69 protein-coding genes and 2 pseudogenes (2 of these 71 running past the window's edge) are annotated in these 55398 nt (G+C 44.8%); 28 read left to right on the top strand and 43 right to left on the bottom strand.

Annotated elements, in window-relative coordinates; translation table 11 throughout:
* Together yqeH and HP567_RS13505 are read right to left on the bottom strand one after the other, a co-directional pair.
* Window positions 1-665, bottom strand: partial view of a ribosome biogenesis GTPase YqeH gene (gene yqeH / locus HP567_RS13510; RefSeq protein ID WP_173611509.1) — the 5' portion only. Its footprint begins 457 nt before the window's first position; 665 of the gene's 1122 nt are visible here — the first part of the coding sequence; the start codon lies at window positions 663-665; its stop codon lies beyond the left edge, outside the window.
* Window positions 662-1186, bottom strand: a complete 525-nt coding sequence (locus tag HP567_RS13505) for a YqeG family HAD IIIA-type phosphatase (RefSeq protein ID WP_173611510.1) — start codon at window positions 1184-1186, stop codon at window positions 662-664. Before HP567_RS13505 ends, yqeH begins: the two co-directional genes overlap by 4 nt.
* A gap of 196 nt (window positions 1187-1382) precedes the next feature.
* Between HP567_RS13505 and HP567_RS13500 the strand changes: the two genes are divergently transcribed.
* From HP567_RS13500 to HP567_RS13490, 3 genes are all read left to right on the top strand, one after another.
* Window positions 1383-1946: a TetR/AcrR family transcriptional regulator gene (locus HP567_RS13500; RefSeq protein ID WP_142064592.1), complete on the top strand. Its 564-nt coding sequence runs from the start codon at window positions 1383-1385 to the stop codon at window positions 1944-1946.
* 106 nt (window positions 1947-2052) lie between these two features.
* Complete coding sequence (locus tag HP567_RS13495) at window positions 2053-3270, top strand: MFS transporter (protein WP_173611511.1); 1218 nt, start codon at window positions 2053-2055, stop codon at window positions 3268-3270.
* Window positions 3267-3704 carry a GNAT family N-acetyltransferase gene (locus HP567_RS13490; protein WP_173611512.1) on the top strand — a complete coding sequence of 146 codons (438 nt, stop codon included), beginning with the start codon at window positions 3267-3269 and terminating at the stop codon, window positions 3702-3704. Before HP567_RS13495 ends, HP567_RS13490 begins: the two co-directional genes overlap by 4 nt.
* 62 nt (window positions 3705-3766) lie before the next feature.
* Here HP567_RS13490 and HP567_RS13485 read toward each other — a convergent pair whose 3' ends face one another.
* From HP567_RS13485 to HP567_RS13465, 5 genes are all read right to left on the bottom strand, one after another.
* Entirely contained in the window at window positions 3767-3955 is a 189-nt protein-coding gene (locus HP567_RS13485) for a hypothetical protein (protein ID WP_173611513.1), read from the bottom strand.
* A 13-nt stretch (window positions 3956-3968) separates the two neighbouring features.
* On the bottom strand, window positions 3969-5021 hold the full coding sequence (locus HP567_RS13480; RefSeq protein ID WP_173611514.1) for a DNA polymerase IV: 1053 nt from the start codon (window positions 5019-5021) through the stop codon (window positions 3969-3971).
* A 73-nt stretch (window positions 5022-5094) separates the two neighbouring features.
* Window positions 5095-5535 (bottom strand): peroxiredoxin, encoded by a 441-nt coding sequence (locus HP567_RS13475; protein WP_173611515.1) that lies wholly within the window; start codon window positions 5533-5535, stop codon window positions 5095-5097.
* Between the two features lie 270 nt (window positions 5536-5805).
* The gene (locus HP567_RS13470) at window positions 5806-6543 is read right to left on the bottom strand and encodes a gamma-glutamyl-gamma-aminobutyrate hydrolase family protein (protein ID WP_173611516.1); all 738 of its coding nucleotides are present in this window, start codon (window positions 6541-6543) and stop codon (window positions 5806-5808) included.
* A gap of 27 nt (window positions 6544-6570) precedes the next feature.
* Window positions 6571-8196, bottom strand: a complete 1626-nt coding sequence (locus HP567_RS13465) for a peptide ABC transporter substrate-binding protein (RefSeq protein WP_173611517.1) — start codon at window positions 8194-8196, stop codon at window positions 6571-6573.
* Between the two features lie 111 nt (window positions 8197-8307).
* Between HP567_RS13465 and HP567_RS13460 the strand changes: the two genes are divergently transcribed.
* Entirely contained in the window at window positions 8308-9120 is an 813-nt protein-coding gene (locus HP567_RS13460; RefSeq protein WP_173611518.1) for a serine hydrolase, read from the top strand.
* Between the two features lie 107 nt (window positions 9121-9227).
* Here HP567_RS13460 and HP567_RS13455 read toward each other — a convergent pair whose 3' ends face one another.
* The 4 genes from HP567_RS13455 to HP567_RS13440 all read right to left on the bottom strand — a co-directional run bounded on the left by HP567_RS13455 (window position 9228) and on the right by HP567_RS13440 (window position 13691).
* Entirely contained in the window at window positions 9228-10523 is a 1296-nt protein-coding gene (locus HP567_RS13455) for a phytoene desaturase family protein (protein ID WP_173611519.1), read from the bottom strand.
* A gap of 293 nt (window positions 10524-10816) precedes the next feature.
* Complete coding sequence (locus HP567_RS13450) at window positions 10817-11947, bottom strand: virulence factor (protein ID WP_173611520.1); 1131 nt, start codon at window positions 11945-11947, stop codon at window positions 10817-10819.
* Window positions 11948-12049: 102 nt separating this feature from the next.
* Window positions 12050-12910, bottom strand: a complete 861-nt coding sequence (locus tag HP567_RS13445; RefSeq protein ID WP_173611521.1) for a GNAT family N-acetyltransferase — start codon at window positions 12908-12910, stop codon at window positions 12050-12052.
* 22 nt (window positions 12911-12932) lie between these two features.
* Complete coding sequence (locus tag HP567_RS13440) at window positions 12933-13691, bottom strand: DUF4931 domain-containing protein (RefSeq protein ID WP_173611522.1); 759 nt, start codon at window positions 13689-13691, stop codon at window positions 12933-12935.
* Window positions 13692-13892: 201 nt separating this feature from the next.
* Between HP567_RS13440 and HP567_RS13435 the strand changes: the two genes are divergently transcribed.
* Window positions 13893-14138, top strand: coding sequence for a hypothetical protein (locus HP567_RS13435; protein ID WP_007727802.1), 246 nt, complete (start codon window positions 13893-13895; stop codon window positions 14136-14138).
* A 78-nt stretch (window positions 14139-14216) separates the two neighbouring features.
* A complete protein-coding gene (locus HP567_RS13430; protein ID WP_056491162.1) occupies window positions 14217-14588 on the top strand; it encodes a L,D-transpeptidase in 372 nt (123 codons plus the stop codon).
* A 49-nt stretch (window positions 14589-14637) separates the two neighbouring features.
* On the opposite strand, the gene HP567_RS13425 is transcribed toward HP567_RS13430, so the two are convergent.
* The 4 genes from HP567_RS13425 to HP567_RS13410 form a co-directional block, all read right to left on the bottom strand.
* Complete coding sequence (locus HP567_RS13425) at window positions 14638-14859, bottom strand: hypothetical protein (RefSeq protein ID WP_056490961.1); 222 nt, start codon at window positions 14857-14859, stop codon at window positions 14638-14640.
* Window positions 14860-14949: 90 nt separating this feature from the next.
* The gene (locus HP567_RS13420; protein WP_173611523.1) at window positions 14950-16866 is read right to left on the bottom strand and encodes an ABC transporter ATP-binding protein; all 1917 of its coding nucleotides are present in this window, start codon (window positions 16864-16866) and stop codon (window positions 14950-14952) included.
* Between the two features lie 264 nt (window positions 16867-17130).
* A complete protein-coding gene (locus HP567_RS13415) occupies window positions 17131-17853 on the bottom strand; it encodes an NAD-dependent deacylase (RefSeq protein ID WP_173611645.1) in 723 nt (240 codons plus the stop codon).
* 98 nt (window positions 17854-17951) lie between these two features.
* Window positions 17952-18707, bottom strand: coding sequence for a cupin domain-containing protein (locus HP567_RS13410; protein WP_173611524.1), 756 nt, complete (start codon window positions 18705-18707; stop codon window positions 17952-17954).
* Window positions 18708-18885: 178 nt separating this feature from the next.
* Between HP567_RS13410 and HP567_RS13405 the strand changes: the two genes are divergently transcribed.
* The 6 genes from HP567_RS13405 (at window position 18886) to HP567_RS13380 (ending at window position 23201) form a co-directional block, all read left to right on the top strand.
* Entirely contained in the window at window positions 18886-19671 is a 786-nt protein-coding gene (locus HP567_RS13405) for a metallophosphoesterase family protein (protein WP_173611525.1), read from the top strand.
* Between the two features lie 168 nt (window positions 19672-19839).
* Window positions 19840-20268 (top strand): disulfide oxidoreductase, encoded by a 429-nt coding sequence (locus HP567_RS13400; protein ID WP_047072664.1) that lies wholly within the window; start codon window positions 19840-19842, stop codon window positions 20266-20268.
* 3 nt (window positions 20269-20271) lie between these two features.
* Window positions 20272-20742, top strand: a complete 471-nt coding sequence (locus HP567_RS13395; RefSeq protein WP_173611526.1) for a thioredoxin family protein — start codon at window positions 20272-20274, stop codon at window positions 20740-20742.
* A gap of 173 nt (window positions 20743-20915) precedes the next feature.
* Window positions 20916-21785 carry a cytochrome c oxidase assembly factor CtaG gene (ctaG, locus tag HP567_RS13390; protein ID WP_173611527.1) on the top strand — a complete coding sequence of 290 codons (870 nt, stop codon included), beginning with the start codon at window positions 20916-20918 and terminating at the stop codon, window positions 21783-21785.
* Window positions 21786-21818: 33 nt separating this feature from the next.
* Window positions 21819-22433, top strand: a complete 615-nt coding sequence (locus HP567_RS13385) for an SCO family protein (RefSeq protein ID WP_173611528.1) — start codon at window positions 21819-21821, stop codon at window positions 22431-22433.
* Window positions 22434-22439: 6 nt separating this feature from the next.
* On the top strand, window positions 22440-23201 hold the full coding sequence (locus HP567_RS13380) for a FixH family protein (protein WP_173611529.1): 762 nt from the start codon (window positions 22440-22442) through the stop codon (window positions 23199-23201).
* A gap of 59 nt (window positions 23202-23260) precedes the next feature.
* Here HP567_RS13380 and HP567_RS13375 read toward each other — a convergent pair whose 3' ends face one another.
* Together HP567_RS13375 and HP567_RS13370 are read right to left on the bottom strand one after the other, a co-directional pair.
* Window positions 23261-23611 (bottom strand): transporter, encoded by a 351-nt coding sequence (locus tag HP567_RS13375; RefSeq protein WP_173611530.1) that lies wholly within the window; start codon window positions 23609-23611, stop codon window positions 23261-23263.
* A 134-nt stretch (window positions 23612-23745) separates the two neighbouring features.
* Window positions 23746-24804, bottom strand: a complete 1059-nt coding sequence (locus HP567_RS13370) for a UDP-N-acetylmuramoyl-tripeptide--D-alanyl-D-alanine ligase (protein ID WP_229088211.1) — start codon at window positions 24802-24804, stop codon at window positions 23746-23748.
* A 262-nt stretch (window positions 24805-25066) separates the two neighbouring features.
* Here HP567_RS13370 and HP567_RS13365 point away from each other — a divergent pair, with 262 nt between their 5' ends.
* A complete protein-coding gene (locus tag HP567_RS13365; RefSeq protein WP_229088012.1) occupies window positions 25067-26134 on the top strand; it encodes a CapA family protein in 1068 nt (355 codons plus the stop codon).
* A gap of 150 nt (window positions 26135-26284) precedes the next feature.
* Window positions 26285-27253: a GNAT family N-acetyltransferase gene (locus HP567_RS13360; protein ID WP_173611533.1), complete on the top strand. Its 969-nt coding sequence runs from the start codon at window positions 26285-26287 to the stop codon at window positions 27251-27253.
* A gap of 65 nt (window positions 27254-27318) precedes the next feature.
* On the opposite strand, the gene HP567_RS13355 is transcribed toward HP567_RS13360, so the two are convergent.
* From HP567_RS13355 to HP567_RS13335, 5 genes are all read right to left on the bottom strand, one after another.
* A complete protein-coding gene (locus HP567_RS13355; protein WP_173611534.1) occupies window positions 27319-27822 on the bottom strand; it encodes a CarD family transcriptional regulator in 504 nt (167 codons plus the stop codon).
* 102 nt (window positions 27823-27924) lie between these two features.
* Entirely contained in the window at window positions 27925-28392 is a 468-nt protein-coding gene (locus HP567_RS13350; protein ID WP_173611535.1) for a DMT family transporter, read from the bottom strand.
* 21 nt (window positions 28393-28413) lie between these two features.
* Complete coding sequence (locus tag HP567_RS13345) at window positions 28414-29112, bottom strand: Crp/Fnr family transcriptional regulator (RefSeq protein WP_173611536.1); 699 nt, start codon at window positions 29110-29112, stop codon at window positions 28414-28416.
* 23 nt (window positions 29113-29135) lie between these two features.
* Window positions 29136-29561 carry a DMT family transporter gene (locus HP567_RS13340; RefSeq protein ID WP_173611537.1) on the bottom strand — a complete coding sequence of 142 codons (426 nt, stop codon included), beginning with the start codon at window positions 29559-29561 and terminating at the stop codon, window positions 29136-29138.
* Window positions 29562-29696: 135 nt separating this feature from the next.
* Window positions 29697-30191 carry a DUF1648 domain-containing protein gene (locus HP567_RS13335; RefSeq protein WP_173611538.1) on the bottom strand — a complete coding sequence of 165 codons (495 nt, stop codon included), beginning with the start codon at window positions 30189-30191 and terminating at the stop codon, window positions 29697-29699.
* 131 nt (window positions 30192-30322) lie between these two features.
* Between HP567_RS13335 and HP567_RS13330 the strand changes: the two genes are divergently transcribed.
* Window positions 30323-31129 (top strand): DUF2935 domain-containing protein, encoded by an 807-nt coding sequence (locus HP567_RS13330; RefSeq protein ID WP_173611539.1) that lies wholly within the window; start codon window positions 30323-30325, stop codon window positions 31127-31129.
* A 212-nt stretch (window positions 31130-31341) separates the two neighbouring features.
* Here HP567_RS13330 and HP567_RS29840 read toward each other — a convergent pair whose 3' ends face one another.
* Entirely contained in the window at window positions 31342-31464 is a 123-nt protein-coding gene (locus HP567_RS29840) for a hypothetical protein (RefSeq protein WP_255675679.1), read from the bottom strand.
* A 177-nt stretch (window positions 31465-31641) separates the two neighbouring features.
* Here HP567_RS29840 and HP567_RS13325 point away from each other — a divergent pair, with 177 nt between their 5' ends.
* From HP567_RS13325 to HP567_RS13315, 3 genes are all read left to right on the top strand, one after another.
* On the top strand, window positions 31642-32433 hold the full coding sequence (locus HP567_RS13325; protein WP_173611540.1) for a DUF2935 domain-containing protein: 792 nt from the start codon (window positions 31642-31644) through the stop codon (window positions 32431-32433).
* 423 nt (window positions 32434-32856) lie between these two features.
* Window positions 32857-33009 carry a hypothetical protein gene (locus HP567_RS13320; RefSeq protein ID WP_173611541.1) on the top strand — a complete coding sequence of 51 codons (153 nt, stop codon included), beginning with the start codon at window positions 32857-32859 and terminating at the stop codon, window positions 33007-33009.
* Between the two features lie 254 nt (window positions 33010-33263).
* Entirely contained in the window at window positions 33264-33509 is a 246-nt protein-coding gene (locus HP567_RS13315) for a hypothetical protein (RefSeq protein ID WP_173611542.1), read from the top strand.
* 204 nt (window positions 33510-33713) lie between these two features.
* Here HP567_RS13315 and HP567_RS13310 read toward each other — a convergent pair whose 3' ends face one another.
* Entirely contained in the window at window positions 33714-33968 is a 255-nt protein-coding gene (locus tag HP567_RS13310; protein WP_173611543.1) for a hypothetical protein, read from the bottom strand.
* Window positions 33969-34296: 328 nt separating this feature from the next.
* Between HP567_RS13310 and HP567_RS13305 the strand changes: the two genes are divergently transcribed.
* Window positions 34297-34725 carry a NucA/NucB deoxyribonuclease domain-containing protein gene (locus tag HP567_RS13305; RefSeq protein ID WP_173611544.1) on the top strand — a complete coding sequence of 143 codons (429 nt, stop codon included), beginning with the start codon at window positions 34297-34299 and terminating at the stop codon, window positions 34723-34725.
* Between the two features lie 303 nt (window positions 34726-35028).
* Here HP567_RS13305 and HP567_RS13300 read toward each other — a convergent pair whose 3' ends face one another.
* Together HP567_RS13300 and HP567_RS13295 are read right to left on the bottom strand one after the other, a co-directional pair.
* Entirely contained in the window at window positions 35029-35625 is a 597-nt protein-coding gene (locus tag HP567_RS13300; RefSeq protein WP_173611545.1) for a hypothetical protein, read from the bottom strand.
* A 1070-nt stretch (window positions 35626-36695) separates the two neighbouring features.
* On the bottom strand, window positions 36696-37151 hold the full coding sequence (locus HP567_RS13295; protein ID WP_173611546.1) for a hypothetical protein: 456 nt from the start codon (window positions 37149-37151) through the stop codon (window positions 36696-36698).
* A 234-nt stretch (window positions 37152-37385) separates the two neighbouring features.
* Between HP567_RS13295 and HP567_RS13290 the strand changes: the two genes are divergently transcribed.
* The gene (locus tag HP567_RS13290) at window positions 37386-37571 is read left to right on the top strand and encodes a hypothetical protein (protein ID WP_173611547.1); all 186 of its coding nucleotides are present in this window, start codon (window positions 37386-37388) and stop codon (window positions 37569-37571) included.
* 207 nt (window positions 37572-37778) lie between these two features.
* Here the strand turns inward: HP567_RS13290 and HP567_RS13285 are convergent, their stop codons facing one another.
* Both HP567_RS13285 and HP567_RS13280 read right to left on the bottom strand, forming a co-directional pair.
* On the bottom strand, window positions 37779-38969 hold the full coding sequence (locus HP567_RS13285) for a hypothetical protein (protein ID WP_173611548.1): 1191 nt from the start codon (window positions 38967-38969) through the stop codon (window positions 37779-37781).
* A 357-nt stretch (window positions 38970-39326) separates the two neighbouring features.
* Window positions 39327-39752 (bottom strand): hypothetical protein, encoded by a 426-nt coding sequence (locus tag HP567_RS13280; protein ID WP_173611549.1) that lies wholly within the window; start codon window positions 39750-39752, stop codon window positions 39327-39329.
* A gap of 771 nt (window positions 39753-40523) precedes the next feature.
* Between HP567_RS13280 and HP567_RS13275 the strand changes: the two genes are divergently transcribed.
* The 3 genes from HP567_RS13275 to HP567_RS13265 all read left to right on the top strand — a co-directional run bounded on the left by HP567_RS13275 (window position 40524) and on the right by HP567_RS13265 (window position 42130).
* Window positions 40524-40904, top strand: a complete 381-nt coding sequence (locus tag HP567_RS13275) for a DUF1259 domain-containing protein (protein ID WP_173611550.1) — start codon at window positions 40524-40526, stop codon at window positions 40902-40904.
* Between the two features lie 231 nt (window positions 40905-41135).
* Window positions 41136-41600: a DUF421 domain-containing protein gene (locus HP567_RS13270; protein WP_229088210.1), complete on the top strand. Its 465-nt coding sequence runs from the start codon at window positions 41136-41138 to the stop codon at window positions 41598-41600.
* Between the two features lie 197 nt (window positions 41601-41797).
* Window positions 41798-42130 carry a DUF2834 domain-containing protein gene (locus tag HP567_RS13265; protein WP_173611551.1) on the top strand — a complete coding sequence of 111 codons (333 nt, stop codon included), beginning with the start codon at window positions 41798-41800 and terminating at the stop codon, window positions 42128-42130.
* Window positions 42131-42267: 137 nt separating this feature from the next.
* Here HP567_RS13265 and HP567_RS29995 read toward each other — a convergent pair.
* Window positions 42268-42330, bottom strand: a pseudogene (locus tag HP567_RS29995) (sigma factor-like helix-turn-helix DNA-binding protein); the annotation flags it as partial.
* A 151-nt stretch (window positions 42331-42481) separates the two neighbouring features.
* The gene (locus tag HP567_RS13260) at window positions 42482-44281 is read right to left on the bottom strand and encodes a S8 family peptidase (RefSeq protein ID WP_173611552.1); all 1800 of its coding nucleotides are present in this window, start codon (window positions 44279-44281) and stop codon (window positions 42482-42484) included.
* Between the two features lie 912 nt (window positions 44282-45193).
* Here HP567_RS13260 and HP567_RS13255 point away from each other — a divergent pair.
* Window positions 45194-45316, top strand: a complete 123-nt coding sequence (locus HP567_RS13255; protein WP_229088011.1) for a DUF2834 domain-containing protein — start codon at window positions 45194-45196, stop codon at window positions 45314-45316.
* Window positions 45317-45478: 162 nt separating this feature from the next.
* On the opposite strand, the pseudogene HP567_RS13250 reads toward HP567_RS13255, so the two are convergent.
* A pseudogene (locus tag HP567_RS13250) lies at window positions 45479-45769 on the bottom strand (sigma-70 family RNA polymerase sigma factor); the annotation flags it as partial.
* A 23-nt stretch (window positions 45770-45792) separates the two neighbouring features.
* Window positions 45793-46044 carry a hypothetical protein gene (locus tag HP567_RS13245; protein ID WP_217367265.1) on the bottom strand — a complete coding sequence of 84 codons (252 nt, stop codon included), beginning with the start codon at window positions 46042-46044 and terminating at the stop codon, window positions 45793-45795.
* Between the two features lie 217 nt (window positions 46045-46261).
* On the opposite strand from HP567_RS13245, the gene HP567_RS13240 reads away from it, so the two are divergent.
* Window positions 46262-46492 (top strand): helix-turn-helix domain-containing protein, encoded by a 231-nt coding sequence (locus HP567_RS13240; protein WP_255675677.1) that lies wholly within the window; start codon window positions 46262-46264, stop codon window positions 46490-46492.
* A gap of 320 nt (window positions 46493-46812) precedes the next feature.
* On the opposite strand, the gene HP567_RS13235 is transcribed toward HP567_RS13240, so the two are convergent.
* Genes HP567_RS13235 through HP567_RS13225 form a run of 4 tightly spaced genes read right to left on the bottom strand, consistent with a single transcriptional unit; the run spans window position 46813 to window position 48527 of the window.
* A complete protein-coding gene (locus HP567_RS13235; protein ID WP_173611555.1) occupies window positions 46813-47184 on the bottom strand; it encodes a LytTR family transcriptional regulator DNA-binding domain-containing protein in 372 nt (123 codons plus the stop codon).
* Between the two features lie 11 nt (window positions 47185-47195).
* Window positions 47196-47321 carry a hypothetical protein gene (locus HP567_RS29835; RefSeq protein ID WP_255675676.1) on the bottom strand — a complete coding sequence of 42 codons (126 nt, stop codon included), beginning with the start codon at window positions 47319-47321 and terminating at the stop codon, window positions 47196-47198.
* Window positions 47318-47851 (bottom strand): accessory gene regulator B family protein, encoded by a 534-nt coding sequence (locus tag HP567_RS13230; RefSeq protein WP_173611556.1) that lies wholly within the window; start codon window positions 47849-47851, stop codon window positions 47318-47320. The genes HP567_RS29835 and HP567_RS13230 overlap by 4 nt, the downstream gene beginning before the upstream one ends.
* On the bottom strand, window positions 47844-48527 hold the full coding sequence (locus HP567_RS13225) for a hypothetical protein (RefSeq protein ID WP_173611557.1): 684 nt from the start codon (window positions 48525-48527) through the stop codon (window positions 47844-47846). Before HP567_RS13225 ends, HP567_RS13230 begins: the two co-directional genes overlap by 8 nt.
* A gap of 601 nt (window positions 48528-49128) precedes the next feature.
* On the opposite strand from HP567_RS13225, the gene HP567_RS13220 reads away from it, so the two are divergent.
* Genes HP567_RS13220 through HP567_RS13210 form a run of 3 tightly spaced genes read left to right on the top strand, consistent with a single transcriptional unit; the run spans window position 49129 to window position 51433 of the window.
* Window positions 49129-50466, top strand: a complete 1338-nt coding sequence (locus HP567_RS13220) for an FtsK/SpoIIIE domain-containing protein (protein WP_173611558.1) — start codon at window positions 49129-49131, stop codon at window positions 50464-50466.
* Entirely contained in the window at window positions 50387-50995 is a 609-nt protein-coding gene (locus HP567_RS13215) for a replication-relaxation family protein (RefSeq protein ID WP_173611559.1), read from the top strand. Before HP567_RS13220 ends, HP567_RS13215 begins: the two co-directional genes overlap by 80 nt.
* A 12-nt stretch (window positions 50996-51007) precedes the next feature.
* The gene (locus HP567_RS13210; protein ID WP_173611560.1) at window positions 51008-51433 is read left to right on the top strand and encodes a hypothetical protein; all 426 of its coding nucleotides are present in this window, start codon (window positions 51008-51010) and stop codon (window positions 51431-51433) included.
* A 40-nt stretch (window positions 51434-51473) separates the two neighbouring features.
* Here HP567_RS13210 and HP567_RS13205 read toward each other — a convergent pair whose 3' ends face one another.
* The 7 genes from HP567_RS13205 to HP567_RS13175 all read right to left on the bottom strand — a co-directional run.
* Complete coding sequence (locus HP567_RS13205; RefSeq protein WP_173611561.1) at window positions 51474-52301, bottom strand: ATP-dependent DNA ligase; 828 nt, start codon at window positions 52299-52301, stop codon at window positions 51474-51476.
* 52 nt (window positions 52302-52353) lie between these two features.
* Window positions 52354-52599, bottom strand: a complete 246-nt coding sequence (locus tag HP567_RS13200) for a YolD-like family protein (protein ID WP_173611562.1) — start codon at window positions 52597-52599, stop codon at window positions 52354-52356.
* Between the two features lie 10 nt (window positions 52600-52609).
* Window positions 52610-52975 carry a YolD-like family protein gene (locus HP567_RS13195; RefSeq protein WP_370648005.1) on the bottom strand — a complete coding sequence of 122 codons (366 nt, stop codon included), beginning with the start codon at window positions 52973-52975 and terminating at the stop codon, window positions 52610-52612.
* 277 nt (window positions 52976-53252) lie between these two features.
* Window positions 53253-53597: a hypothetical protein gene (locus HP567_RS13190; protein WP_173611564.1), complete on the bottom strand. Its 345-nt coding sequence runs from the start codon at window positions 53595-53597 to the stop codon at window positions 53253-53255.
* A 78-nt stretch (window positions 53598-53675) separates the two neighbouring features.
* Window positions 53676-55004 carry a glucosaminidase domain-containing protein gene (locus HP567_RS13185; protein WP_229088010.1) on the bottom strand — a complete coding sequence of 443 codons (1329 nt, stop codon included), beginning with the start codon at window positions 55002-55004 and terminating at the stop codon, window positions 53676-53678.
* A complete protein-coding gene (locus tag HP567_RS13180) occupies window positions 54991-55254 on the bottom strand; it encodes a hypothetical protein (protein ID WP_173611565.1) in 264 nt (87 codons plus the stop codon). Before HP567_RS13180 ends, HP567_RS13185 begins: the two co-directional genes overlap by 14 nt.
* A gap of 11 nt (window positions 55255-55265) precedes the next feature.
* Window positions 55266-55398 carry the final stretch of a hypothetical protein gene (locus HP567_RS13175; RefSeq protein ID WP_173611566.1) on the bottom strand. It continues 146 nt past the right edge of the window, so the window shows 133 of its 279 coding nt (coding positions 147-279); its start codon lies off the right edge, out of view — the gene reads right to left on this strand; the stop codon is at window positions 55266-55268.

Raw genomic sequence — 55398 nt, 5'->3', positions numbered from 1 at the left:
ATTCCCGGCGTATCGAAAATGGAGCGGCCATCCTCAAGCGGAATCTCAATTTTGTCCAGTGTTGTACCAGGGAATGGCGAAGTCGTAATCTCCAGCTCAGCCGCACCGTAGTCATGCAAGATGCGGTTGATCATGGTCGACTTTCCTACGTTGGTTACACCGACAATGTAAACATCTCGGCCTTTGCGCAGCTCTCCAATGCGATTCAACAGTTCATCGATATGAAGCCCTTTTTGCGCACTGATCAGTACGACATCCTCTGGGCGCAGTCCGCGTTCTTTTGCTTCGTGCTGCATCCAGTTGCGCACGCGGTTCAGGTTGATGTTTCTCGGCAGCAGATCGACCTTGTTACCCACGAGCAAAATCGGATTTTTCCCGACAAATCGTGGCAAACCCTTGAGCCAGGAGCCCTGGAAATCAAAGATATCGACCACCATCACGACAAGCGACTCCGTAGAACCGATACCATCCAAAATCTTGAGGAAGTCGTCATCGCCCATCCCTACAGGAGCTACTTCATTATAATGCTTGATGCGATAACACCGCTGGCAAATGACTACCTTTCTGCCAAGCGCGGATTCAGGTGCATAGCCAGGCTTTTTTGCATCTGCTGTCTGAATGGCAATCCCACATCCAGCACAGGAGCCATGCGTTTGTTCCGTCATGCTTTTCTCCTCCACGAAACCATTCCTTTCCTCTCCATCCAAATAAGGGCCACACGCTCCATCTGACGATTAAAGCGCGTCCAAAAACCATCCGTCTGGGCTACAGGAACAACCAGGATCGTATGAAATCCTAATCGATTTCCTCCCAGCACATCGGTAAACAATTGATCGCCAATGACAACAGTCTCAGCGATGGTTACATTCATCTGCCGCACTGCCTGCAAAAAGGCACGGTTTGTCGGCTTTTTAGCCGCACAAATAAACCCGAGATTTAATGGGGCACAGAAGCGGTCTACACGCTCCTTGTTGTTATTGGAGACAACAGTGACCTGTATACCTGCCTCATGCATGCGAGCAAGCCAGTTAATGACCTCCTGGGTTGCATGTGGCCTGTCCCATTCCACCAAGGTATTATCCAAGTCTGTAATCACCGCACGGATGTTATTTCGTTTCAATTGATCTATGTCAATGTGATGGATTGATTCGACGAACTGACTAGGCATCAGCTTCTCTAAAAACACGGGGCACCTCCAAATGATGTGAAGCAATCAACCGCGATTTCGGCACCTACTATACCATAATCGACCACTTGGTTGCAAAACAAAAAGCATGATCACCACTTGCATTGCTCTGCCAACCTGTGTAAAATAATGTTACCAAGAAAACTATTTTTGTTTTTATAGTTTTCTTTTATGTTGAGCTGGGGGGTTGATTGCAATTAAAAACCGGATCATGAAAGGTTTTATTGAAGAGATTCGCGATAAAGGCATGAAATTCTCCATGGATGATTTGGCGAAGCGGCTCGGGATCAGCAAACGCACGTTGTACGAGCACTTCTCATCCAAGGTGGAAATTCTGGAAACAATCATTCAACAGTCCTTTGAAGAGGGCGATGAAAAAACACAGCAAATTCTCGCAGACGACAGTCTCTCTCTTATCGATAAAATCAAAGGCGTCATGATGGTTTTACCGACACACTATGAATTTTATGATTTGCGCATCCTCGAACAGATGAAGCGATATTATCCTGAGCAATATGCCCAAGTCGAGGCGTCTTTATCCGAGGATTGGCAAACCCTGCGCGTTCTTCTCGAGCAAGCGATTCGAGAAGGGCTCATCGTCAATATGGACGTCACCCTCATGCTGAAGGTTATTGTCGATGCGCTGAATTCTACACTCGACCAGCGCTTTTACATGAAAAACCAGATTACTGTCTCAGAGGCGCTTTCCGCTATTGTAGATGTCCTCTTGTTTGGATTGGTACCAGCAGATAAAAGATAACAAATGATTCGTGGTCATCCCGCTACCTTTGGAAGACCACGATATTGTTCTATGCAAGAAAACCAATAAAACAAAAATAGTTTTTATAGTTAAGAGGTGTTCCATCATGTCTATTTTTACACAAATGACCAAACAACAACGAATCGGACTACTGTTTGTCATCCTGATCCTTTTCATCGACATGCTGCTGTACAGCTTGTTGATTCCGATTGTTCCTTATTTTACGGAAAAGCTGCAGCCATCCTCCACGATGATGGGCGTGCTGTTTAGCAGCTATGCGGTCGCGATGCTCATTGCCACCCCTATTTTTGGGCCGATATCTGATCGGATCGGCAGACGGACCATGCTTTTGGTCGGGTTGCTCGGTCTCGCCGCTTCCACGTTATTGTTTGCTTTCTCTGAAACAATGGCCTTGTTGATTACCGCGCGCTTTGTTCAAGGCATTGCTGCTGCGGCTACTTGGCCAACTGCCCTTGCCCTCCTGGCGGATTTGTTCCCATCCAAAATGCGCGGAGCTGTTATGGGAATTGCATTGACGGCGATTTCGACCGGTACCTTGCTCGGAGCGCCGATTGGCGGATGGTTGTTTGAAATCAGTGACCATCGTATGCCTTTCCTGGCAGCAGCAGCCTTTACCATGATCAACATTGTGCTGGTCTACTTGTTCTTGAAGGAAGACGCGACGAGAAGTGTCAGTGAAAAGCTTCATGTCGGTGGATTCATCCGCAATCCGCAAGTCATTTTTATCGCTGGAATCGTCCTGTTGGCTGAAATTTCCCTTTGTTTGCTGGAACCGACGTTGCCCGTATTTTTTACAGAGAAGCTCAGCATGACGCCGACATCGATTGGTCTTTTGTTTGGGGTCATGACACTCGCATACGGATTGATCGCTCCAGTTGCCGGCTCCCTTTCCAGCCGCATGAATCCGTACAAACTCATGTTTGGCGGAATCTTGACGTTGGCTGTGTTTCTGCCATTTTTGGCGTGGGCGGACTCCCTCTGGCAAGCAATGCTCGCAATGGCCCTGGTTGGCGCGAGCATCGGTTTTACCTTATCGCCAACCTTGGCTACATTGGGAGCCATCATTGACCAAGGTGGAAGCGGCGCATACGGCACGGCGTACTCTCTCTTTAATATGTTTCACGGAATCGGAATGGTGGCAGGCCCACTGGCAGGGGGAATATTGACGGATTTATTTCCTGTATCCTCTGCCCTCCTGATTGTGGCAGCATCCATCCTAGGCTTCGGCATTTTCCTTTTTGTCCAATTAAAAGCAAGCAATTCCGCCAGTCTTGGCACAAAGGAAAGCGAGATGAAATTTTGAGCTTGTCTATTCGTGAAATTACGAAAGAAAATTGGCGCCAAATTGCCTACTTGACTGTAAAGGAAGGTCAACACTCCTTCATCGAGAGCAACGCTTTTTCCATCGCCCAATCAGGTTTTGAACCGGAATGGATATCATGCGGTCTGTATGACAAAGACATCGCTGTCGGTTATGCCATGCACGGAATCGAAGTAGAGAATGGCCGAATTTGGCTGGACCGCTTTATGATTGATGTTCGCCATCAGGGTAAGGGTTACGCCAAACAATTTTTGAACATGCTCGTTGAAGAAATGTGCAGACGCTACAGCTGTACGCGCATTTACTTGAGTATTCATCCTGAAAACGAGTTCGCTCGCAAGCTGTATGAGTCGTTCGGCTTTATTTCAAATGGCGAAATGGATGGTTCGGAGGAAGTGATGGTCCTCTCGACCTGACACATGAATAGAAAAGGCACCTCCTTTGTCGATCAGAACGAAGGGGGTGCCTCTTTTTGTCGCTATCGTTGACTTTTCCGTGCTTCCATCAGTCGCTTGACCTTCTCTGTCGGAGTCCAGCATTGGAATCGATAGTCCGGACGTGTCTCATAGGTTAGACGAGAGCATCGATAGCTGACTCCTCCCGCCCCTTTTTCCACACGAAAATGAATACAGGTCGCACAGCAATGAAAGGCATTCTCTGTCTCCACCGTTCTCCCTCCCTTACTTTCCGAGCTTCCACGAAAACATCGATAGCTGCTCGTACCGCTCCCCTTGTTGCTCGGCAAAATTCGAAAACCCTACGCCAACTAATCGAACGCCCGCTGTATAGTCAAAAGCGTCGAGCAAATCGTCCAACAGCTCCTGCCAGTTAGCCCCTGCCACAGCCTTGTGCTGCTTGGTCCGCTGGGTAAAGTCCGCGTACTTGATTTTGAGCGTTATCGTCTGGGGTTCAACCCCTTCTTCGCGGATGTCCTCTTCGACCTCACGCAAGAGGGAGATGGCAATCGGAGCAATCGCATCCCTGTCAAACAAATCAAATGGCAGTGTCGTTTCACGGCTCAATGATTTCGGAGCGCGGTCCATTTCGATTTCGCGATTGTCTTCTCCTCTCGCCCGGTAATAGAGAGAACGACCAAACTTCCCAAATAGCGTAGTGGCCTCATCAAGTGAAAGCCGCCAAAAATCCTCTACCGTCTCAATCCCCTTTTTCGCGAGCAGCTCTTGTGACTTTTTACCAACTCCATGCAAGGTACCAATTGGCAACGACCGCAGCACATCCAAAGCCTGCTCTGGTCGGATGATGACAAAGGCATCCGGCTTTTTCAAATCACTGGCGATTTTCGCCAACGACATATTGTAGGAAAGTCCGATGCTGCAAGTAAGTCCGGTCTCTCGTTTGATTCGCCTCTTGATATCACGGGCAATGGGTACCGCATTTTCATAATGGGACACGTCTAAATAAGCCTCGTCTAAACCTACTGTTTGATAACGCTCTGTATAAGAAGTAAATATCTGTCTGACTTCAACAGATTTTTCGATATAACGGCTATAGCGGACAGGCAAATAAAAGCCTTGCGGACATTTTTTCCTCGCCATGGCGATAGGCATTGCGGAGCGAACACCGTATTTGCGTGCCTCGTAGCTGCAGGTCGATACCACACCTCGATTGCCAGTTCCCCCGACAATGACCGGCTTCCCCCGCAGTTCTGGACGATCTAACTGCTCTACACTCGCAAAAAATGCGTCAATATCCAAGTGAAGAATTTTTTTCATAGGGATACCCACCAAACATACATTCTCATTTCTATTATCCCTGTTTTTTTCCATTGACGCAAGCGAGAACGTCCTAGGTTTGGTTTTCGATTACCTGTAGCAGCTCTGATACTGGAGGATTTCCTTTTTTGGCAGATAAGATTGTTCCGTTTTTTCCGATGATGTACACGATGCGTTGTTGGAAAAACAGCCCGAGAACTTTTCCAACATCGTACGCTTTTCGAATGGATTCATCTTCATCCATGATCAATGGAAATTCATAGCGGAACTTATCGGCGAATGAGCGCTTTTTGTCCATGCCACCTGGATTGACGCCAAAAACGACTGTGTTTGCTCGTTCGATTTTGGTGTAGTGATCCTGAACCGCACATAGCTGCTTCGTGCAAATCGGGGTGTCATCTCCCGGATAGAAAATGAGGACGATATTTTCTTTGCCGATGTGATCCCTAAGATCAACGGTTCCTTTTGTACTCGCCGCAGTAAAGACGGGAGCCGAGTCTCCGACCTTTAACATTTCTCTCACCTCTATGCTCAGTATACAAGGGCTTCCGGAATGTCAAAATCATTTTCATTTCGCGTTCAGCAAAATAACTACAATTATTTTCTTCAAAAACTCACCTCACGAAAATCCATTCTCTTACGTGAAGTTCGATTCTGCCTGCCTGTCATTTATCCTTGTTTGACTACACTTCTACCATTGGCTGGAGCAACCCGCACGGTGAAGCCCTCCCGCATGCAAAAAACCGCTCTGGGCAATCCCAAAACGGTTTCTCTCATTGCTATTCTAATTAGTCGTTTGCAGCTTCAACTGCTTTGCCCGAGCAACAAATGCCTCGGCAATCTTCAACATGTCGTCGTCGTGTGCCCACATCCGTTCTGGATGCCACTGTACGCCCACATGTAGCCCGTCGAGGCTTTCCATCGCCTCAATCACACCATCAGCCGCGCATCCTGTGACTTTAAAGCCCGGTGCTATGTCTTTGACTGCTTGGTGGTGAGAGGTGTTCACGAGCACCTCTGTCTTTCCGAGGGCATCCGCTACAAAGCCAGGTTGCAACGTAATCTTGTGCACCCCGTATTGCCGTGAACCCTTCTGTGCATGCTGTAATGCTCCTGGTACTTGGCTCGGGATATCTTGAATGAGGGTGCCGCCACACGCCACATTCAAAATTTGCATTCCGCGGCAAATGCCCAGGATTGGCTTTTTCAGCTCCAGCGCAATCTTGATAATCTCAAGCTCTGTGATGTCTCTTTCGTAATTGATATCGCCCAGCCCTTGCTGCGGGTCTTCGCCGTACAAATGTGGCGCAGGATCTTCACCGCCGGACAAAATCAAGCCGTCCAGGGATTCGATCATCTCACGAAACGGAGCATCCTGAATCGTCAGCAGTGGCAAGATCAGTGGAGTACCGCCACTGCGGGCAATTCCGTTCACATAGCCTGAACCTACATAGAAAAACTGGTCGAGATCGTTCTTTGGAAAATACATTTTCGTACATGCCACACCAATGATCGGACGCACGCCAGTCACTCCCTCACAGACTCATGATTACTTTTGATTGGAAGCATACTTGAAGTCGATGAACCCGAGTGCATCTACTACCACATCTTTTACGCTATCCTGCTTCACCCACGCATAGGTGAAATAGTAGATTGGCAACGCAGGCATTTCATCCATGACGATTTGTTCAGCTTTCTTGAGGATTTCCTTACGCTTCGCTGCATCCCCTTCTTTGGCAGATTGCGCGAGCAAATCGAGGAACTCCTTGTTTTCCCATTTGGATGTATTCAGTCCACCCTTGAATACCTCCAGGAAGTTGATCGGATCGTTGAAATCGCCAATCCAGCTACCACGACCGATGGTGAAGTTTCCTTGCTTCATGTCTTCACGGTGAACCTTGTTCTCTTTGTTAACCAGTTTGACTTCGATGCCAAACGCTTTGCGCCATTGATCCTGAATGACTGTCGCAATACGTGAATTGACCTCTGACGTATTGTATGCAATCGTAATCGGTGGCAACTCTTTGATCCCCGCTTCTTTCATACCTTCTGCCAATAGCTTCTTCGCGGTCTCTACATCGCCGTCTTTGATGTAGCCCTCTGGCGTGAGTGCCATGGTCGGCGGGAGAATACCCGTCGCTGGCGTGCTCTTGTATGGTACGACATTATCGGAAATTTCCTGACGATTGACTGCCGTAGCAAATGCCTGACGAATCTTTTTGTTGTCAAACGGCTTTTGCGTCGTATTAAAAATGTACCAGTACGTACCCGCTGTCGCTTGAGCTTGCATCTTTCCGGATTGTTTTAGAGCATCCAATGCATCCAGTGGCAAATCGCCCAGTGGCGAGCCCGCCCAGTCCAGATCACCTTTTTCAAACATCGACAGCTCTGTATTGGCATCCTCGATCATGTTCAACGTCAGCTTGGACAATTTGACAGTGTCCTTATCCCAGTAAGAATCGCTCTTTTCGAATTCAATCTTTGATTTGTGCTCCCAATTTTTCAAGCTGAATGGCCCGTTTGTAATGTACGTCTCTGGCTTCGAAGCCCACTCTTTGTCGGCCTCAACCGCTTTTTTGTTGACTGGGAAATAGGTGACAGACGCAACTAGTTCCGGGAAAAACGGTGCCGGGTTTTCCAGTGTAACAACCAGTGTCTTGTCGTCAGTTGCCTTCACGCCGACATCTTCGGCTTTTGCCTTGTTGGCGTTAAAAGCTTGCCCATTTTTCAAATAGTACATCTGATACGCGTAACCCGAAGCGGTTTTCGGGTCGAGAACCCGTTTCCATGCGTACTCGAAGTCATGAGCCGTAACCGGATCTCCATTGGTCCATTTGGACTCTCGCAAATGGAAGGTGTACGTGAGACCATCAGCGGAAACCTCATACTTCTCTGCGACCGCCTCTTTCAGCTCGCCTTTTTCATTCAAGCGCAGGAGGCCATCAAATGCTGCACGGGCAACAGACATCGAAGGGATATCTTCTGCCAGTCCAGGGTCGATCGTGCTTGGCTCACCAGTGTTCAGGTTGACCTGCATCACTTGGGGGGCGCTACTCTGCTCCTGCTTCGCACCTGTCGTCTCCCCCGTGGTGCTTGCTTGCGGTGTTCCACAGCCAGCGAACGCTAAACTGGTTAACAGAACAGCACAAAATGATAGTTTCTTCCACTTATGCAACAGCAAAACCCCCATCTTAGGAATAATTCTTCTTGCTTGTTAGGAGCATGACTAAATAATATTATCTTGAGAAAATTTTGTCTACATCGAAACAAAAGGAGATGGGTCTGCATGTTATCCAGTCTTTTTGCCCAAATATCCAGTCTGATCAAGGACGCTGGAGGAGAATGGGGAATCTTTTTCGAAGATTTGCAAACCGGTGAAACATTATCCATCAACGAAGATCAACGCTTTTATGCAGCCAGTGTAATCAAAGTCCCGATCATGACAGCTGTTTTTGCAGAGGCGTATGCAGGCAAGTTTGCCTTAGAGGACAAAATGAAACTGCGTGCAGAGGATCTCGTTGGCGGTGCAGGTGTTCTTCAGCATATGACCCCCGGCACTGAATTTACGATTCGCGACCTGGTTACCCTGATGATCATCCAAAGCGACAATACAGCCACGAACATGATGATTGATCTCGTCGGAACAGAGAGCATCCGCAATGCGATGCAAAAAACCGAAATGACAAACAGTCACTTCTACAACAAGCTCATGGTCGTCCCAGCCGAATTGGAAGGATACAATGAGGTAACGGCAAAAGACATGGGAAGTCACCTCCGATACGTGGCAACAGGAAAAGTCATCTCCTACGACAGCTGTTTAAAAATGGTCGCCATCTTGAAGGCTCAGCAGCACCGTGACCGCATTCCCTTCCTTTTGCCTGACCCAGACGGCGATGTGATCGGGATGATTCCGAAATGGGAATTCGCCAACAAGACTGGCTCTGTGACCAAAATCACGCATGATGTCGGCATCCTCTACACCGGTTCTCATGCTGTCACTTTGTCCATTTTAAACAAGGGACTCGAACAAAAGGATGCTGCCAACGTCATGGCGCAAATCGGCAATCTCGTTTATCACGTATATAGTCAGAAAGCGTAATCCATGTGGCCTGCCATCTCCATTGGCGGGCTTTTCTTTTTGAAACGTTGACTGAGAAAAAACAAGCAGGCATTCCCTTCTCCAAGGAACACCCGCTCGTCATTGACTTATTCTTTTTCCAAAATCAGCTTGGCAACGTTCATCGCGCTAGAGAAAGACAGCTCAGACAGCTGGCCTTGTCCTTCACACCAGTCACCCGCGAAGAACAGGTTGCGGTAATCTGGCATGAAAATCGGCATTGGCTTCTGATTCATGGTCCATTTGATCTCCTGTACGACTGCACGAGCAGAAACGCGTGGCACAACCAGTTGTTCACGCCAGCCCGGGAAATGCTTGTCATACAGGTTTTCAATCTCTTGTTTGCGGATTTCGGCCGCTTCCTTGTTTCCTACTTCATCCTGACGCATGTAAGCAGTCGCCTGCAGCAACTGCCCGCCTTCAGGTACACAAGTGCGGTCATAATACGAGATATCGGTAATGAAAATATTGTTTGCTTTTTCGTAGATGTAGGAGAACGGTACGTCAATTCGCTCTTTCAAGCCAATGTCATACACCATAACAACCGTTGGCTCGTATTCAGCATGCTGTGCAATTGCATGTTCCAGGCGAGTCTCTGCAAAGACTTTCGCCATCTCCTTCGGCGGAATACAGCAAATAAATTCATCCGCCGTAAATTCGCCCTCCGGTGTCACCACTCCAACCACACGATCATTCTCTACTTGGAACTTTTCTACTTTGGTTTTGATCAGAATCGTACCCTGATTTGCTTCAATCACATGCACGAATTCATTGATCAATGCTTGCCAGCCACCACCGATATACGCTACCGGTTTATTCGTTGTAAACAAACGGCTGTAGTAAGAAAAGAAGACGTCAGAAGGAATCTTTTCAGGTTCACGTGTGAAAAAGTTGGAAGAAGCAAGCGTCAACATCATTTCTCGCACTTCTTCGTTGACTTGCTTTTTCTCCATCCACTTTTGAATCGACATATGTGGATGGCCTTTCTCCATTTTTAGCATCGTTTTCAAAATCTCAAACGTAAACAATACTTTGTCCATGCCTTTTAAGAGCTTCGTTTGGAAAAGTCCTTGTACATTCGCCGGAACTGCAGTCAGATCGCTACCAATATCGTACTTGGCTTTTGTCGGATTGAAATCCTGCCAATCGATGCTCAGACCCAATTCTTTTTCAAACGTTCTCAAAACGGAGCTGTCGCGAGCATAAATGGCGTGGGCACCGAAGTTGAAGTTAAATCCTTTGATCTTCAGTGTAACGGCACGTCCACCCAATTGACCGCGTTCCAAAACTGCAACTTTTTTGCCTTTCGACGACAGGTAGGCGGCACTGGAAAGACCAGCAAGTCCCCCACCTACAATAACAACGTCATAGTGATTGGTTGTCATACACAATCTCCCCTACGCACTAGCGATGTTGATAACATAAGCTAAACCCTATCCTAGTCTAAGGGATGGATAAGGTGGAAGTCAACTATTATTGAACTGTGTCTATTTTTATACTGACTTATACCAATATTTACCTAATAAACCAACTTGTTTACCACTCTTCTTGAAGCAGTATGCCCCGCTATTCGCCGTATATCCAACCAACGAACACAAGAACAAAAAAGCCCTCTTAGCAGGGGGCACTTCACTTCAGCCTGCTTGATAGAGGGCTCTTATGCAACTGAAAGCAGCGACTAATCGTTTCGGCGAGTCATTTGCTGCCAAACGGTACCACTAGCCGCCTCGCCGCTTTCAATGCGCTGGACGGCCATTTGGACTTGCAAGCTGACCTCGAACTCGGGATCGTTCTGTGCGGCACGCAAAGCGTCCAAAGCGGTTTCATCCCCAACCTCAAACAAGTAGCGAGCAGCACGCCAGCGTACCAGCTTGTTTTTATCCTTCAACGCCTCACACATCGGCAGAATTGCGCGGGTGTCACCCAAGTCAGACAAGGTATCGCCTGCTGTGCGTCGTACAGAGACGGAATCATCTCGGAGCGCTTCAAACAGCAGCGGGAAAACATCATCGCCGCCAATCATGCCCAGATACACAACCGCCAGCCTGCGAATCGACGGTTTGCCGTCACGAAGCGCTTTTTCCAAAACAGGCAAATCCTCTTCGGTAGGCTCCATCCGATCCAGCGCTTCATATCTTTTTTGCCAATCTGGATCATCGAGCATCTCCAGCGTAACGACTTTCTTTTCACGCACGATTGGCTCTGGAGTTTCCCCGGGACCAAGCGCCATGGCCTGTTGCACGATTTCTTCCACACGGCTCTCTGGATAGGAGGCATCGACTTCCAATGCGACCTCCTCGCCAATCTCGCGCAAATCGCCATAGCGAACGCCATGCTCGACCCATTTTCGCTCCATGATAAGGTTGGGCGACGCAGATCCCGCCCGCACGGCTGCCTGTCCAAAACGCTCTGGCAGCGCTGCACGAATCTGCTCTGTCCCCATGGTCACCTTTACCTGCATCGGTACACCGCGGAACATTTGAATATACACTTGCGCCTCTCCAAATGCCCCCGCATCCTCCGCAGACATATCAGGAACAGCCGCTCCTCCACCTGCTTGCAAAACCTCGCGGGCGACCGTCAAAATACGCTGCCAATCTGCATTGGACTTTCGCTCCAGCGCGAGAAAGTCTGCCGTATGAAAAATCGAGGTTACCCCTTCGATCTCCAAGAGCTTGTTCATGAGTTCTGGTGCTTTACTCGCATCTTTTTTTGTATAGACATGTTGGACCCCATCCGGCAAACGCTCGTCGACATTCAACTTCATGACGTTTGGACTGGGCGTCGGTTCGATGGACAACAGTTTCATAGTGAGTCACTCCTTTTTACAACGCTCCTTGCTTCTCTCTTATCGTAGCATGGAAGCTATTGCGTTTTCCAACCTGGGAGATGTTCAAAAGCAGTTTGCGCGCTACAATGCCAGCTTGTAGTAATCATTGGCCGACTTTACAAAAAAGCCGCATGATTCATACAACCCCAAGGCATTGCTGTTTTCACAGGCTACTTCCAGTGATACGTGCTGATATCCCTCTTTCACCAGCATCTCGATTGTTTGTGCCAATGCCTGGCGTCCATATCCTTTCCCTTGGTAATCTGGGTGGACACAAAATCCATAAATAAACGCCTTGCCCTCATCCTTGTTTACGCTTATTTTGCCAATGGCCTTATCATCGACTATCATCAAATGTGTGGTAGCCTTGGGATCACCCGCCATGTTCTCGGCCATTTCCCTTGCGCGTTCTTCTTCCATTTGAAAACCATGGACGTTCAGCCAAATCAATGTTTCGTAGTCACTGGCGATCTCAGGTCGAAGCAGCACGTTTCCAGAAACCGTTGCTCTTTGCTTGTCCCCTAAATCCATCCAGTATTCCGAGAATTGATACTCCCCGCCGATTCGCTCCATATATGACTTACCGTTTTCCGAATCTCGCTGAACGATAAACAACTGCGCCGGAATCCCTCTTCGTCTGCATGCGTCTGCGGCTTGTGCTTGCAACGCTGTAAATATGCCTTTTCTTCTGTAGGCTGGATGGACCATACCGCTCACTTCTGCCTCACCGCCATGAAACACGTAGAGCCCTAAAAAGCCAACCAGCTTTCCATCCGCATAACAGACAAAGTCTTCTTCATGCTCTCCTGAACGCTTTTCCAGCATCCCCGGGTTTACTTTGAGATCAATCCCATCCTGTTCATTGCAAATCGCAACCAGCTCTTTAATCTGTGCCAGTTCCTCTGAGGTGAGTGTTTTTTTTGCCGTGATCGTATACGTCATAGCGTAAGCACCCTTTCTATGATTAGAAGTATCGTCGTTGCAATTGGGCGACCATATCTTCCAAATTATTGGCGACCTGCGGAATCGAATAGCCTACGTAAAGAGGCGAGGTAACAAACCTCGGAACCACTTTGGCGATCAGCTTTTCTCCCCAATGGTAAAAGAAAAAATTGTAGCTTTGGTTACGCGGATTGACATGAGTCAGTATCCAATGTGCTAAAATTTGTAAGTAGTCTGCCATTTTCGGCAATCGATCAAAGTCCGATAGAATGACATTGTATTCAAAAAAACCTGCACGCGGATGCGTAGACAGATTGCATTCAACCCCCGCCTCTTGATCGATAATCATGCCCATAAAATCACTGTCTTTTACTTGATCCAGATAGTTGTAGTCGTTTAGTCCGACGATCTGCATGTGCGGATGACGGATGCTCCCTCCGGAATACGGACCGTGGTTTTTGAAAAACAGAACGGAACGATAAGACTTGCTTTGCTCCATTTCAAGCCACTTCTCTACCCCGAATGCCAGCAATGCACGTACATGTTCTTTGGAGTAAACAGACCAATCCCCTTGGCATTCATCCGACTCAATCAAAACAGTTTGATGTGTATCCTCCAGAACAGGGAATTTGTTCATGAGCCAAATCATGGAGCCCCGCTGCTCCAAAACATCAGTGAGACTGTTTCGATCACAAAAAGGACAGGCCGTTTCTGTGTTGTTTACACTCACTGGCTTTTTTCTGCCTATTTGCATGTTAAAGTGCAAGTGCGTCTGCTTCATTCCCTTGTCCCTCCAGTTTGTGCTAACTTCCACTTTACACGCATTTTCTGGGAAAATCATGACGTTTTTTGCCCAGTCAACACTTTACAAACATAATTGGACTGCCTATTTTTCAATGCCTGTGGCGTTTGTTTCTTTTTTTATCTCAAATGTTTTACATACAATGGGAAGCAGTGAAACCTGGAAAGGTGTTGGAATTGGATGGAGAAATCATTTTATTATCCTGTTAGCTGGAGCGAGGCCCAACATTACAAAACGTTGCTTGATCAAGAAGGTGTCCCCTATGAAATTCAATCCCCACTCGATTTGCCTGTCCTGGAGGAAGGAAAGCTCGCCATCGTCTTTCCTTCCATTCCTTTACGGATGTACGTCTGGGTGCGAACCTTGTTCTATCGTGACGGTCTGCGCTATCCGGATACGTTTTCGTTAGATTTCAAGCTACATTAATCACGAGAGAAAAGGTACCGGTTCCGTTGGTTTTCATAAGATGGTAAGAGCGGCATTTCGTATCGTTTGTGCTGGGAGGTGAAGAAGCTGCCGTCCTACAACATCCGCATCTCGATTGCGAGGTTACGTCTCGATCTATTCGATGGGAACCAACTCATCCGCTCTTATCCTGTTGCCTTGGGCAAAATTGCCACATCGACACCACGAGGGGATTTTACCATCATCAACAAAGTCCCCTATCCGAACTCCTATCCAGGAGGTCCTTTAAGTGTATTCGGCACCATCTGGATGGGACTGAGCAAGCCACACTACGGCATTCACGGCACGAACAATCCTTCCTCTATCGGCAAGTATGTATCTCACGGCTGTATTCGCATGTACAATGAGGACGTGAATGCTCTGGCAAAAATCGTGCCCATTGGTACGCCCGTTCGAATCAGACAGCAATAAACATAAACATGAAAAGACCCGCCTCTTTTTTATCCAAGGCGGGTCTTCTTTACATAAGATGAGTCTTTTTCGTTCTATCTGCTTCCGTTTCATCCGATTCCAAGTATACAAGAAATCTTCTCGCTTGCTTGTACATGATCGATAACGTCATTTCCCTGATCTTGTTCATGATCACTTCTTTATCCTCTGGATGCATTTCGGAAGAGAGCTGATGTTCTTGCAGCTCTAGGTAAGACATAACCCATTCCGGGTCTAACTTATAGGCAGGCAACGACAGCGACTCCTCTACTCTAGTAATCTACTCTAGTCTACAGGTGGATGCGTCGCATTCCCAGCCCTCAATTACTGGCTACGTCACTAATTATTTCCCTTGCTCCAATTCCTCTACCAGTGCAGATAATTCCGCCCAACGCTCAATGGTGGCTTCGAGCTCTGCCGCCACTTGCTGTTCTTCTGCGTAGAGCTTTTCAATTTTGCCGTAATCGCTGCCTGACGCTGCAATCTCTTGCTTCAGCTTGACGCTGCGCTCTTCCAAAGCCGCGATCTTGCCTTCAATCGCATCCCATTCCTTCTGATCCTTGTAAGACAGTTTGCGTGTGCGGTTGTTGCCGCGATTAGCCCCGCTGTTGCTTTCCGCCTTTTCTGCCTGTTGATCCGCTTCTTGCACCTGTGTTGCTTTTTCCTGGCGTCTTTCTTCCAGGTACTCGGAGTAGTTGCCGTAGTAGTGACGGATGTTTCCTTGCCCCTCAAAAGCAAACAAATGGTTTACGGTACGATCAAGGAAATACCGGTCATGCGATACCGTGATGACTGCGCCAGGGAACTGCTCGAGATAATCCTCCAAAATACTGAGCGTTTGAATATCCAAATCATTCGTAGGCTCATCTAAAAACAGCACATTTGGCTCTCCCATGAGCGTACGAAGCAGATACAGACGTCTCCGCTCTCCCCCAGACAGACGGGAAATCGGTGTCCATTGCATATGCGGCGAGAATAGGAACCGCTCCAGCATTTGCGAGGCCGTGATCGACTCTCCGTTGCTCGTCTGAATAACCTCTGCGGCTTCCTTTACATATTCGATGACGCGCAGCTTTTCGTCCATCTCGACGTTATCCTGCGTGTAGTAGGCGATTTTAACGGTCGTCCCAATTTCCAATGAACCGCTATCCGGTTGAATTCTTCCTGCAAGCATGTTCAAGAGCGTCGTTTTTCCGCTTCCGTTTGGCCCGATAATCCCCACTCGATCACCCGGCAGGACAATGTAGCTGAAATCGTTGATCAGTTTTCGCTCACCGTAGGCTTTATGGATGTTTGTAAGCTCGATCACCTTTTTGCCGAGACGGCTGGCCCCGAGTGCCATCTCCATCTTGCCAGCAGGTCCATCTACGACTTTATCTCGCAACTCCTCAGCCCGTTGCACACGTGCCTTTTGTTTAGTCGTCCGTGCTTTTGCACCGCGACGCAGCCATGCCAGCTCGCGTCGAAGCAAATTTTGCCGCTTGCTCTCTACAGCCGCTTCGTTTTCTTCACGATCCGCCTTTTTCTCCAGGAACATCGCGTAGTTGCCTTCATAGCTGTAGAGTTTGCCGCGATCCAGCTCAAACGTGCGGTTCGTCACGCGATCCAGGAAGTAACGATCATGGGTGACGAGCAGCAAAGCGCCCTTGTAGCGGGACAAATACTCTTCCAGCCACTCGACTGTCTCATTGTCAATATGGTTCGTAGGCTCATCCAAAATGAGCAGGTCTGCTGGTTGGATCAAAGCACGTGCCATTGCTACCCGCTTTTTTTGTCCACCTGAGAGCTCTCCTACCTTTTGCGAAAAATTGTGTAGGCCAAGCTTGGTCAGGATCATTTTGGCTTGCGTGTTGCTCTCCCACGCATCAGCCGCATCCATCCTGTTTTGAACAGCAAACAATCGCGCCTGCTTTTTCTCGTCGTCAGGCGATTCCTGAACAGCCTCTAGCGCTGTTTCATAATCACGCAAAAGCTGAATGAGCGGAGAATCACCGTAAAATACTTGTTCCAGTACCGTGGAGTTTTCGTCAAAATCGGGATTTTGCGGCAAATACTCCACGTGAAAATGATTCGCGTGAACAATTTTCCCGCTATCCGCTGTATCCAAGCCCGCCACGATTTTTAAGAGCGAGGATTTTCCCGTCCCATTTACCCCGATCAGACCAATGCGCTCTTGCTCTGCAATATGGAAGGAAATGTTATCGAACAATACTTTTTCTCCATAGCCTTTGGAGAGGTTTTCTACTGATAATATTTGCATGAACGTCACCTGTACTTTTCTATTTGCTTATCGAGAAGCCATATGAATCTTACACTCGATGGTATCATGTTTTTCGCGCAAGCTCTAGGGTGATTCAACTGGATGGAGCAAATATTGGAATAGTATCTCATTAATGGTAAAATATTGAATAGTAAGTAATATTGGCGCATGTACAAAAATAAAATAGGAAGCGTCACCAGCAATCAGGCAGGTCAACCGGCCCAAACAGAAGAGGCGTACTCTTTCCATCGAGCACGCCTGCTTTTATTCTCCTAACGACTGTCCTATTCTTTGCAGTACGTCGCCGATCCGCTCCTTTTGGATGACCTCATCTGCCCACGCATCCAATGGGGTTGGTTCCTGATTGACAATGACCAGTTTGGCTCCTCTTTCTTTTGCATGCTGCGGAAACCAATTGGCTGGACTCACAGTAAGTGAAGAGCCTAATACGATGAACAAATCGGCTTGTTCCGTCCACGAGATGGCCTGATCGACTTGCGATTGCGGCAATGATTCGCCAAACAGGACAACACCTGGACGCAAAAATCCTCCGCATGCGCAAATCGTCCCTTGATCCTCCAGATAACGTGTATGGGCATACTCGGTCCCACAGGCTAGACAGCGGATTTTCGCAAGAGAGCCATGGAGTTCGGCTACAGCCAAGCTTCCCGCCTCTTGATGAAAGCCATCTACATTTTGTGTAATGATCCCATGAACCAATCCACGACGCTCCCACTCTGCTAACCATTCGTGTCCGGCGTGTGGCTTGCAAGACAACAGTCCTTGAATGCGCATCTGATAAAACTCTACAAATGCTTCCCGATTTTCCATCATCGCGCGTGTACTCGCGAGTTGCATCGGATCTTTGCCGCGCCATAGTCCAGACTGCGAGCGAAAATCAGGCAAGCCACTCTCCGTCGACATGCCTGCTCCGGTGAATACAACGGTAAAGGAAGATGTCCGCAACCAGTATGCCAGATGATCCATCATGGTCTCCCCTTCTTCTTTGAAAATGTACTTCTCCTGATTGTAATAGAAGAATGCCGGATTTGGGAGACCTGCCCATCAGGATACGATCTTTCACTTCAATAGGATGGATAAATGGGTTGTGGCGGATATCCGGTATGGTAAGTGTCCGTACCATATTGCAAATAACCAGTCGGCTGTTGATAGACTGGGTGTTGTCCATACCCACCCTGCTGCACATAGTTGGCATCGTAATAACCGTAACTATCAGGCAACTGACTCGAATAGCCATAGTACGGGTACTGGCTTGAAGCAGCTCGATCTGGCATCTGCCCCTGTTGCTGACATCCTGCTGGCGGGCCAATCACAACTGTTTTGGTAATAGGCGCAAATGTTTCTTTTACCTTTGCTTCGTCTAAACAATACGTATGTGCCCACACACTCGCAGGAGTCAGACGCAAAATATCGGAGCCAAAGATCACCTCAGGAACAGGCGCATCAAAAATAGCCAGTAGATGCGTATCGTCTGTCAAAGCCATTTCATAATGCCACCAGCCCTGCGGGATATTGGCAACTTGTCTCGGTTTAACATGGTAGTTGAGCAATTGATTCGTAAAAGGATTAATCAGGGACACAATGGCCTCACCAGCGATGCAATACACCAGCTCAGCCGCATTTTGATGAATATGTGGCTCGACAACATTTCCGGTTGTCAGGAAAATATCCAGCAGCGAGCTGTTTCCCAATGTATTTAATTGTGCAATCCCTAAGGCATCGATAAAATTCCGATCGTCCTTTTTAAAAAACAGATTATTTCTCATATCGTACGTGAACTGAGTATTCGGCGATGTATAGTCTCGATAGGAAGTAGCCATCTGTCGTTTGATCCTCCCACCGTATGGGTATTTGATTCATTCTGCATCTCTATTCCCATTCACAAAAGATGTGCACCCATTTATACGCCGGAGAAAGAGACACACCCTTTCACCCTCTACTTTGCACAAACATATCCTACTAAAAGGCATAACGGGTTATCGAGGAGGGTGATTTTGTTTGGCTACTTATTTGGTCTCGGACATACATGGTCAGAATCAGGCTTTTCAAAAGGCGCTGCGGGACGTTTCCTTCTCCCCCCAAGCTGGTGATCGTCTGTTCGTATTGGGGGACATGATCGATCGAGGACCTGAATCAAAGGAAGTATTGCTCGATTTACTCGCTCTTCGGCAGGCGTATCCGAACCAAGTCTATCTCTTAAAAGGCAACCACGAGCAAATGCTTGCAGATTGGCTATCCGGCAACGGCAATCCGGAGTTATACCTGCGCTACAACGGCGGCGATGCCACCATTCGATCTTTCTTAGGAAATCACCCGCTTCGGCGAGCTTTTCTTAATCGGATGCCTTCTTTGGAGGAGCAAGAAGAAGCCCGGCAATTCATCCTTTCTCGCTATCCAACAATTTTGCCAGCCTTGTCGTCTCTTCCTTTGTATATTGAGCTGCCAGCCGATCCGCGAACAGGAGCTCCAGCCGCACTTTTGGTACACGCAGGCATTCGACCCGGCATCCCCTTGCAGGAACAAAATCCGCAAGATTTACTATGGATTCGCGAGCCTTTCTACCTTTATTATGATGGAGACCTCCCTGTCATCTTTGGCCATACCCCTGTTCCAGGATTGCCTCAATACGCAGGCAACGGTCCTTGGCGCAGAGACAATATGATCGGCATTGATGGTGGCGCGGGATACTGGCGAGGTGTCATGCTCGTCGAATGGCCTTCTCTTCAAACCATGTTCGTACCGATTCGGGATAGGCAATCCTCTCCACAAGTACGGGTCTACTGATCATGCTCGGGAAACTGGGAGCTTTCGCACTGGTTCCTACCTGCTGCAAGCGCATCGGGTAGTGCATCCAGTCTGGTGCAGGAGACAAGCCCATTCGTTCAATAAATTATTACTTTTTATAATCTACTTTCGATTTGTAATATGTTAAGATATGGACGAGGTGTTTATATGAAACGTCAGCAAATCGTGGAACAAGCCATGTTTGCCGCATGGGGAGTCTCCCTCATCGCAACAGGAGGCAGTTTGTTTTTTTCAGAGGTGTTAAAGTACATACCGTGTGACCTGTGTTGGTACCAGCGAATCTTGATGTACCCGCTCGTCATCTTGCTCGGGGTTGCCTCCGCGAAGAAAGATGACAAGATCGCGTCGTACGCCTTGATTCTCTCCATTATCGGAGGACTCACATCGCTGTATCATTACTCGATTCAAAAAATACCTGCCCTGCAAGATCTGGGCAGCGCTTGCGGCATTGTGCCATGCAACACGGACTATATTAACTGGCTAGGATTTATCACGATTCCGTTCCTTGCTCTCATTGCCTTCACCTTGATCAGCATCCTGCTTGTCATCGTAATGAAAAATGCAAAGGAGAAATGATTCATGAAGAAAGTCATCTTTCTATCCATCCTTGTGGCTGCGCTCCTGATCGGTGCGATCGTGTACGCTGACATTTCGAACCGTCAGCTCGCGGAAGGAAACCCATACGGCAAAGCCAATTTGAACCCGGCTACTATCGAACAATTGAGTGACCCTCTGTACGATAATCTCATTATGCCTGACGAGCTCAAAGCCAAGCTCGATAATCAGGAAGACATGTTTGTATACTTCTACAGTCCACTCTGCGTGCACTGCAAAGCAACTACGCCTGTCTTGGTGCCGATTGTCAAAAGCCTGGATATCGACATGAAAAAGCACAACCTGCTCGAATTCAATGCCAGCTACCAGGATTATCAGATCGAGTTTACCCCGACCCTCGTTCATTACAAGGGCGGCAAGGAAGTAGCTCGACTCGTCGGTGGACGCGAAGCAAGCGAATGGAAAGCTTGGTTGGAAGAACAGAAAAAATCATAACGATAGCAGCCTCCCTTGATTTGCGGGAGGCTCTTTTCATATTGGACATACGTGACAAATATGTGAAGAATTCCGTTCCCGTGGAAGAAATAGCCCGAACGAGTCATTAGGCTTTTCCAGTTATTTGCCTATAATGAGTACTGGGGATAATCCTTGAAAACGGAGGTAATCGCATGACCCTCACTTATTTCACTGAAACCTTTGGCTTTCGGGCGACATGGAATCCAGAGCTGATTCTTTTGACTTTCTTAATCGGTCTGGCTTATTTTTCACTAACCGGACCATTACGCCAAACTTTTCAAGACTCCACACCTGTCACACGCAAGCAAAAGACTTTTTTCACGCTCGGCTTACTTGGTTTTTACTTTAGTATGGGGAGTCCCTTGAACGTAGCCGGGCATTTTTTGTTTAGTGCCCATATGTTGCAGCAATCGTTGCTTTATCTTGTCATGCCCTTGCTGCTCTTGGCAGGGACCCCGTCATGGTTGATCCGTTCCCTGTTTTATCGCCGGGGGCTCAAGCTTTTCATGCGCATAGCGAGTCACCCGATACCTGCTATTCTCATGTTTAATGCCCTGTTCTCGTTTTACCATATGCCTGTTATTTTAGACCTGGCAATGAACAACCTGGCCCTGCATAATTTGATTCATTTACTGCTTTTGGTGACTGCAATTTTGATGTGGATGCCTGTTGTCGCACCGATACCGGAAATTCACCGTCTGTCGGAACTGCAAAAGCTTGCCTACATTTTTGCGAACGGCGTTTTGATTACGCCTGCATGCGCACTGATTATTTTTTCAGCAACACCTTTGTATGCAACATATGTAGACGGTCCTTCCATGCTCTGCGCTCCATTCTTTTCCACGCCGATCGATAAATCGATGTTTGCCGTTCCACTGCTCCCTCTGGACGATCAACGGCTGGGTGGAATCGTGATGAAGCTCATGCAGGAGCTGACGTACGGAGTCGTCCTGGCTTACATTTTCTCTACCTGGTATCGAAAAGAAAAGAATCAGGAAGAGGACGGCCTCATAACGCCATAGCCAAAAGAATCAGAAAGGAGGCGTTACACACACGTGAATATCGCCCCTGCTACCGCTATCCGAATCAGACGGTTGCTCTTGTTGTTACCCGTCCTTGTCCTTGTTGCTCTTGTCGCTTCTTGGGTTTGGTTCGGGCCCAAAAACGCCCAGGCGAAATTGCCTGATGATGTGACTCTGCAAACTATCGATGGACAATCCTATTCGCTAGCACCGCAAAAGAAAACATTTCGCTTGGTGGAGCTGATTTATACCCGTTGCCCGGATATTTGTCCCACGACAACGGTAAAAATGGTTCAACTGCAAAAGCGTTTGCTCGAAGCAAACCTGATGGGGCAAGACGTTGAGTTTTTGACCATCACGATTGATCCGCAAAACGACACCCCTGATGTCATGCGCTACTATGCCAAGCAGTTGGGGATTCAAGAACAAGGCTGGACCTTGCTTCGGGGTGATGACGAAACGATCAAAACGGTTACAAATTCGCTCGGCTTTTTTGCCAATAAGATGGATGATGGGTTTATCTCTCATACATCGAGTACGTATCTCGTGGATGATAACAATACCGTCATTCAAAAATTTGGCATGGGCGACGACTTCGATCCCGAACAAATTTATCAGGAATTGTTGAAATTGAAAAAGGAGGGGTAATCCAACATGAAACGTACGATGATTTTGCTCTTATCCATGCTTATGCTCCTTTTGGCCGCTTGTGGAAAAGAAAACGAGCAACAAGCTTTTCAACCCGGAGCTCCCGTTAAGGCTGCCTTTACATTGGAACCAAAGGAGCTCGTAGCGGGCGACACAGTTACCTTCTCCGTTAAAGTCACACAAGATGGCCAACCCGTGGATGATGCCAAGGAAGTAAAATTCGAATGGTGGAAAGATGGGCAAGAAAAGCATGAAACGATCCCGGCTTCTCTGCAAGGAGACGGTGTCTACACGGCCCAACAAACCATTAGTGAGCCAGGCTCTTATTTTGTCTACTACCATGTAACAGCACGAGATTTCCACAACATGCAGAAGACCCCGTTTACCGTAAACAGCAAGACTGGGGCGACGCCATCTTCCCCTCAAGCTGACGCAGGTCAGTCACACGATCATGGGGCGGCAGGTCACGCGAATGTTGAGACCGTTGATTATCATTTCTCTCCAGCCGACAATATTCAAGTCGCAACACCATCTGCTCTCACTGTTCATCTGATGAAAGACAACAAAGCGTTGGACAAAGCGACAGTCAAATTCGAGTTCTGGCTGGGAAATGCCGAGAAGCACAGCTTTGTTGATGCAACGGAAACTGCGGCAGGCCAGTATGAAGCCAGCGCACAATTCCCTGCTGCCGGGGATTATACAGTGAAGGTCCATGTGGAAAAAGGAGACATTCATGATCACAAGGATTTCTCACTCTCCATAAAATAAGTCCTCCAAAATAAAAAGGCCATCCTCTCAGGGAATGGCCTTTTTGCTCGTGAATGGAATTAACATGTAAAATAAGCGATTCGATCCAAGTCTGTCCCGTAATACTCCCATCGATACCCTCTCCAGCGATAGCCGGTTACAGAGTGACGACTGACATAGACGGGGTAAAACCAAAAAGAACGACCATTTCGCAACCACACGTACGTGTAACGATATAAACAGGGATAGAATCCGCCAGCATCAATCCGGCGTGTTCCGCCATAGCCTCTTGCTCCCGGTGCACTTGGCGTCCTGCTCGGTGGAGGACCTGGTGGTGGAGGGGGAAATCCTCCCGGTGATCCGGGGGAACCAGGGGAGCCTGGAAAACCTGGAGAACCATCTCGGCCGCCAGGGGGAAATTGATATGACATGACGTGTCACCTCCTACTAGTCTCCCTATAGGAAATGCAGCAAACGCACAGATGGTATGTGCGTTTGCCCGCCGTCATTCACCTATTTTTTCCGCAATAGCCTGTTTATAAATCCGCAGGCGTCCCCACTCTTTTTATCTTTTTCCAGTGCTTTGATTGGCAGTTACCCTGCACAAAAATTGTACAGTCTCTCCCATTTTCAACCGATTTGATCCTTTTACGAGAAAGGCTGTATTTGGCTGCAGCTGTTTTGCTAGACGCCGATGCAGGCCTGCCTTACTTAAGCAATGCCTCACCCGATTTGCCGGAAATCCGGAGCGAATCGCTGCTCTTGCAATATACCTGGCACTACTTCCCAGCGTATACAAGTAGTCTACATTTTTTTGACTCAAATATTTCCCGACATCCTCGTGACCTTTCACATCGTATTTGCCCATTTCCAGCATACTGGCGAGAACGGCGATCTTTGTGGTATGCCCGACTTGACTTAACACATCAATCGCTGCCTTGGCCGCATCCGGATTCGAGCTAAAGGTATCATCCAGCACCTGAATGTTATTCGCGAGCCGATAGCTGGTAAGGCGTTTTCGCTGTCCGCGAAACTGACTCAACCCGCGACGAATGTCATCGACGGGAATCCCCATCGTATGTGCAACTGCGATAGCAGCCAATGCGTTGTATAAATTATGCTCGCCAGGAATAGGAACAAAAAATGACTCCTTTTCTCCACGCAAAGAACATTCGAATCGAAACCCATTGCCTTCTATTTTCGTTCGCCCCGCCTTATAGTCCGCCTCCTGCTCCTTGCCAAATGTCACGATTTTTCCCGTGAACGACCCTAGGTAAGGCTGTTGAATAAACTCGCGAGAATAAGGACAATCCCAATTCAGAAAAATGGTTCCCGTGGGTTTCATATGGCGAATTAACTCCGTTTTTGCTAATGCCAGCCGTCTGGCATCTCCGCCAAAATTTCCGATATGAGCCGTGCCAATATTCGTGATGACTCCCATCGACGGCTGGATGATTTTGCAGTGCTGTCGCAAATGACCGCTTCGATAAATTCCATACTCAAGCACAACGGCCTTGTGCTCGTCCCGAATTCTTTTGGTATGCGCTCTTGTATTTCCCAGGAAGTTCTTGTTGTACATCGATTTATATGTGGGCATGCGCAGATTCAGGATGGTGTAGATCATTTCTTTTGTCGTGGTCTTCCCTGCGCTTCCCGTCACAGCAATAACTGGCTTGTCGAGAATCAGCGTCTTTACAGGTGCTACAGCTCTTCTCTTCTTTTTCACGGGTATCACCCCTTTGCCTCGTTCTTCTTCTCTCGATCAGCTTTCCTATTGTATGAACGACATAGACAGCCTGTATAGACCATTATCTATGAAAACGTTCCGCTACTATCCAAATCAGACGGACGACTTCTGGAATAGAGTAGGAGGGGAGGTGAAGCGCATGAAAAAGAAGGCCACCATCGCCGCTGTAGGCGACATCCTGATGTGGAAAGAGCAGGTGGCAACTGCCAGACTGCCTGGTACAGATCAATTCACTTTTACAGATATGTTTCACCCCGTGACACCGATTCTCTCAGCGGCAGATCTCACAATAGGCAATTTAGAAACCACTTTTTCCGGGAAAACACAGCCCTATCAAATCGGTTCGGCACGAACCGGTTACCCTCGCTTCAACTGTCCAGATGAATTGGCTCGGGACTTGAAAGCATCTGGATTTGACGTATTGACTACAGTGAATAATCACTGTCTGGATGGCGGAGTAACCGGACTATGCCGAACCCTTGATGTTTTGGATCGATACAAGCTTGCCCATACCGGAACCTATCGAAGCCTTGAGGAGGCAAATACCTACCTGATCAAGGAGGTAAACGGCATTCGCATCGCCCTGCTTGCTTACACCTACGGGACAAACAAGCAGGTGATCCCCGCTCATACACCATGGATCGTCCGACTGCTTCATCTTGACACAATATTATCCGACCTGAGAAAAGTTCGTCCTCACGTCGATGTTGTGATCATCTCCCTTCATTTTGGGATTGAATTCCGCTATACTCCAACGACTCGCCAGCGTCAGCTCGTACAAAGCCTGCTCGACAACGGTGCTGATGTCATCCTCGGGGCTCACCCACATGTTCTGCAGCCTGTCGTCACCCCGAGTATCATGACTCCTCACGGGACAAAGAGACAAACACTAGTCGCGTATTCTTTGGGCAATTTTACATCAGAGAAAATGCTCTCGTTTGATCAATCCCAGTGCGGAGCAATCCTGCGATTTACCGTCGAAAAAGATGAGAGGAATCAGGTTTCACTCGAGCAAATTTCGGTCATTCCGACGTTTTCGCAACGGTATGTAAGTCAAGGACGTGTATGCTTTCGCGTCATCCCCATGCGTTCCTACCTGAAAAGCCCTGATCTGTATGTGCGCCCCCTGCAGAGAAAAAAGCTCCAGTTGCTATGGAGTCGCGCCACCCGCATCATAGGTAGGGCGCGGGGCGTATTGATTGAATAACAACAGGAGCAAACGAGGGAGCCGGCAGGATGCTCCCTACCCTTCCTCTTTTCTACATAGGCGACGATTGACGATTGACAGAACATTTTGGTAAAATCCACTTGTAACTAACCATTTCACTTTAGATGGTTACAAAGGAGAGATGACTGCTTGACCACCGTTCGCCGTATCCACCCGGAGGATTTACCTGCATTTCTAGCCTTCCCGGATCACCCTGCATCCGTGCGGGATGATATCGCTGCTTACCTCGATAAAATGTTCGCACAAGGAGCCATGCGTCAGGACTGGTGCTTCGTTCTGGAGGTACAAGGTGAGATCGCTGGTCGTCTTGCTTTCTGGACATTGCCTGGCAGTAAGCAAGCGACTGATTTGGTATTGTGGGAGCTTCCATGGAAAGAGACAGAATGCCCTTCGCTCGCAGCTCATTTCTTACGCGAAGTCTTCACACTCATGGCAGGAAACCTCACGGAGAAAATCGGCTATGTTCTGGATTCACCTTCCTCCTCTCCCCAATGGCAAACGGATCACCAAGAGCAAAGAAATGTTCTGGACGCGCTTGGCTTTCGGATTAGCCGGGAAACAAACCGATTCGAATGGCATGCTCCGATTGAGGCAACTGCTATACCGTCAAACAAAACGCATGATCCGATTGTGTACCGCACTCTTCCTGAGGTTGGCGAGGCTGCATTTGTGGATGCCATCTTGCGTGTCTCGCAATTCACCCATGATCAACAAATAACAGAGGAGCGCTTGAAAAAAGGCCCTCGAGCCCAGGCACAGGAGATGTTCCAAGATTTGCAACAAATGAAATACGAGCCGGAATGGTGGCAACTTGCCTATACGGCAAAAAATGAGCTCATTGGATTTTTGATGCCTACGGTCAGCCCTACCTTTGCTACGATTGGATACATCGGTGTTCTCCCCGAGCAAAGAGGACACGGTTATATTGATCAATTGCTGAAACAGGCCACAGACGTTCTTGTACAAGCTGGCGAAACTTACATCCGCGCGGATACCGATATAAAAAACACGCCAATGGCCAAAGCCTTTTTACGTGCTGGATACCACCAGTTTGCCAGTCGCCAAGAATTTACCCTGGATCGTGGCCTGTTGCTCTGACGGATATACAAAAAAGGGGGGCGATTGCAATAACAATCACTCCCCTTACTTCCCTTGTATGGCATTTATGGGACAATCTCAGACATTTCTTCTGGGCAAATAGCTTGCTTTAGCATTTCTGTTGCCTGTTCCGTATCTACGTCTTTTACCAGTTCAATCTCACTAATGAAGAGCTGCTGCGCATTATCCAGCATCACTTTGTCACTCGTTCCCAATACTTTTTCTTTACTCATTCCAAACAAATCGCGGATGACCTCAGATTGCTCGTAAATATCGCCACTCTTCATTTTTTCTGTATGAAGCTTGTAGCGCTGCGCTGCATTCAAGGCGGTGTCGCGTTGCCCCTCTCGTATGGCGGCCAAAACATTCTCGAGAATGTTGGCTTCGACCACCTTTCGAATACCCAGAGCGGACATCTTTTCAACCGGGACCATGATGTTTAACTCTTTCAGCATCATGTTGAGCACATAATAGAGGTGTTTTTCACCCAGAAACTCTTTCTCCTCCATCGCCTCGATTACGCCTGCCCCGTGCATCGGATAAAAAACCTTGTCTCCAACTTGAAACATACGTCCACCTCCTTCAAAGCAATCTATATCCATTATAACATAAAAATCGAATTTAAAATTTTTTATTTTAACATGACGTTTAAAATTAAGTCAATAATAAATTTACATCTTACTTATGGAGCGTTTCTGTTGCCATTCGCCACCTAGTTTAAATACAATGACACCCCCGACAATGACCAAAACTCCAAACAATTGCGTAAATGTCATCGGCACTTGAACCAACCCTAGCCAGCCGATTGAATCCGACCACAAAGCAAAACCGAGCTGGGCAGTGAGAACAATAGAAATAGCATACGTTGAGCCAAGCAGTCTCATTCCTTGTACCAGGCAAAAGACCACCCCAACGCCGATCATGCCACTGAACCAGTACCACGTCTGCATAGCTCGAAACGAAAACAACTGATCGCCTTCAAAAATAAGACCCATCGTCAAAGACGACAGAAATCCCATCCCAAGCACGAGAGTCGTCGTAGACCACGTTCCTGCCTGTTCACTTACTTTCCTGTTGAAAATATTTTGCAGGCTGACCAACAAGCCAGCCAGTAACGCGAAGAATAGCCCGACTACCATGATTTTGACACTCCTGTCTCCTTATTCGTTCGGAGTCTCGCTCGCCATTTTAGCTAAACCTTCCCTATCCTTGATCAGAAGGAATCCATTGGCACGCTCAATCAGTCCCTCCTTGCAGAACTGTTGAATGACCCGATTCAAATGTCTGTAGCTCGTTCCAATCATATTCGCTGCATCCAAGAGATTGCTTGTACGGATCTGCTCTTTGTTGGCAGGATTCCACTCCTCTATCGAAACGGACAACAAATAACGAGCGAAACGTACTTCTACTGGGTACAGAAGGTTGATGCTTAATGTATTGGACTTCACACAAAATTTATTCGTAATGATTTGCAGTAAAAATTGCAGGAGTGGAGCGTAGTCTGTCCCGTATTTTTTCAACCAGCGATAATGAATCCCGATCATCTGAACAGACGAGGCCGCTTCAACCGAATTAAGATAAGAAATCCCTCTGACATACTCAATATCTCCGATCACTTCAAGCGGCTTTTTAAAAGAAAGGATCAGTGTTTTTCCTTCAGGGGAAGTCGTAAAAATCTTTACTTTGCCCTTCACCAAAACATACAGGTGACAGGTCGCTTCACCCTGGGCACAAATGAGCTCTCCTTGATCAAATTGGTACAAGGACAAATGCGGCAGAAAAGGCTCATGAAAGACAGTCGCTAACTGATGGTCATGGAGATATTGTTGCAAAAGCTCACGATTTTCGATTTCCTTCATCCCTCTGTTTCATCCTCTCGCTATCAGACCCTCAGAATCAGCACACCCAGAATCATCATCCCGATCCCGATAAAATGCGGCAGCCTCATCTTTTGTTGATCGACACCAAACCACCCATTGCTATCAATGAGAAAAGTCAGACTTAACTGCGCAATCAAGAGAGCTGAAATCGTCATGGTTACCCCGATATGCTGGATAGCCGTAACATTGCTAAAAATGATAAACGCAGCGAATGCCCCACCTGTCAAATATAACGGTTTCACTCGCCTGTATGCCTGCCATTTTCCGTCTCGAAAAAACAACAGGAGTACTAAAGCCGTGAGGAAGCCCGTTAACTGCGTAAGTGTCGCGGTCTGCCAAGTACCAATATCTTGACTGATTCTTGCGTTCGCTACACCTTGCAAGGTAATGAAAACACCGCCCAAAATAGCAAAAATAATTCCTTTCATCCTCTCACCTCACACTAATCTGTTCCTAATTAAAAAGGATGGCAAGGTAGATAGGGAAGGACATATGTCCTCATCATTTTCGTTTCAAACCAAGAAGAGGCCCTTTCCGTTAGAAGGCCCCCTCGCTCATGCTTCTCATTGAATCTTTTTTTGTTTCACGATTCCTATTACAAGCAGAACGATCATCCCAATGATGGTGATCGGCAGAAACCACTTCCCAAAGCCGCCTCCCCATCCTTGAGCAATAGAAACTGACTCCAACAGGATTACGGAAAAAATGATTAAGCAACTATTTTTTATTTGGTTCACGATTTTTCGACTGTGCAAATAAAACTGCTCGGCATTCGATTCAGAGAAGCGTGCCGGATAGTTATGGAGCTCTGGATGTTTTTCGAGTACCTTCATGAGGAAAACAATAAAGACGCCAATCCCGGGTAAAAGAAGCAGTTCCCATTTTGAGCCCCAGCGATCTACTTCCCCCAAAGCATTATAATGGGCAGGCACCTCGTCAGGAAGCTTATTCCATACAATGACTAAAAAGAATAGTGATCCTACGAAAAATAAACAACCAACTACATCCCATAGCCATTCGCTGCCTGTCTTTGGTATATTTTTGATTGGTCTCTTCATTTTCTCCCCCCTTACCGCTGCTCCTCCTACAAGTATTTTACCATTTATGTCCATTTGGGAGTCAAGGTCAATCCGTCACACACTTCTGGGCGCTTTTACATATCTTGATGGGGAGTAAGGAGGGAACAACAGTGAATGAACCTTTAAGAGAAAGTATGTTGTTTGAGCATCGTTTCTGGCTACAAATTCTGGGCGATCATGCCCGCTTTATTTTTCAATCACTCGCTCCGAATGAAGAGCAGGAAATTGAAAGATCCGTATACTATATCATGTCATTCGATAACTTGCTGGATAACGCCAGGCAGAAGCTGTCTTCCGATGAACTGCACACACTCAACCAGCAGGCAAGTGAACTCACGCAACAACTGCGTGATTTTAAACTCCACATTCTGGAAAGGCACCTCATCAGTACAATATCGATCAGTCTTCCCCCAACGTTTATGAACCACATGGTCAATGAACTAGAAGAGTATGAACGAATTTTGCATGCTTTTCTCTCCGGAGGCTTGCCACCTGCCAATCACCCGGTAGAGCTCCATCTTTTGTGGCTATCCGATGCGGTCGGGCATGCAGCCACCATCACTTCCCTTTTGGACATGGTGGAAAAAGACTATCAGCTTAAAAGTGAACAATTTACCAAACAGTTCGAGCATTTTTACCTAAAAGCGGTGGAATTAGCCGGGTATCTCCGAACAAACTTGAATAACTTCCCGGCATTACGCCGTTTTAACCATCAAGCAGAAATGGAAATGAAGCTTTTTCAGGTATTTTTGCATGAATTGGAAGAGATGCGGATGCGTGATGAATTGCTTGGAGTTTTATCCCCGCTCATGGCCGACCATATGTCTCGAGAAGAATGCTACTATTTGATGAAGCTATCTGAGGTTTCCGACGTGCCGTCACCAGACTGTTTCCCCACCAGACCGCGAATCGAGTAAAAGATTAACCTTGTTCATCACCAGGCGAAAGCGAAAGGCTTTACGCCTCTTTTTCATTCTTTCTTTACGATATCCACTTATGCATAAGCAAGCAGGAAGCTGTCCTCATATCCTATTAGTACCAACGTTAAGGGGGTAGTGTCATGGATCCAATTGAGCATCATAGACAGCGTATGCATCACCACATGCGGCAAGCAGAACGTTTTCGCTCTCTAGCTTTTGAACATCGTCATGATCGACTGCGTCATCATACCTTTCGAGAAAGAGAACACTTCCATCGCATGAGGGCCCATCACCACAGAACGCAAATGCATTCGATGCGTCGTTTTTGACATGGAAAACTCCCGTTACAGGGAGTTTTTTTCGTGGGACAAGCCAGAAAACACCAGAATTTTTTTAATTCTGTGCTCCTGCCCATTCACGAAACTGGGTAAACGCATAGACATACATTATGTGTGATCAAAAGTGGAAAATGGGCTATGAACTGCTCAAATCCTATCCGGAGGTACTACATGACAAATGTTTTTGTTGATCGATCATTAGAGGAAATACGTTTTTGGTCTCGTATCATGAAAGAACACTCCCTGTTTCTCAAATTGGGCTTTAACTGCGAAGACACAAAATTGATTGAAGAAGCGAATCGCTTTTACAGTATTTTTGAAGAAATTGAAAACCAATCACTTGCCTTTTCTTCTGACATCGACCCTCAACGAATCTATGACTTTAATCAGCTTGTTCACAATGCCGTTTCCTATATTTGGGCTTTCAAACGCAAAGTACTCGGACTTATTATTCATTGCAAAATCGGTGGTAACAACTTTCCGCTGTTGGTCGATCATGTGAGCAGGGAAGCTGCCTATTTTCGGAATCGATTAGAACAATTGAATACGGGAAACCTTGATCCCTTACCAGATGCGGTGATTAATGAAAATGTCTTTTTCCTACGAATCATGGCTGACCATGCGAAATTTATTAACCATTTGCTCGATCCTTCCGAAAGAAAGCTAGTGGATCAAGCTAGAGAATTCAGCCATGATTTTGATCAATTATTGTTCCAAGCTCAGGATCTTGATTCCATGCGTCCCCAGTCTCAAACGAAACCGTTACTGAATCAATTTGTCGATCAAAATCGTGTATCTGTCCGCCAATTGCGTGACTTCAAAAAAACAGCTCGTGATCTCATTGAGGAATGCAAAATTAAGAGCATAATCCCCCCATTGCTCGCTGACCATGTATTTAGAGAAGCCTCGCATTTTTTAGAGATTTTAGATGCCTTTGAAGTATCCCTTACACACGCAAAGTAGTGAAACAAGAGGAACATCTTCAATCTAAATAAAATTCACCCGTAAGCTTGTCAATTAATGAAAAGTGTATCTTACGAGCACGTCTTTAACGCTCGCTTTTCGATATATAGGATACTTTTGAACCCGTCTCCTAAAAACAGGAGCGGGAAAGTATACGATTCAATTTGCCTGGTTTGAAGTGATGGAATATACCAAAAAACACGAAGAGGCACCTCCTATCAGACAGGATGGTGCCTCATTGTCTTATTAACTAAGAAAGTCTGGGTACCAAATATGAATACATAATGCCCGTTACTACAAAGATCCAAATTACTTAAAACGGTTTATTCCGTCCATTTTTGTCACTTGAGAACACTCGTACAGTCAAAAGGAAAATTATGTTAATACCTTATTTTAGACCCATCCTAAAGGAGGACATATCCCATGAAAAAAAAGAAAGCTAATTCTAAGAAATACAAGAAAGTAAATGGTCAATTGGTGCAATATTCATCTTATTATCCAGCTCAAGCTGGAGGGTGTATCTGGATTTGCATGCGTCATGGGTGCGGTTGGTGGTGTCCGGAACGCGAGATGTAATGTGAGCCTGCTCCAATAAACACCATGCTAACCAGCATTGGTTGTACTATTACCACTCCCTGCTTATTAGGGAGTTTTTCTTATCACCATTCTCTTTGACATTTTCATTTTTCTATGTTTCCAGATCCACCTGCTAAATGGATCGGTCTAATGGCATTCACCATGACAAAATTTATAATTACCCCTGTGTTAAGTGGACTTAATCAGTCTATCTGTTAAAATTGTTGTAAAAAGGGAATTGTTGGTGATCCTTTATGAAAAATAGACCTCTTTGGTTCCATATCTTTTCAGTCGTTGCCTTCTCTATTGCAGTAGTGAATATTTTTACACATGTGGCTTTTTTAAGAATAGTAACGATGATATGCCTTGCCGTTGTCATGGCTTCTTTAGGATCATTTGAACTGAAGAAAAACCGTAAGATGGCCTTTGCTCTGTTTGGTGTAGCTGCTTTTCAGGTTTTCGTGTTGGCAGAAATGTTTTATGTCACCGCTACAAAATAACTTTTTTGTTGAAATACTATTCACAAGGTTTTCTTGTGATTTAGTCGCTTTCACTCCACTTATTTTTCCAGTCACCATTACTGACGTTAAGCAACTTGACCATGTACTTATGGGAGCGCCATTTCCTTTTATTCAGCAAGATGTTTCAAGTATTGTTCCTTGGGATTTGATCAATTACAAAGTTTATTTCAAGCATCCGTTTGACTATCCGACAACCTGCTGATCAACTACGGATGCTTCGTATCCTTCACCGGTAATCCCCACATATTGTTCGGGTGCTAACTTTCCTCGCTCCAAAAAACGCGCGACATCTTCTGCCATATCCTCTTCGAACCGATACAACAAGCGAATATACTTCGTGTAATCTATGCCTTCTTTTGTATTTATCGATTCTTTGATCGATTCCCCCGTGTTAACTTCTTTCGTAAAATCTGCTGCTCCTGTTTTTGTAATCCCCACGGTGATCGGACCCCCTTTAAATAACTCCACGTTGACGATGGAGTTCTGCGCACTTTTATTGGACCCCAGTTTGAGCTGTACTGCGTCTACCACTTCGTGGGTTTCCATGCCAAGGACGTCGATTAAGGTGATTTCATTCACCATACGTCTTTATCTGTTTTTTGAATAAGCTTTTTCCTTAATGAAAAGTACACACGATAACTCAAGTAACCATAACACTTCCCACCTCTGATAAAGGTTAACAGAGGGTTTTAAGCATTCACAACGCTTCGATATAATGTTTGGCGGTGTTATTATTGATAAAGAACTTACATTGGAGGACAAAAGCATGACACAGAAAAAAATGCTGGTGTTGATTGTGGCGTTAATGATCGGCGCCGCCTATTTCTTTGGGCTTGTTCCAATAGAGAACAAAACAGTCAGCAACGGGAACGTAGACCATACGATTGTTTTTCCGTCTGATCGATACCCTCAGACTGCAAAGCATATTAAAGAAGCGGTTGCCTCTGGGAAGTCAGCTGTATGCACAATTGACCGCAGTGGAGCACATGAAAATCGCGAAGAATCACTCAAAGGCATTCCTACAAAAAAGGGGTTCGATCGAGACGAATGGCCGATGGCAATGTGTGCTGAGGGTGGAACAGGGGCACATATCGAATACATATCTCCCTCAGATAATCGCGGTGCTGGATCGTGGATTTCCAATCAACTAGAGGATTTTCCAGACGGAACCAAGGTTGAAATCTTGGTCAAATAAGGTCTCTATTTTGTGAACTTGCATTGATACGAATAAACACTTCACAGTAAAATACCCGTCTCCTTAAAACAGAGACGGGTTAGCTATTTTTAGATTTCATTTGAACATATCGTTTTTGGACTGCCAACCATTACTGGCTTTGTTGTGATGTTTGTGCAGGTCACGGTGTCCTCCTATATGCACGACTGTTAAATTGTCTGTTACAATTGCTGCAATCATATACGGAAAAATTAAGTAGGTTTGCAGGATTAAAACACTTTCCCTCTCGATTTTGCGGGGGGAACGTGTCTAATGTCATTAATTTTAATCAAGTTGTAATTGACTTTCGTTATTTACCTGCAATCCTTTGGCCACTCCATTAGGAGACTGCAATTCACCTTCTTCTTCGAGGAATTTCCCTTGATAAACCCCTTTAATTACGTACGCATCTTTGGCAACGGGACCTTCATATTTTTCTAAGTATACGTACGCTTTTTCACCTGTTTCAAATACCTCATTACCTTCAAAAGTATACTCTGTTCCATCTTTATATCCGCCGGTCTCTAGTATTTTGATCACATTTTCCGGCTCTACATCACCCTTATACACTTGTTTGACTTTTGCATCACTACGGGTAAATACGACGTTTTTATACTGGAAGCTCTCCGATACATTGATTTCAACCTTGGCAATCACTTCAGCGCTTTCATTAAGCTTTTGGATACTGTCGAAGTCCTCTACGACCTCTCCCGATACATCTACTTTTTTTATAGTCTGCTTATCACTTTTTGCTGGTTTATGAGATGTTTGGTCGTAAGCACGAATCGTTTGGATTTTATAAGAATCTAAAAATAGATAGCCCCCGCCAAAAAGAAAACCTACTATTAGTGTTGATAATATAAATTGTCTATTTTTCTTCATTTCATTTTTCGTCCTTCCCATTTCTTTTTTACATGAACTCATATCATCCATGTAATAAGAGTTTGGATCCAGCGTACGGAGACTTCCTCCGTTTCTATTTTGTTAAAAAAGGTAGAATACTACAGCATTTCTACATGTAAATATATGTAATTTCCCCACTTACTTTGACGAATGATTCTCTCTTTTGTTTCACGACTAGTCCCCAATTTCTTCTTGGAAGTCGCTTCTTTTTTGCTGATAATTAAATAGCATGTCTTAGCCTGTGAACATGAGAAGAACGTGCCAATTTTAAAAAACCGACTCATGATTCAAGATCGTTATTGGCTCACATAGTCAGTCTGAAGTAGCTTTTTACCTTTCGTCCAGTTTCCTGTATTCGGCAACAAATCAATGAACGTATCAAAATATCCAAAACTATTTCGTTCATTTTTAAGACATCGTCTGCACTTACTTGTTTAAAACCTGCTTTCTAACATGTCGGTGTAATAAGATGCTGGTACACGCACGGAAGTGATATGTCCATGACCATAGTCCGAAAGATCCGAATCCATATTTAGGAGTGAGAACAAAATGATCCTGCTTAAAAAGTTCAGTCTTTGGCTAACTTTGGTCAGTATTTTGATTTGCCTATTCGATTTTTTAGCGAATGATACGAAACACATCTTATTTATGGTGACAAACCCCATCCTCAATGAAATCGTTTATATGGAATCGTTCAAACATTGGATAATGGAAGTGCATCAGGATGCTAATAGTACCATTCTTCCTACTGGGTATCTACTGCATGTCATTACTTACTTCTTGTTTGGACTATTGATTGACTTAGTACTTACATTTAGAAAAAAACAACTTCAAAACAATTAAAAAACAAAGGGGACGTGTCCAAACAACATGCCTCCTTTGTTTTTTAAGCTCATTTATTTGCAATTACTTCACTACACTCACGAGGTCCTCTACATTGATCCAATCTGCTGCCCAGTCGCTCACTCGACCGACGAAGCACTTCATCAGTGCTGTAAATTTCCCCTGTCGCTGAGTGAACATGCTGGCATACTCCAAGTCACCCAAAATTAATTTTCAACTACAGAACCCCTCATATAAACCGGAACACTTGCATAATTAGCAAATTCCAGGTAATATGTCCCGGGCTCCAGAATAAAGTCCTCCTCCTTATAATCTCTTGCCACTATCGACATAGACACACTTTTTCTGTCACCGAGTCTAATAATACTTACCTTTGAATCTGGATAAACCGGAGCCCAAATGATATTAGCTGTATTGACTTTCAACTTTACTGATTTTGTAGAGTCTACCGTAAATGTTTCTGAGTTGTGCCAACGATCTACTCTAGAAATATCAAAAGAAATAAGAACCTGACCTTGGGCATTGGCTTGGACTTTCTCTTGATTGAGTTTCTGGATCGAATTCTGTGTGCTATCACTCGCAAATGCAGCTTGAGTACCAATCGTTAAAGCGGAAGCAGCAACAGCACATAACAGAGTATTTTTAAATTTGCCTCTCAACATCTTATCCCTCTCTCTATTTTACATTTAATTACATTTTTAGTTTATTTATACAATTCAGTAACTGCAATAGTTTTTTAGACAAAATATCACACCCCATACTGAGCAGGTAACGAGTAGCCAAACATTTCATCATTGATTCAGTTCTACAAGACTCCCGAGAAAATTAAAAAGCGTCGTTAAACCGTGAGTTTGTGATCATTTGAAAAATCCCAAGTGTGTTAGATTACACCATAGATGGAGAAGATAACTATCGTTACTCTTGAAAAACTCTTCAAGGAGGGAACGAATTGGGGAAATATCGCTGTTATTACTGTGAACGTGAAACCGACAGCGTTCGCCAAATCACGTTTTTCCAAGGTAAGCAGGATCGCGATGAACTATTATGCGATACCTGTCATGCTGACTGGATCGAATCCCTAAAGAGTGAGCCATAGGCAGGGTAACACTTCCCACTCCCACCCATAGTGAATGTGCTATAGGGTGGGTCTTTTTTTGTCCATCCTCCTCCGCTCATACGGCTTGTAAAAAGTAGGAAGGAAACATAAAAAAAGCACCACACGGGTGCTTTTGTTTGATAATGGTACAGATCATAATGTTTTACATAAAGTTTATAGATGCGTCGTAAGCTCACCGAATATGGTCCAGGACGCTTTTCATGACCTGCGGCGAGTCCTGCCGGTCGAATAAATTGTAGCGGGCCTTGACTGTTTGATATACCTGATTCAGCGCTTTTTGGCTCTTCGTTTTCCGGTACTCACTCACAAGTTTGGTGAAGGAAGGATGCCGGATTACGTCTGTTCGCCAGTCCCACACGCGCGGTTTTTGGACTTCTCGCCGGACCTGTTCCACCATCTCTATTACTTTTGGTGCAAGAGAGGCGCTGAGCTGTGCTTCGGCTTTTTTCTTCTCTGGAAGATCAGATAGCATCACATAGTTAGGTAGGGAAGACAGCGGCTTGTTGTTGATATGCAACAATTCGCCTGAAGAGTTATGCACAGCCTCTAGCAATAAGTCCTGATTGACTTCGTATTGAAAATACTCCCATCCAGTCGCCGTTTTTTTACTAGGCAAAAACAGATGGATGAAGTCGAGCATATTTGTGTAGTACGGCTGTGACTGCGGATACACATACCCTTTTGCATCGACCTGGAATCCCGGCACTCCCACCTCTATTGCCCAGCGAACCGCTTCACTTTGGCTGTCCTTGGGAGCTACACTCCCCTTATAAGGCCTCGCTTTCTTGTACATGCGGTACAACGTCTCCGCAACAAATTGCTTCGTAAGCCGCTGATCTTTCAGTTCCTCAGGCTGTACGTACCCCGCCTGGACAAGTGCGTTTATCCGCGCTTTTAATTCTATTTCCCCCCGCTTTTGCCGCAACTCGCCTCCCCATTGACCAGATGCTTGCTGGTCCAATATTTGCTTGCTGATGGCAGCCGGATCATATCCTTGGGGATAGACGGGATCCAATATCCCGATCTCATTGTACAGGGCAAGTAAATACCCATCTTTAGAGACGCTGAATTCATCGATCATGAAACCGCGCGGCGTGTCTGTACCGTTTAGATCGCCGACGATTTCCGTGAGGTCTCTTCTGTTTTTGTCCAAGATGCTGGCCGGATGCGGATTTTTGATCTTGAGCGCTCCTTTTAGGAGATAATGAAAAACTTCTTTTTCTTCCAGCGTATTGACCGTTGGCATTTTGTAGGCAATGCGATAAGAGGCCGCCGTTGCCGCTGCTGCCTCTTGAATTGGATAGGCGATCTGCCCGACAGACAGAACGGCTGCGATTGCAGCGATAAACACAACCTTTTTCATGTATTTGTTACCTCCTCATTGGGGCAAGGGTATCGGAATTTGATTCACGGGTGTTTGCAAAATACATCTGTTAGACGCACCTTTCTTGAATAAAGTTACATCACACCCATAATTCCCCGAAGATATCCAACCTCCGGGCAGAAGTCTCCGCCGCAAGCCAATCCTTATACCTATTGCGGCCACAGGTTATAAGAAGTGGTGCAGAAGATAAATCTGCACATTGTGACAGGATCGGCGTATTCGAAATATGAGAAGTACAGAACAAGAGGCTAGGACTGGAACCTTTGCCTAATGAGCTAATTTTGCAAAAAAAAAGCACCGCGTGGGTGCTTTTATGTCTATATATTCAGTTAGCAATTATTTTAACCAAAAATTAATAACCGTATCCCAACCTTTTTCCCCTCTAATTTCCACCGGAGCTGATACTGCGAGTACTCTATTGTTTTCGTCTACAGCATAAGCATGTATTCTGTATAGTTTTCCAATTCTCAAACTATAAATTTTTGAGCTAGTAGTGTAAGAAGTACCAGTCATATCCTCGTATCCATCGGTTACATTGTACCGAACCCACTTATATCTATCTGCACCTGGAATATAATTAAACTTCACCCCAATGTCTTGAAACATATCTTCATACTTTTCATCTTCGTTAGAAGATATTTTTGATGGTGAATATTTAGCGCTTGCAGAAAGTGCAGGTGATTGCTGTCCCTCCTGTGCAAATGCAGGTACAGCTGAAGTTAATAGTGCCAATGTTGCTAAACTAGTCAGAAACTTTTTCATCGAAAAACACTCCTTTTATTTCTTATTTTTACCCGCCCTCAGAAGAGAAGCAAGTTAACGGGGGAGTGGACTTGGTTGCCGACATTCAAATGTTACAGAGAACTTTTTCTTTTTCCATCTCCTACCATTTTTTACAAAAACATCGTAACACGTGCCCTTAAATAGTACAAGTGTATTTTTTAAAATTATTCCAGGATTTTTTTCGGCAAAGGTCTCCGACTCGAGCCAAGAACTTACTCTGCTCAGAATGTCCCCCGTTCGTAAGTTCACATTCTTCATCACCCATGAATTCGCTCAGGTACGCTATTGTAAGGGATAGACGGTATCTCCGAAATACTACTTTCGCTTGCTCTTGACTCAAAATTACCGATTGCACCATTTTAAATCGCCCTGCCTTTTATCCCCGATTTTCTCAGGGTTTTATCTAGGTTTTTTTCGGTCTTTCTGCCATAAAAAAAACACTCAGATCATCCCGAGTGCCAGAGCAATTTGACGTATAGCATCTTTTTTCTTTCGTAATACCTGTCCTTGGTCAAACCCATTTCAAGATAAAGGATTGATATCTTTTACCCCTGATTAGCTAAGATATTTCTCCTCGATACCTTCTTCCCCAGCTACGCGTCTCAAATTCCTTTTCTCCAATAGCCATTAATGTAGTAATCCCATTGCTATTATCATTTCACTTGTACATGCACCCTTTTTTACCTCTGTCCAGAACCTCTTATTCTCTTCTACATAGAATGCATTAAATCAAGAAAAGGAGGATCACACTTGAAGATACCGAAAAGTTTATGCGATCGTATAGCCAAAATTCTGGGTGGGACAGGCATGTCAAATGATACTTGTTCTATCACGATTCAGCGTAATCTCAATGCAACAATCTTGGGCAAACCATATGATACTGAGCATGAAATTACCATTGAATCCCTCGATAAAGAAGGAAATACCTTGAATACGGGGGAATTTACACTCCTGCAAAACGAAGTCCAAAAATTTATTGACGCTGTTCGTAAGGAAGGGTTTATCGTTTCTGCCCTGCACAATCACTGGCTCTTTGATAAGCCACGTCTCATGTATTTGCATATTGAATCCGTTGAACCCCCCATAGAGTTTGCAAAGAAGCTACGACGTGCTTTGAATGTACTGAAATAACTAACCCTAGAGGCGCTAAGCGTATAAAAGCTTAGCGCCTCTTTCATTGCCTGCCGTTATCGTTTCGATTGTTTTGTTGCCTACTCGTCTCCTTGCTACATACTTTCATCGTCTTCCCCCCTTTTAGTAAATCGTGTGGTTTAAAAATTCTTCCTGCCAATTGGGCAACCTATACCATCATGAATGCGGAGGTATTAAACTTTTCTATTAGCAGCAGTTTTGGTCGTGGTCATGATGTTGATGGAATACCTGGAGATTAAGTCTAACGGATTCGAAACTTTTATTACGGGCAAGGCAGTTCATGTAATTGAAAATGGGCAATTGGTTGAAAGTAACATGCGCAAACTCAGGCTAACAGCTGATAAGCTTGAAATGAGACTACGGCAAGCTGGAATCTCAAGTATCTCTGATGTTGAGTGGGCTACAATTGAAGTTAGTGGGAACTTAGGATATCAACTTAAATTGGAAAAGCAACCTGCTACGAAAGAAGACATCCAAAGGTTAATTGATGTTCTTGAGAACCGAATTCCACATACAGAACCCTTTGTACCCAATAACATTTTTTCAGAGATTAAATATGGACATCAAAATCCACACCCAACCAATCTCCAGCAAGCATGCATTCGCATTCTACCAGGGCTGCAAGATAGTTTTGCCGCTCTCTATTTCCCTGATGATTTCTTCGTTATTGACTAAGTACACATTTTGTTCATACTCTCTTCGTTGGATCCCTTCAAGCTTTTCATGTTAACTACATAATTGTTCACCATGGTATTTAGTATTTCGAGCAATGCGAAGATTCCCTAAATTGTAAAAAAGTAACTCTAAAACGAATTGAAGTTGACTCTTTATTGACTGTATAATATCCCCAAAAATAAAGGGGGAGGTAAAGAATGAAAAACCTATATTTGTTACTGGCAATTTTGGGAGCTGTCTTGCCTTACAGTTATTTCATTCCGTTCCTTCGTGCAAATGGATTAGATATCAAGCTCTTTACATCGGAACTTTTTGCAAACGACATTTCTTCGTTTTTTGCAACCGATTTTCTTATCTCATGCTTAATTTTCTGGGTATTCCTTTTTCAAGAAGTTCGAAAGCATCACATTAAGCATTGGTGGATTTACATAGTCGCAACTTTAACTATTGGGCTATCATTTGCTTTTCCTCTGTTTCTTTACTTCAGACAAAAAACCATAGATGGGAAGGATAGTTATCGTTCCTCTTGAAAAACTCTGTGCGGATACAATCATACTTGAGTTATTCGCACAGCAATCACCCGTAAGACGGCTGGCTGAAAGAATGCCTCTCTCACTGGTGATTTTTCCAAGTGATTTTCCTTTATTCCCTTACCTTTTATCTTCAACAACTTCATCAACGCTCGCTTTTCGATATGGGATACATACGAACGAGATATACCCAGCTCACGGTCGTGATTCTGTCGAAAGCCTCCCAATAAAAAAGCCCCGTCCAGAGACGGGTCAGAGTGTAGATGAAATTCCTTTCTGATTAAATAAGGAAGCTTTTAGGGATTCAAATATAGCTCCCTTTCTTTGAAATGTCATGATAAAACTCGCACGTTACCATTTTAGTGTAATATTATCGACAAAAGCTGAATCAGACCCACTACTCCCACTACCATCTTTTACATACCTTAAAGTAATTGTATGGAGTCCGAATTGAATCGGAGTCTCGAACTTTGACCAAGAAACGTTACCAGATACACTCAGAACTTTCATTCCTCCAATCAAAATTCCAAAAAAATCGTAGTTACTTTCTGAGCTAACTTTATAATCCATAGACAAAATTGCACTAGAGACAGTTGTAGGAATACTTAAATTAAAACTAAATCTGGATTCTTGTCCGTCGGAAATATCTTTATTGGTAAAACTGTATGTGCCATCATATCGATCTAAATTGGTACGTACCCAGTCGCCCGAGAAGTCAAATGCATGTTGTGCATCTTCAAAGTCCTCCTTAACTACAGTTGGAGTTAAGCTATACAGTTCTAATGTAAAAGGACCTGTTTGAGAGTCATCTTCTCCAGAAACGCTAATGAAAACAGTTTTTCCAGCATCAAGAAATACAGCTGCATTCGTTACTCCTGTCACTGTTCCATACGGACTAAACCCTAGCAATTTATAACTTTCATCATAAACACGAATATGAGTTTTCATTTGATTAGTTGTTTTAAACAAGTATCTGGCGGATATTGGAGCCACATATTTAAAATGTTTTACACCACTATTAACTAAATTGCTATTCGTATGAGAACCTGTAATGGTAGTAGCGCTAGACGTTAATTTCCCTGTATATGCATTTCGTGAGGTCCACGGGGAAATAACCATTCCCTTTCCAAAGACGACATCCATGCCATCTTTCCCCAACTCTTCTACATTTGACAAAATCAAATTTTTAATTTGACTAGCCGTATAAGAAGGATTCATTTGCCAATACAAGGCAGCTAGTCCTGTTACGTGAGGAGTTGCACAAGAAGTACCATGAAATAATCCGTACTCCTTAGAAATATCATAATGATTAATCCCATTTCTATTGGCGCTTGAAGGAATGGTTGTCATCACATTATGACCAGGAGCAGACACATCCAATTCCGGACCACGACTTGAATATACGGCAGGTTCTTTATTAGCCTTTAAACACCCTACAGATAATACAAAATCGTATCTTGCTGGATAAATCATATTGTCATTCATTGCCCCGCCTACATTTCCTTCATTACCCGCACCACAAATTATTAGAATGTCATGAAACAATGCAGCATCTCGAAAGGCGATCTTACGGTTTTCCACATCTACAATTCCACCAAAGCTGCAATTAATAATTTTTACTCCTTGGCTAACCAACCACTCTATTGCTTCGATTTGAGCTGCTACGTCCAAACCATTTCCAGTTTCGCGGGTAATTTTTGCACAATAAAGAGACGCTCTTGGAGCAATTCCCACATAACCTTTATCATTGTTACGCGCGCCAATAATTCCTGCAACTGATTTTCCGTGACCCAGGTAATCAGACTCTGGTGGCGTTGTATATCCATAGACTGCTGCATAAGCGTTATAGCGGCCTGCATATACAATGTCCTCATGATTTGCGAAACCTGAGTCAATAATACCCACTTTTACACCTGCACCCGTGTATCCTTTAGAAACGAATTCTGGTAAACCAATTAATGCAGATGGCCATTCTGGTGGGTTCTGTGCCATTAAGGGCTGGTCTTCAATATTCTCCTCCACCGCGAGAATGTCCGGGTCATTTCTTAACGAAACAAGTAAACTTTCATCTGGATCACTGATAATAAAGGTACGAGGTAAATTCTTGAGTTCTTTTTGTACTTTGGCTCCGTGCTTAATTAACTTTTGCATGTTACTTTCATGTACTTCTTTTAATGTCGTTCTCTTGAACGGTTCTCCTTAAAAGAGACCAAGTAAATTTTTTTCTTCATAAATTTTCTCTCCTTTGATTTGTGAATTTTCTGATCAGATAGCAAAAAGAAAAGCCACCCAGTGTTCCCGAATGGCTTATTTCTTATTTGCTTGTCCCCATTTTATCAAAGAGTCTTGTTAGCTTGCAGAATAATACTATATTTTAAATTTATGTAATTAATTGTCAACCTAGTAAGCCCACCATATTAAACTTGGTTTTCAAAAGAAAAAGCACCGCGTAGGTGCTTAATTTAAACTATTTCTTATTAGTATCGCTGTGACAAAAACCCCTGCGATACTTGGAAGAATAATTTTCGAACTAACAACAATTTCAGGTATTGAAATTCCAAGATAAACTTCTGGCAAAATATCACCCCCTATACTTCCATTCTGAGGTAATGGCAGGCGCTTGTCTATATCAAAAACTCCACTCTTTCGGCAGAGGCCTCCGCCGCAAGATAATCCTTACGCCTACTGCGGTCACAGGCTGTGGAGGTGGTGCAGCAGGTAATTCGGCACACTTGAGACAGAATTGACTTATACGAATATGAGGGAGACTGGAGAAGGGGAGAGTGGCCGGAGCCGTAGGCCTCGCATGTAGTCCCTTGTCCGGTAAATCCCAGCAGATTAATTCGCGATTTTCCAAGTTCCAAGTTCCGAGAGAGATTCCCGAAAATTGGAAACCACTGTAAGACAATGCAAAAAAGAAATAATTGCATGGTTTCTTGCTACGCTCGTCTCAATTTGTGCCTTCAGGCTCAAAATGTCCCCCTCTCGTTAAGGTCACAGATTTGCTCAGGTACGCCATTGATAAGGAATAGACGGTATCTCCCAAAAAGGGGGAAGTAAAGAATGAAAAACCTATATTTGTTACTGGCAATTTTGGGAGCTGTCTTGCCTTACAGTTATTTCATTTCGTTCCTTCGTGCAAATGTATTAGATATCAAGCTCTTTACATCGGACAAAAAACCATAAATGGGAAGGATAGCTATCGTTCCTCTTGAAAAACTCTATGCGGATACAATCATAGTTGAGCTATTCGCACAGCAATAGCAATCACCCGTAAGATGGCTGGCTGAAAGAATGCCTCTCTTACGGGTGATTTCCCCAAATGATTCTCCTTTATTCCCTTACCTTTTATCTTCCCTGCGGCTGTTTCGTTCGATAAAACTCATTAAACAACTTCATCAACGCTCGCTTTTCGATACGGGATACATACGAACGAGATATGCCCAGCTCACGTGCAATTTCACGCTGTGTCTTTTCTTTGTCCTGATCCAGCCCAAACCTGCCGATGATCACCTCTTTTTCGCGCTCATCGAGGATGTGTATGTGCTGATAAATTTTACTGGACTCTAACTTGAGCTGCACAGCGTCGACCACTTCGTCGGTTTCTGTGCCAAGGACGTCGATTAAGGTGATTTCATTTACATCTTATGCATAGATGTGTTTTATTTTAATTTGCTTCCAATGTACATCCCATCATTAAAACCTGCTTTGTACGCATGCTTTACAACGATATTCGTTTTTAAAACATATATATTTTCAATTTTATTTATGAGGTCTAAAGATATTGAATTTGATGATTCAAGCTGTCTTAACAGTTTAATCAACTCTTCATATAACTGGTTTGTTTGTTCTTCACAAGCATCAGAAACCTCTAAGATCCTCTGTTCAATAGCTGGTTCTAACCACTTCAACATCATCATACCTCCTTTTCGAATTCATAGGAAAACTGCACACTTTTTCCCGTTTGTTTATATGTACAACATTTTTGTACAAAACAATAAATGTACAGGATCATTATACCACCTTTCATCGAAATTATTAGTCTTTTTAACAACATGAATCTCATAAATTTGTTAATTATGTTATGATGCTAAGAAATGCAAGTTTAGCTTTAAACAAAGGACTGAAAATATGGCTCTCCAGAAAGGGAGATGCCGACTGCCTGAAATCCTAAGAAGCCGAATGATGAAACCGGCTGAATTCTCTCGTCGCATGGGTGTGACTGAGTCCATTGTAAGTCGCTGGATTTCTGAAGAGCGCGAGATGAGTTATGAAAATGCTGTTCTGGCTGCTCGTATCCTCGACTGTCATGCTGAGGATTTTTACGAATGGATCGATGTAAAAAAAGGCAATCGGCAGTGAGCTTTCAAGCTCCTCCTCTGGGGTAAAACTTGACATATAGTCAAGTTTTGTGATGTGCCGACTTGCATAAACAGGTGTTCTGCATGCTTTCAAAAACATGTTGTTCTACAAAACCTTTATCTACAAATATGGTAAAACCCCTCGATTTGTTCATGGACATCCATCCCCCTCTTGCCTTTTTATCCCTATATGTGGAAAATAATAACACTGAATTTGAGTTTGGAAATCTCCTTTAGAAGGGGGGGTCAATTTTTGTTGACTAATGTCAGATTATCGTGTATTATATCACTTTTCAAAAAAAAAACAAAAGACAGCCATTATTACTGGGCTGTCTTTTGTGGTAGATGTTCGATTAATTCCATTCTATTACTGGATACAGTTGTTGATGATCCATCCTCAAAATATACTTTGTAAGCAACAGGATCAACAAAGCTGATTTTGTTTACATTGACAACATTCACACTGTCTAAGGCTACGAAACCATAATTGCGCCATTGTCTTTTTGCACCTTCAAGTGTATTCACCCAATGGTACATTCCATATCGAGTGTGCAAAACAAAAATGCCGTCTTTGTTTTTCTTCGGTCGATAAATGGACACATAGAATATGTCTTCAGTTAGATCAAATTCCATGTAATCAAATTCATCGCCCTTCTTATCAACTCTAACACAAAAGATTCGTGGAGATGTCATCGTATCATCACTTATTTCTTACGGAGTTCTTGTGGTGTCTCCATGCTACCCACTACAAGTTTAGCTGCGGCAAAAACAAATACGAAGGAGATACCTGATAATACTTTAGAAAGAACTTTAGCAGTTACTGGTTTCATTTTATTATCACCTCCTTTAACCGCCTTGCATCAATCAGGAGTAATGCTTGTACAAAAAACGATAATATAATAATTGTTGAGTCAGTGAATAAGTGGGCCACTACTAACAATATCGAAATGATTCTAAAATACTTCTTAATGCTATCTCTAATTTCGTTCTGTTCGCAATTAGCTGGAGAAAGAAATAAGACCAACAAACAAGATATAGATTTTAGTGTCCACTGAGCTGTTGTGGTTAAAGGCACAAACGGTATAACAGTAAAAATCGCAACAGAAATAATAACACAGACGGTCAATGAACGAGCATGGTAGCCCCCGGAAAATCTCCGTAGCAAAGCGAATGAAATGAATGCTGTGAACGTTTCACTCAGTCTACCCATCATTACACCTATTATTAGACATCCAAGCACAACCCCGAGTAAGTTCATTGTCATGGCTATAGGGTATTGCATCGCACTGACACTCGACGTTTCTTCTGGATTTGCAGCTTTGATCGCCTTCGCCATACGTTCTGCTGCCTTTTCAATCATTCCTTTTAATATCCTCCATTTCCTTCACATGAGAAGTAATCATAAAAATTAGAAACGAGACCACAACTGCCATAGCGACATATTTAATCTCGTTAAAGTAGTTTAGTAATACGTATAGTGTTACAAAAATTGCATTAGATGCTACTATCACCATCATTAGTACTATGAAATTTATGCCATTTAACGAAGTTTTCCACTTTAATTCATGTGGTGGTTGCATAACAAACGAGAAACCTAAGTTAAACCTATATATTAGATAACTGATTAAGACCATTACAACTTCATTAACAAGCTGTATTAAGAATGTACCCTTACCTGTGGACCTGAAAACATCGCCAAGAGTTGCTACTTCTAAAGAGATAAGGGTTGGTATTAGGATTAATTGAGATAGGTCAAATGCTAAGATGCCGATTGCCGTTAACATTGTCGATTCCCATAACCGGAACTTTATTAGATACCGAAAAAATAGTATGAACAAAACATATTGAATTCCCAGATCAATCTCAGGTATTTTGAAAATAACTCTAACTAGGTAGGAAGTAACCGACAAGGTTATTCCCATGATTAAAAACTCTCTTTTGTAGTCCCAAAAAGGGAACCTGAACAACTTGAAAATGAATGCCAGTACAACAATGATATCTGCGAATCCAAGCAAAAGATATAATATCGTGTTCACTCACATGTCCCCTTTTGCAGACTATTCTCTCCTACAATATCCCTACTCTTACTAATTATCAAGATTTTACAAAAAACAAAAGCCCGCTCGAATGAGAAGGGCTTTTCACATTGTCCAAAAGTCACTTTCCTTTACGTCTTTGTCGAGCAACCTCAGGGCCTTCAATACCTTTCTCCCTACTATCGGCGGAGGATAATAGTCCTCATCTGTGCAGAGTTTAGTTGCCGTGTCTTTATTAACCGGTGCAGCTGCACATAGCCATTGTTGATTCTTTCCATGCCTTTTCAAAAACTTTTTAACTTTGGTTTCGGGCTTACCCAGTCCAAACATTCTGCTCACCTCAGTAAACCATTTTGGACAAGACCGAATAATTTTAGTCATTTTTTCCGTTACAAATCGGAATAATGGACAATTTATACCGCATCAATTGTACCAGAGTGAGTTCGTAATCTCGTTCGTTTGTTTGGCGGACATTATGAACGACAATACGAACTGAAAAATACAACGTTGGCAATGATTATTGAATATCTACTCGTTCGTTTCAACCGCAACTGTTTCTATCGAAACAACAATGAGGTGGTGTGAAAGGAGTTGGTGATCGGTGATTTTGGAAGTGATCTCGTCTGCTGTGCTGGGAGGTGTTGCACTGTATGCTCATTTGCAAAAGTCTGGAGTTACAAACGACAGTGAGAAATTGAACAAGATTTTTTCTCTGACCGGATTGAATGTAAAGGACAAAGACAAAACTTATACCGCGCAGCTTGTAAAAAAAGTAAATCACTCCTGGGGTACAGAGTACCGGTATCGCATTCCGTTGGGCCGAAGTTTTGAGGATTACCAGGCTAAACTCGCTCACATTCAAGACGGGTTGAACAACCGCAAAACCACGCTGTCATTTTCCTTTCCAGACCTAAAAACCATCGATCTCACCAGCCCCCTACTCCCCCAACTTAAAGCGCTCCTTACGAAGAAAAAGACTGCCAAAAAGGAAGTTGAGCTTACGTATGATGGGCTGCTCAAAGTGAAGGTTTACAATCAACCAATGCCCTCCCTAGTCAAATACGAAGAAGCACTCGCAGCTGGCAATTGGAAGGTGCCTGTTGGTTTGATCAGAGAAGGAAACGCGATTATCCATCACGATTTCGAACAGATTCCCCATATGGTAGTTGGGGGCGCCACGAGATATGGCAAAAGTAACTTTTTGAATCTGATCATCACAACTCTACTAGCTCAACAGCCGGACAACGTTCAATTCACACTGATCGATCTGAAAGGCGGCGTGGAGTTTTCGGACTACCGAAATGCTAAGCAAGTGATCAACTATGCAGAGGAGCCAGAAGAGGCTGATAAGGCTTTGCGTACGCTCGTCGAGGATATGAGGGGTAAACAATCGGCGATTAAGCAGAAGGGCTACAGGAACGTGCAGGAAGCCAGAGAGAAGGTCAGACACTTCATTATCATTGATGAGGTCGGAGAATTAAACCCTGACGAGTCTGTTTCCAAAGAGGACCGCGCCATTAAGGAACGCTGCCAAACATATTTGAGCCAGATAGCTCGACTGGGTGCAGGTTTAGGGTATAGGCAAATACTCGCCACTCAATACCCTACTGGCGATGTAATTCCGCGCCAATGCAAGCAAAACAGTGACGCCAAGCTATGCTTTCGCGTGCAAACAGCTACGGCCTCCCGTGTGGTCTTGGATGAGACTGGGGCCGAAACACTCCCTGAGATAAAAGGCCGCGCCATATACCAGACAGCAGACAAAATGCAGATTGTGCAGACTCCTTTCATAGACTCAAAGACAATTCGGCAGTCTGTTCAACCTCACATCGTCATCAAGCCGAGAAAGGAGCAGAACGATGCAGACAACAGCCGTGAAGCGCATAGAGAGGCAAGAACAAATCCTCCACAGTCTGGACAGATTCGGTTTTTTGAGTAGGTCGCATATCCAACGGATACACCGTCTAGGAGGCGACAGGAACGCGCAAAAGGTCCTCAAGAACATGGAAGAATACCTTCAATCGTTTCGAGAAGAAGAATACGGCACCGTGTACTATCTCAGTCGAGTAGGTCGGCAAATGATCGGATCGCAGAAGATTGTGCGTCGCACTTTGCAAACAAAGCACACTCTTATGCGTAACGATTATTTCTTCCACATGGGATGCCCAGTCAATTGGCGCACTGAAATTAAAGTGACGGACGGCAAAACAACACTTGTGACTGATGCTCTATTTACAAAGAATAAGCGCCACAACTTTCTCGAAGTCGATAACACACAAAGCATGGCTGAGAACAGCGCAAAGATAAAGCGATACAGGGATATGTTAGAGCGAGGTTTGTTTCAGAAGGAGTTTGGATACTTCCCTACTCTGCATATTGTTACGGTCAGCAAAAGCAGAGTCAGACGCTTTACAGAGCTGTGCGAGGGATTGCCTGTTGAGGTGTGCCAGATAAATGACATCATGTGAGGAGTGGTCAAAATGACGAGAACTGAGGTTATCAAGTTCCGTGATTTCATGGATGGTACTTGGAATACGAAGACTAAAAAGCGCGATCTGAAGAAGCTTACAGATGCGCTGATTAAAACAGGCGCAATAGTTCCACTTGCTCTAACACCTGCATTGCACGCGAGTGCAGCGGAAAGCATCCCAGCAGCCGCTACACAAGTTGTGGCCGGCGCAACATTACAGGTCCTAGCTCATGCGCTCGATCCATTAACGCAAATACTTGTGGCCATCTCTCTTCCTGTTGCCTCAGTAGTCATGATCGGCGGTTGCTTCTTCTTCATGTTCGGGCAATCTGAACGGGCCTGGTCCACAATTCAAAACTCTGGATTGGGATATCTGCTTATTCAACTCTCTCCCTTGTTCATTAAGGTGCTAGAGCAAATAGGAAAAAGCATCTAATAAAAATACCCGCCTCTACAACGTGGAGACGGGTTTGTTCTTATGCGGCTAGAATAAAATCGACGAATACTGGTGAGCGTAGCATGCCGCTCTTCGTCCAGTTTCTCATTTTGACGCGCGCTTTAATTTGAGGCTGGATGTAAACGAAATCGCGATCCTCTCCGGTAACCAATGATTTCGCAACTCCGTAAAACGCCTTCTTATGAGTAGGCGGCACGCCAAACTCAATGACACCTGCTGGGCGACCATTATAATGTGCGAGCCAGCCAAAATCACCTTTTCTGTAGCCTGCGATCTGGACGTCTACATACGTATAATTAATGATCTTGATGAAATCGTCTGTCCGCTTATCCGAGTGGTATCGCCCATCCTTTTTCTTGGCGACTATACCCTCCATGTTTCGAGCAACAATTGCGCCCCATAAGTCCTCGCCTCGACCGTCAATGTACGCGATTTTGCTCATGGTTGGAGTATTCGTTATTGCACCGTCCAGGACAGCTTTGCGCTCCATTAGAGTAAGTCCTCTTAGGTCAACTCCATCATAATGTAGGATATCGAATACAACGTAGGATATCGGCAGCCGTGATCGCTTTGAATGGAATCGTTGCATAGTCAGCTCAAAGTCAGGAATCCCTGTGTCTGGGTCCATCACCACGAGTTCGCCATCTAGGATGATATCAGGCCCGTCCGTAATTAATTCGGGGTACTTCGAGGTCACGTCGTTATTGTGTCTTGTATAAAGGCGCGTCTGGCCGTTTCTCCGGGATAAAATCAGACGGTGGCCGTCAATTTTAGGCTCGAAGACGTAGCGACCGTCCGAAAATGGTTTATCAGCTTGCTCGAGCAGCATCGGGTATATAAATTCCATATAGCATCACCGCTATAATTGTATCAATACTGCAAGGGACATGCGCTGGTAATTACTCGTAGGAGACTTTCATAATGTCCATGAAAGGTATCTTCCTTGTTGCTCCGTTTTCCTCTATATGAACTAGCCTTGTACGCGAGTCAAGTACAGTGATCCGTCCACGGATCTTCTCTGCTTCGCCCCAGACAGACAGAGCCCTTTCGTCGCCATCATCTTTTGCTTCAATGAGTTGACTCCCTAATTCCTCTAACTCGAATTCATCTCTTGTAGGACGTTTTGGTGTAGTTGACTTTGCCATAGAATCCTCCTTAATCCGCTTTTACGGCTGTTATGTGATCCATAGATATCCACTGGCTATCTTCATCGGTCACAAGTTTAATTCTTCTGCCGTTCTGGTCAATCCACTTGACCACACCCCACATCGTGCATATCGTTCCCAGATTGCCTTTTACTTGCTTCCACCACGTTACTGTAATAGCATAATCCGCCCGCGCTGAATCACAAATAACATAGTTTAAGGATTCCAGTTCATCTTGCTCAACAATAGGCATAGATACAAGCTTGTCATCTTCCTTCATCTGTAGATACAGCGCACGTTGCTCCGGCAACACGAAACGCATTGAAAAAGGATTTTCTATCTTAGAGGCCATCTCAACACACCGTTCCTTTCCCAAGTCTCGAACACTTCCATCTTATCGGGCTCAGACCTATGCCATTCAATGTATTCTTCTTTCGTGAGAGCATCGAGTATTGTCATGATTCCGCCTCTATCTCTCCCTGTCTTGATACACAGTTCGTCGATAGTTGGTGTTCTGCGCCGCCCTGCCGAATAGTTTCCGATCACTCTTAATACCTTACGCTCAATATCAGAAAGCAAATTCAATCACCCCTTAAACAAGAACGTTTGTTCCTATTTTATGACGGGTGACGAAAAAAGAAAAGCCCCACTTTTTAGTGGGGCAAAGTCATCGGGTTCCAGCCAGGTCCGCCATCCAAACTCAATACCCAATCAGGACCAGTTCCGAAATGAATTGTGTCCCAACCTGGACCACCATCCATTTTCCATTCAGGTCCAGTAAATAGGATTTGTGGTCTTTCTCCGAGGTCAAAACATAGCACAGTGCAGCGTTCGCCAAAATCTTTTAAATTGAAAGTCATTCTACCACCTCGTTTTTTCTTAATCATACAATTGTTGTCAAAAATAAAAAAGCCCCTCACCCAATTAAGGGTGAAGGGAAGATAGTAGTTGATCGAAGATATTAACGATTTGTTTTTGCATGTCTTCACCGAAACCAATGACGGTTCCACCTGCAATTCCAAGGACACCAGTTAGAATAAGTAGCACGCTCTTTTTATTCTTTCTCAGCAAGTCTTTTATACAGTTACGCAACCTTTCAATTTTACCGTTTTAGTCTCTTGTACCCACTCAATTTGCAGCCCAAGAGCCAATGCAACCTCCCGGGCTGTTGCGTAAGATGTACCTGCCTCGATAGTCACCGTTAACTGTTTGCCGTTTACTGTCACAGCCTTACTGTCTGGACACCATCCTGGCGAGACACCTACTGCCTCTGCTACCGCACGCACCGGAAGGGTTGAGACGCCATTGTTGAGATAGCCTTGAACTCGCAGCATCTTTCCGTTGACCTCGATAGACACTTTATCCACAGGTTTTTTCTCCGGTTGTGGATTTTGGGACTTGTAAGGAACGCCAATGAACTCGCAGAAATTTTTTACAATTGACTCTGCCCATATCTTCCAGTCCCTCTGAATTTGCGCCACATCATCTTGCTTTGAATCGATGAATCCATATTCCACAATGACCGTTTCAATCTTTCCGGTTTGGCGATGCATAAAATAATAGTCATAATTTTGCTTACCCTGCCTAGAAAAAACACGTCTGACATTTTGTCCAGACGTGCTAAGAGCTTCTGCTAATTTTTTTGCAAGTTTGCCATCAGAATGGATGGAGTAGATCGTCTCAGCTCCATCACCTCCGCCGGCATTAATGTGATTTGAGATACAATACTTGGCTCCACTCTCTCGAACAAGTTTTGTTCTTTGATCCGGCGTCAGCGCGATATCAGATGTGCGTGTTAGAACAACCGGAACCCCTAACGCCTGAAACCTTGCGTATTGATACAAACTAATTTGTAAGTTTAGGTCTTTTTCTTTTAGTCCATTTGCACCGACTGCTCCAGGGTCACTTCCACCGTGCCCCGGATCAATAATCAGTATGGGAAGTGGCATGGTTTGTCCTCCTTGTGAATCGTACTGATCAAGTTTGTATTTCTCGATCCGCTTGATTAGCTCTTGAGCGTAATTCGGATCGGTTGCATACCCTGCATCTTGAATGGCCTGACAAGCAGCTCTGTAACTTGCGCCCAATACCTTTGCGTATCTGGGTTCCAAGAGTTTAGCTGTATGATCCTGAACACTTTCCAGCCAGTTGTTGTACTTCCGGAAATCTGATAGCTTTTCGATTTTTTTGTTGTCTACATATTCGGGTGAAACCTTCTGATATATCCCGGCAGGACCCGTCCCTTTGATTCCGAAAAGGTTATTTGCTTTTGTTGCTAGTTCAGAGGTTCCCCATCCGGATTCTAGGATAGCTTGAGCAATCGTCAAAGATGCAGGAACACCATGTTTTTGCATATCATCCACAGCGGCAGGCGCAACCTTTGAGATGAACTCAAGCTGCGTCATTCTCGTCACCTTTTTTCGGGAACGAATTTTTGACTCCGGAATGAATTCCGATTGCTGCAAGAGCTTCAATAAATGCCAATTTTCCAGACTCTAAAAAGTCTCCGTTAAACAGTAAGGCATTGATTAAATTAAAAGCCACTGTCATTAAGACAATGGCTAACGGAATCATTTTGTTTGGATACCAAGCTTCACTTTTCAACCAAGTTGCAATCGCCATTACTACAGCCACTACCAATCCAATTTCAATCATCGTTATCCCTCCTATTTTGTACCGAAGTTATTTTCAAGACGTTCGATTCGGAACTCCATTTTCTCAAGAGTAGATGCGATTTTTTCCTGCGTCTCCTGCATCTTGTCTACATGATCCATTAAACGTTCTTCACGCTGCTTTGCA

It is taken from the genome of Brevibacillus sp. M2.1A (assembly GCF_013284355.2).
Classification (GTDB): domain Bacteria; phylum Bacillota; class Bacilli; order Brevibacillales; family Brevibacillaceae; genus Brevibacillus.
This window is presented reverse-complemented; position numbering and strand designations above follow the sequence as displayed.

Bases quoted from the DNA above. Each gene is read 5' to 3' on its own strand.
- HP567_RS13210 (WP_173611560.1), top strand. From the start codon at position 51,008: ATGACGAGAACTGAGGTTATCAAGTTCCGTGATTTCATGGATGGTACT.
- HP567_RS13290 (WP_173611547.1), top strand. From the start codon at position 37,386: ATGGAGAAGATAACTATCGTTACTCTTGAAAAACTCTTCAAGGAGGGA.
- HP567_RS13280 (WP_173611549.1), bottom strand. From the start codon at position 39,752: ATGAAAAAGTTTCTGACTAGTTTAGCAACATTGGCACTATTAACTTCA.
- HP567_RS13495 (WP_173611511.1), top strand. From the start codon at position 2,053: ATGTCTATTTTTACACAAATGACCAAACAACAACGAATCGGACTACTG.
- HP567_RS13265 (WP_173611551.1), top strand. From the start codon at position 41,798: ATGAAAAACCTATATTTGTTACTGGCAATTTTGGGAGCTGTCTTGCCT.
- HP567_RS13345 (WP_173611536.1), bottom strand. From the start codon at position 29,112: ATGAAGGAAATCGAAAATCGTGAGCTTTTGCAACAATATCTCCATGAC.
- HP567_RS13410 (WP_173611524.1), bottom strand. From the start codon at position 18,707: ATGGCTACTTCCTATCGAGACTATACATCGCCGAATACTCAGTTCACG.
- HP567_RS13380 (WP_173611529.1), top strand. From the start codon at position 22,440: ATGAAACGTACGATGATTTTGCTCTTATCCATGCTTATGCTCCTTTTG.
- HP567_RS13305 (WP_173611544.1), top strand. From the start codon at position 34,297: ATGACACAGAAAAAAATGCTGGTGTTGATTGTGGCGTTAATGATCGGC.
- HP567_RS29840 (WP_255675679.1), bottom strand. From the start codon at position 31,464: ATGTCAAAAACGACGCATCGAATGCATTTGCGTTCTGTGGTGATGGGC.
- HP567_RS13475 (WP_173611515.1), bottom strand. From the start codon at position 5,535: ATGTTAAAGGTCGGAGACTCGGCTCCCGTCTTTACTGCGGCGAGTACA.
- HP567_RS13350 (WP_173611535.1), bottom strand. From the start codon at position 28,392: ATGGTAGTCGGGCTATTCTTCGCGTTACTGGCTGGCTTGTTGGTCAGC.
- HP567_RS13460 (WP_173611518.1), top strand. From the start codon at position 8,308: ATGTTATCCAGTCTTTTTGCCCAAATATCCAGTCTGATCAAGGACGCT.
- HP567_RS13320 (WP_173611541.1), top strand. From the start codon at position 32,857: ATGAAAAAAAAGAAAGCTAATTCTAAGAAATACAAGAAAGTAAATGGT.
- HP567_RS13215 (WP_173611559.1), top strand. From the start codon at position 50,387: ATGCAGACAACAGCCGTGAAGCGCATAGAGAGGCAAGAACAAATCCTC.
- HP567_RS13445 (WP_173611521.1), bottom strand. From the start codon at position 12,910: ATGACGTATACGATCACGGCAAAAAAAACACTCACCTCAGAGGAACTG.
- HP567_RS13375 (WP_173611530.1), bottom strand. From the start codon at position 23,611: ATGTCATATCAATTTCCCCCTGGCGGCCGAGATGGTTCTCCAGGTTTT.
- HP567_RS13235 (WP_173611555.1), bottom strand. From the start codon at position 47,184: ATGACATCTCCACGAATCTTTTGTGTTAGAGTTGATAAGAAGGGCGAT.
- HP567_RS13340 (WP_173611537.1), bottom strand. From the start codon at position 29,561: ATGAAAGGAATTATTTTTGCTATTTTGGGCGGTGTTTTCATTACCTTG.
- HP567_RS13200 (WP_173611562.1), bottom strand. From the start codon at position 52,599: ATGGCAAAGTCAACTACACCAAAACGTCCTACAAGAGATGAATTCGAG.
- HP567_RS13365 (WP_229088012.1), top strand. From the start codon at position 25,067: ATGAAAAAGAAGGCCACCATCGCCGCTGTAGGCGACATCCTGATGTGG.
- HP567_RS13480 (WP_173611514.1), bottom strand. From the start codon at position 5,021: ATGAAAAAAATTCTTCACTTGGATATTGACGCATTTTTTGCGAGTGTA.
- HP567_RS13255 (WP_229088011.1), top strand. From the start codon at position 45,194: ATGAAAAACCTATATTTGTTACTGGCAATTTTGGGAGCTGTCTTGCCT.
- HP567_RS13415 (WP_173611645.1), bottom strand. From the start codon at position 17,853: ATGGATCATCTGGCATACTGGTTGCGGACATCTTCCTTTACCGTTGTA.
- HP567_RS13285 (WP_173611548.1), bottom strand. From the start codon at position 38,969: ATGAAAAAGGTTGTGTTTATCGCTGCAATCGCAGCCGTTCTGTCTGTC.
- HP567_RS13185 (WP_229088010.1), bottom strand. From the start codon at position 55,004: ATGACGCAGCTTGAGTTCATCTCAAAGGTTGCGCCTGCCGCTGTGGAT.
- HP567_RS13450 (WP_173611520.1), bottom strand. From the start codon at position 11,947: ATGAAACTGTTGTCCATCGAACCGACGCCCAGTCCAAACGTCATGAAG.
- HP567_RS13245 (WP_217367265.1), bottom strand. From the start codon at position 46,044: ATGTTGAAGTGGTTAGAACCAGCTATTGAACAGAGGATCTTAGAGGTT.
- HP567_RS13435 (WP_007727802.1), top strand. From the start codon at position 13,893: ATGGAGAAATCATTTTATTATCCTGTTAGCTGGAGCGAGGCCCAACAT.
- HP567_RS13240 (WP_255675677.1), top strand. From the start codon at position 46,262: ATGGCTCTCCAGAAAGGGAGATGCCGACTGCCTGAAATCCTAAGAAGC.
- HP567_RS13300 (WP_173611545.1), bottom strand. From the start codon at position 35,625: ATGAAGAAAAATAGACAATTTATATTATCAACACTAATAGTAGGTTTT.
- HP567_RS13315 (WP_173611542.1), top strand. From the start codon at position 33,264: ATGAAAAATAGACCTCTTTGGTTCCATATCTTTTCAGTCGTTGCCTTC.
- HP567_RS13440 (WP_173611522.1), bottom strand. From the start codon at position 13,691: ATGAAGCAGACGCACTTGCACTTTAACATGCAAATAGGCAGAAAAAAG.
- HP567_RS13455 (WP_173611519.1), bottom strand. From the start codon at position 10,523: ATGACAACCAATCACTATGACGTTGTTATTGTAGGTGGGGGACTTGCT.
- HP567_RS13230 (WP_173611556.1), bottom strand. From the start codon at position 47,851: ATGATTGAAAAGGCAGCAGAACGTATGGCGAAGGCGATCAAAGCTGCA.
- HP567_RS13395 (WP_173611526.1), top strand. From the start codon at position 20,272: ATGAAGAAAGTCATCTTTCTATCCATCCTTGTGGCTGCGCTCCTGATC.
- HP567_RS29835 (WP_255675676.1), bottom strand. From the start codon at position 47,321: ATGAAACCAGTAACTGCTAAAGTTCTTTCTAAAGTATTATCAGGTATC.
- HP567_RS13355 (WP_173611534.1), bottom strand. From the start codon at position 27,822: ATGTTTCAAGTTGGAGACAAGGTTTTTTATCCGATGCACGGGGCAGGC.
- HP567_RS13180 (WP_173611565.1), bottom strand. From the start codon at position 55,254: ATGATTGAAATTGGATTGGTAGTGGCTGTAGTAATGGCGATTGCAACT.
- HP567_RS13420 (WP_173611523.1), bottom strand. From the start codon at position 16,866: ATGCAAATATTATCAGTAGAAAACCTCTCCAAAGGCTATGGAGAAAAA.
- ctaG (WP_173611527.1), top strand. From the start codon at position 20,916: ATGACCCTCACTTATTTCACTGAAACCTTTGGCTTTCGGGCGACATGG.
- HP567_RS13335 (WP_173611538.1), bottom strand. From the start codon at position 30,191: ATGAAGAGACCAATCAAAAATATACCAAAGACAGGCAGCGAATGGCTA.
- HP567_RS13260 (WP_173611552.1), bottom strand. From the start codon at position 44,281: ATGCAAAAGTTAATTAAGCACGGAGCCAAAGTACAAAAAGAACTCAAG.
- HP567_RS13400 (WP_047072664.1), top strand. From the start codon at position 19,840: ATGAAACGTCAGCAAATCGTGGAACAAGCCATGTTTGCCGCATGGGGA.
- HP567_RS13325 (WP_173611540.1), top strand. From the start codon at position 31,642: ATGACAAATGTTTTTGTTGATCGATCATTAGAGGAAATACGTTTTTGG.
- HP567_RS13270 (WP_229088210.1), top strand. From the start codon at position 41,136: ATGATGTTGATGGAATACCTGGAGATTAAGTCTAACGGATTCGAAACT.
- HP567_RS13205 (WP_173611561.1), bottom strand. From the start codon at position 52,301: ATGGAATTTATATACCCGATGCTGCTCGAGCAAGCTGATAAACCATTT.
- HP567_RS13370 (WP_229088211.1), bottom strand. From the start codon at position 24,804: ATGATCTACACCATCCTGAATCTGCGCATGCCCACATATAAATCGATG.
- HP567_RS13295 (WP_173611546.1), bottom strand. From the start codon at position 37,151: ATGTTGAGAGGCAAATTTAAAAATACTCTGTTATGTGCTGTTGCTGCT.